The organism is Microbispora hainanensis (assembly GCF_036186745.1).
In the GTDB taxonomy this organism is placed as follows: Bacteria; Actinomycetota; Actinomycetes; order Streptosporangiales; family Streptosporangiaceae; genus Microbispora.
This window is the reverse complement of record NZ_CP108086.1, coordinates 4,488,727-4,546,397: the sequence shown is the minus strand read 5'-3', so window position 1 is coordinate 4,546,397 and position 57,671 is coordinate 4,488,727. Positions and strand designations below refer to the sequence as shown.

Annotated in this window: 50 protein-coding genes (2 of these 50 only partly in view); 21 read left to right on the top strand and 29 right to left on the bottom strand. The window is 72.1% G+C overall.

Going from position 1 to position 57,671, the window contains the following annotated elements; genetic code table 11:
• From OHB01_RS21275 to rimP, 12 genes are all read right to left on the bottom strand, one after another.
• Positions 1-619, bottom strand: partial view of a M16 family metallopeptidase gene (locus OHB01_RS21275; protein ID WP_142649927.1) — the 5' end (the start) only. 692 nt of this gene lie to the left of the window's left edge; only the first 619 of its 1,311 coding nucleotides appear in the window; the start codon lies at positions 617-619; its stop codon lies beyond the left edge, outside the window.
• On the bottom strand, positions 616-2,937 hold the full coding sequence (locus OHB01_RS21270) for a polyribonucleotide nucleotidyltransferase (protein WP_142649928.1): 2,322 nt from the start codon (positions 2,935-2,937) through the stop codon (positions 616-618). The genes OHB01_RS21275 and OHB01_RS21270 overlap by 4 nt, the downstream gene beginning before the upstream one ends.
• A 301-nt stretch (positions 2,938-3,238) precedes the next feature.
• Complete coding sequence (rpsO, locus tag OHB01_RS21265; protein ID WP_142649929.1) at positions 3,239-3,508, bottom strand: 30S ribosomal protein S15; 270 nt, start codon at positions 3,506-3,508, stop codon at positions 3,239-3,241.
• 166 nt (positions 3,509-3,674) lie between these two features.
• On the bottom strand, positions 3,675-4,619 hold the full coding sequence (locus OHB01_RS21260; RefSeq protein ID WP_142649930.1) for a bifunctional riboflavin kinase/FAD synthetase: 945 nt from the start codon (positions 4,617-4,619) through the stop codon (positions 3,675-3,677).
• 125 nt (positions 4,620-4,744) lie between these two features.
• The gene (gene truB / locus OHB01_RS21255) at positions 4,745-5,644 is read right to left on the bottom strand and encodes a tRNA pseudouridine(55) synthase TruB (protein ID WP_142649931.1); all 900 of its coding nucleotides are present in this window, start codon (positions 5,642-5,644) and stop codon (positions 4,745-4,747) included.
• Positions 5,641-6,657 (bottom strand): DHH family phosphoesterase, encoded by a 1,017-nt coding sequence (locus tag OHB01_RS21250; protein ID WP_142649932.1) that lies wholly within the window; start codon positions 6,655-6,657, stop codon positions 5,641-5,643. Before OHB01_RS21250 ends, truB begins: the two co-directional genes overlap by 4 nt.
• Positions 6,654-7,142 carry a 30S ribosome-binding factor RbfA gene (gene rbfA, locus OHB01_RS21245; RefSeq protein WP_147943406.1) on the bottom strand — a complete coding sequence of 163 codons (489 nt, stop codon included), beginning with the start codon at positions 7,140-7,142 and terminating at the stop codon, positions 6,654-6,656. The genes OHB01_RS21250 and rbfA overlap by 4 nt, the downstream gene beginning before the upstream one ends.
• 48 nt (positions 7,143-7,190) lie before the next feature.
• Positions 7,191-7,490, bottom strand: coding sequence for a DUF503 domain-containing protein (locus OHB01_RS21240; protein WP_142649934.1), 300 nt, complete (start codon positions 7,488-7,490; stop codon positions 7,191-7,193).
• A gap of 69 nt (positions 7,491-7,559) precedes the next feature.
• Positions 7,560-10,640 carry a translation initiation factor IF-2 gene (gene infB / locus OHB01_RS21235; protein WP_328853878.1) on the bottom strand — a complete coding sequence of 1,027 codons (3,081 nt, stop codon included), beginning with the start codon at positions 10,638-10,640 and terminating at the stop codon, positions 7,560-7,562.
• 187 nt (positions 10,641-10,827) lie between these two features.
• Positions 10,828-11,130 carry a YlxR family protein gene (locus tag OHB01_RS21230; protein ID WP_142649936.1) on the bottom strand — a complete coding sequence of 101 codons (303 nt, stop codon included), beginning with the start codon at positions 11,128-11,130 and terminating at the stop codon, positions 10,828-10,830.
• On the bottom strand, positions 11,114-12,103 hold the full coding sequence (gene nusA / locus OHB01_RS21225) for a transcription termination factor NusA (protein WP_205830693.1): 990 nt from the start codon (positions 12,101-12,103) through the stop codon (positions 11,114-11,116). Before nusA ends, OHB01_RS21230 begins: the two co-directional genes overlap by 17 nt.
• Positions 12,104-12,125: 22 nt before the next feature.
• Positions 12,126-12,653: a ribosome maturation factor RimP gene (rimP, locus tag OHB01_RS21220; protein ID WP_142649938.1), complete on the bottom strand. Its 528-nt coding sequence runs from the start codon at positions 12,651-12,653 to the stop codon at positions 12,126-12,128.
• Between the two features lie 205 nt (positions 12,654-12,858).
• Here rimP and OHB01_RS21215 point away from each other — a divergent pair, with 205 nt between their 5' ends.
• Positions 12,859-13,389 carry a hypothetical protein gene (locus tag OHB01_RS21215; RefSeq protein ID WP_328853877.1) on the top strand — a complete coding sequence of 177 codons (531 nt, stop codon included), beginning with the start codon at positions 12,859-12,861 and terminating at the stop codon, positions 13,387-13,389.
• Positions 13,382-13,999, top strand: coding sequence for a ferritin-like domain-containing protein (locus OHB01_RS21210; RefSeq protein WP_328853876.1), 618 nt, complete (start codon positions 13,382-13,384; stop codon positions 13,997-13,999). Before OHB01_RS21215 ends, OHB01_RS21210 begins: the two co-directional genes overlap by 8 nt.
• Before the next feature lie 329 nt (positions 14,000-14,328).
• Here OHB01_RS21210 and OHB01_RS21205 read toward each other — a convergent pair whose 3' ends face one another.
• The gene (locus OHB01_RS21205; protein WP_185949032.1) at positions 14,329-16,071 is read right to left on the bottom strand and encodes a proline--tRNA ligase; all 1,743 of its coding nucleotides are present in this window, start codon (positions 16,069-16,071) and stop codon (positions 14,329-14,331) included.
• A 187-nt stretch (positions 16,072-16,258) separates the two neighbouring features.
• Complete coding sequence (locus OHB01_RS21200; RefSeq protein ID WP_185949033.1) at positions 16,259-16,786, bottom strand: hypothetical protein; 528 nt, start codon at positions 16,784-16,786, stop codon at positions 16,259-16,261.
• A gap of 214 nt (positions 16,787-17,000) precedes the next feature.
• On the opposite strand from OHB01_RS21200, the gene OHB01_RS21195 reads away from it, so the two are divergent.
• Positions 17,001-18,335, top strand: a complete 1,335-nt coding sequence (locus tag OHB01_RS21195) for an FAD-dependent oxidoreductase (RefSeq protein ID WP_205830694.1) — start codon at positions 17,001-17,003, stop codon at positions 18,333-18,335.
• Positions 18,336-18,609: 274 nt separating this feature from the next.
• On the opposite strand, the gene OHB01_RS21190 is transcribed toward OHB01_RS21195, so the two are convergent.
• A complete protein-coding gene (locus tag OHB01_RS21190) occupies positions 18,610-19,263 on the bottom strand; it encodes an NYN domain-containing protein (RefSeq protein WP_328853875.1) in 654 nt (217 codons plus the stop codon).
• A gap of 202 nt (positions 19,264-19,465) precedes the next feature.
• Between OHB01_RS21190 and OHB01_RS21185 the strand changes: the two genes are divergently transcribed.
• Positions 19,466-20,656, top strand: a complete 1,191-nt coding sequence (locus OHB01_RS21185; RefSeq protein ID WP_142649941.1) for a DUF6986 family protein — start codon at positions 19,466-19,468, stop codon at positions 20,654-20,656.
• Positions 20,657-20,861: 205 nt separating this feature from the next.
• Positions 20,862-22,442 (top strand): bifunctional NAD(P)/FAD-dependent oxidoreductase/class I SAM-dependent methyltransferase, encoded by a 1,581-nt coding sequence (locus tag OHB01_RS21180; RefSeq protein WP_147943410.1) that lies wholly within the window; start codon positions 20,862-20,864, stop codon positions 22,440-22,442.
• Between the two features lie 169 nt (positions 22,443-22,611).
• Here OHB01_RS21180 and OHB01_RS21175 read toward each other — a convergent pair whose 3' ends face one another.
• From OHB01_RS21175 to OHB01_RS21165, 3 genes are all read right to left on the bottom strand, one after another.
• On the bottom strand, positions 22,612-23,292 hold the full coding sequence (locus tag OHB01_RS21175) for a copper homeostasis protein CutC (protein ID WP_142649943.1): 681 nt from the start codon (positions 23,290-23,292) through the stop codon (positions 22,612-22,614).
• 51 nt (positions 23,293-23,343) lie between these two features.
• Positions 23,344-23,997 (bottom strand): GNAT family N-acetyltransferase, encoded by a 654-nt coding sequence (locus tag OHB01_RS21170; protein ID WP_142649944.1) that lies wholly within the window; start codon positions 23,995-23,997, stop codon positions 23,344-23,346.
• A 216-nt stretch (positions 23,998-24,213) separates the two neighbouring features.
• Positions 24,214-24,966, bottom strand: a complete 753-nt coding sequence (locus OHB01_RS21165; protein ID WP_030510734.1) for a GntR family transcriptional regulator — start codon at positions 24,964-24,966, stop codon at positions 24,214-24,216.
• A gap of 608 nt (positions 24,967-25,574) precedes the next feature.
• Here OHB01_RS21165 and OHB01_RS21160 point away from each other — a divergent pair.
• Genes OHB01_RS21160 through OHB01_RS21150 form a run of 3 tightly spaced genes read left to right on the top strand, consistent with a single transcriptional unit; the run spans position 25,575 to position 27,391 of the window.
• Positions 25,575-26,108, top strand: a complete 534-nt coding sequence (locus tag OHB01_RS21160; RefSeq protein ID WP_142649945.1) for a flavin reductase family protein — start codon at positions 25,575-25,577, stop codon at positions 26,106-26,108.
• Between the two features lie 31 nt (positions 26,109-26,139).
• Complete coding sequence (locus OHB01_RS21155) at positions 26,140-26,895, top strand: SDR family oxidoreductase (RefSeq protein ID WP_142649946.1); 756 nt, start codon at positions 26,140-26,142, stop codon at positions 26,893-26,895.
• 10 nt (positions 26,896-26,905) lie between these two features.
• Positions 26,906-27,391, top strand: a complete 486-nt coding sequence (locus OHB01_RS21150; protein ID WP_142649947.1) for a TIGR00725 family protein — start codon at positions 26,906-26,908, stop codon at positions 27,389-27,391.
• On the opposite strand, the gene OHB01_RS21145 is transcribed toward OHB01_RS21150, so the two are convergent.
• The 3 genes from OHB01_RS21145 to OHB01_RS21135 form a co-directional block, all read right to left on the bottom strand.
• Positions 27,381-28,205, bottom strand: coding sequence for an ATP-grasp domain-containing protein (locus OHB01_RS21145; RefSeq protein ID WP_142649948.1), 825 nt, complete (start codon positions 28,203-28,205; stop codon positions 27,381-27,383). The two genes, OHB01_RS21150 and OHB01_RS21145, sit on opposite strands and share 11 nt — an antisense overlap.
• Before the next feature lie 46 nt (positions 28,206-28,251).
• Positions 28,252-29,778: a glycoside hydrolase family 3 protein gene (locus OHB01_RS21140; RefSeq protein ID WP_147943412.1), complete on the bottom strand. Its 1,527-nt coding sequence runs from the start codon at positions 29,776-29,778 to the stop codon at positions 28,252-28,254.
• 93 nt (positions 29,779-29,871) lie between these two features.
• Entirely contained in the window at positions 29,872-31,248 is a 1,377-nt protein-coding gene (locus OHB01_RS21135) for an alkaline phosphatase D family protein (protein ID WP_142649950.1), read from the bottom strand.
• Between the two features lie 95 nt (positions 31,249-31,343).
• Here OHB01_RS21135 and OHB01_RS21130 point away from each other — a divergent pair, with 95 nt between their 5' ends.
• Together OHB01_RS21130 and OHB01_RS21125 are read left to right on the top strand one after the other, a co-directional pair.
• Complete coding sequence (locus OHB01_RS21130; RefSeq protein ID WP_260617401.1) at positions 31,344-32,012, top strand: TetR/AcrR family transcriptional regulator; 669 nt, start codon at positions 31,344-31,346, stop codon at positions 32,010-32,012.
• Entirely contained in the window at positions 32,012-32,692 is a 681-nt protein-coding gene (locus OHB01_RS21125; protein ID WP_328853874.1) for a DNA alkylation repair protein, read from the top strand. The genes OHB01_RS21130 and OHB01_RS21125 overlap by 1 nt, the downstream gene beginning before the upstream one ends.
• 82 nt (positions 32,693-32,774) lie before the next feature.
• Here OHB01_RS21125 and OHB01_RS21120 read toward each other — a convergent pair whose 3' ends face one another.
• Both OHB01_RS21120 and OHB01_RS21115 read right to left on the bottom strand, forming a co-directional pair.
• Entirely contained in the window at positions 32,775-33,437 is a 663-nt protein-coding gene (locus OHB01_RS21120) for a ThuA domain-containing protein (protein WP_328853873.1), read from the bottom strand.
• Between the two features lie 10 nt (positions 33,438-33,447).
• The gene (locus OHB01_RS21115) at positions 33,448-33,894 is read right to left on the bottom strand and encodes a hypothetical protein (protein ID WP_328855891.1); all 447 of its coding nucleotides are present in this window, start codon (positions 33,892-33,894) and stop codon (positions 33,448-33,450) included.
• On the opposite strand from OHB01_RS21115, the gene OHB01_RS21110 reads away from it, so the two are divergent.
• Positions 33,895-34,098 carry an NAD(P)H-binding protein gene (locus tag OHB01_RS21110; protein WP_328855858.1) on the top strand — a complete coding sequence of 68 codons (204 nt, stop codon included), beginning with the start codon at positions 33,895-33,897 and terminating at the stop codon, positions 34,096-34,098.
• A gap of 30 nt (positions 34,099-34,128) precedes the next feature.
• On the opposite strand, the gene OHB01_RS21105 is transcribed toward OHB01_RS21110, so the two are convergent.
• A complete protein-coding gene (locus OHB01_RS21105; RefSeq protein WP_142649956.1) occupies positions 34,129-34,635 on the bottom strand; it encodes a MarR family winged helix-turn-helix transcriptional regulator in 507 nt (168 codons plus the stop codon).
• Between the two features lie 77 nt (positions 34,636-34,712).
• Between OHB01_RS21105 and OHB01_RS21100 the strand changes: the two genes are divergently transcribed.
• The 3 genes from OHB01_RS21100 (at position 34,713) to OHB01_RS21090 (ending at position 40,164) form a co-directional block, all read left to right on the top strand.
• The gene (locus tag OHB01_RS21100; protein ID WP_328853872.1) at positions 34,713-36,068 is read left to right on the top strand and encodes an amidohydrolase family protein; all 1,356 of its coding nucleotides are present in this window, start codon (positions 34,713-34,715) and stop codon (positions 36,066-36,068) included.
• Between the two features lie 126 nt (positions 36,069-36,194).
• On the top strand, positions 36,195-38,546 hold the full coding sequence (locus OHB01_RS21095; RefSeq protein ID WP_328853871.1) for a serine/threonine-protein kinase: 2,352 nt from the start codon (positions 36,195-36,197) through the stop codon (positions 38,544-38,546).
• 250 nt (positions 38,547-38,796) lie between these two features.
• Complete coding sequence (locus tag OHB01_RS21090; RefSeq protein ID WP_328853870.1) at positions 38,797-40,164, top strand: cellulose binding domain-containing protein; 1,368 nt, start codon at positions 38,797-38,799, stop codon at positions 40,162-40,164.
• A 26-nt stretch (positions 40,165-40,190) separates the two neighbouring features.
• On the opposite strand, the gene OHB01_RS21085 is transcribed toward OHB01_RS21090, so the two are convergent.
• The gene (locus OHB01_RS21085; RefSeq protein WP_142649959.1) at positions 40,191-42,440 is read right to left on the bottom strand and encodes an MMPL family transporter; all 2,250 of its coding nucleotides are present in this window, start codon (positions 42,438-42,440) and stop codon (positions 40,191-40,193) included.
• Between the two features lie 108 nt (positions 42,441-42,548).
• On the opposite strand from OHB01_RS21085, the gene OHB01_RS21080 reads away from it, so the two are divergent.
• Both OHB01_RS21080 and OHB01_RS21075 read left to right on the top strand, forming a co-directional pair.
• Positions 42,549-43,088: a TetR/AcrR family transcriptional regulator gene (locus OHB01_RS21080; RefSeq protein ID WP_328709480.1), complete on the top strand. Its 540-nt coding sequence runs from the start codon at positions 42,549-42,551 to the stop codon at positions 43,086-43,088.
• 120 nt (positions 43,089-43,208) lie between these two features.
• The gene (locus OHB01_RS21075; protein ID WP_142649961.1) at positions 43,209-45,815 is read left to right on the top strand and encodes an AAA family ATPase; all 2,607 of its coding nucleotides are present in this window, start codon (positions 43,209-43,211) and stop codon (positions 45,813-45,815) included.
• 870 nt (positions 45,816-46,685) lie between these two features.
• Here the strand turns inward: OHB01_RS21075 and OHB01_RS21070 are convergent.
• Positions 46,686-46,931, bottom strand: a complete 246-nt coding sequence (locus OHB01_RS21070) for a hypothetical protein (protein WP_328853869.1) — start codon at positions 46,929-46,931, stop codon at positions 46,686-46,688.
• 206 nt (positions 46,932-47,137) lie between these two features.
• Here OHB01_RS21070 and OHB01_RS21065 point away from each other — a divergent pair, with 206 nt between their 5' ends.
• The 4 genes from OHB01_RS21065 to OHB01_RS21050 all read left to right on the top strand — a co-directional run bounded on the left by OHB01_RS21065 (position 47,138) and on the right by OHB01_RS21050 (position 53,203).
• The gene (locus OHB01_RS21065) at positions 47,138-50,050 is read left to right on the top strand and encodes a DUF222 domain-containing protein (RefSeq protein ID WP_328853868.1); all 2,913 of its coding nucleotides are present in this window, start codon (positions 47,138-47,140) and stop codon (positions 50,048-50,050) included.
• A gap of 505 nt (positions 50,051-50,555) precedes the next feature.
• Entirely contained in the window at positions 50,556-51,878 is a 1,323-nt protein-coding gene (locus tag OHB01_RS21060) for an alkyl sulfatase dimerization domain-containing protein (protein ID WP_147944973.1), read from the top strand.
• Positions 51,879-51,959: 81 nt separating this feature from the next.
• Positions 51,960-52,784: a HipA family kinase gene (locus OHB01_RS21055; protein ID WP_142651907.1), complete on the top strand. Its 825-nt coding sequence runs from the start codon at positions 51,960-51,962 to the stop codon at positions 52,782-52,784.
• Positions 52,781-53,203, top strand: a complete 423-nt coding sequence (locus tag OHB01_RS21050) for a DUF3037 domain-containing protein (protein ID WP_147944972.1) — start codon at positions 52,781-52,783, stop codon at positions 53,201-53,203. Before OHB01_RS21055 ends, OHB01_RS21050 begins: the two co-directional genes overlap by 4 nt.
• A gap of 111 nt (positions 53,204-53,314) precedes the next feature.
• On the opposite strand, the gene OHB01_RS21045 is transcribed toward OHB01_RS21050, so the two are convergent.
• The 3 genes from OHB01_RS21045 to ispG all read right to left on the bottom strand — a co-directional run bounded on the left by OHB01_RS21045 (position 53,315) and on the right by ispG (position 57,279).
• Complete coding sequence (locus OHB01_RS21045) at positions 53,315-54,157, bottom strand: GNAT family N-acetyltransferase (RefSeq protein WP_142651937.1); 843 nt, start codon at positions 54,155-54,157, stop codon at positions 53,315-53,317.
• A 55-nt stretch (positions 54,158-54,212) separates the two neighbouring features.
• Entirely contained in the window at positions 54,213-55,652 is a 1,440-nt protein-coding gene (locus tag OHB01_RS21040) for an alpha/beta hydrolase (protein ID WP_328853867.1), read from the bottom strand.
• 463 nt (positions 55,653-56,115) lie between these two features.
• Positions 56,116-57,279 carry a flavodoxin-dependent (E)-4-hydroxy-3-methylbut-2-enyl-diphosphate synthase gene (ispG, locus tag OHB01_RS21035; protein ID WP_142651910.1) on the bottom strand — a complete coding sequence of 388 codons (1,164 nt, stop codon included), beginning with the start codon at positions 57,277-57,279 and terminating at the stop codon, positions 56,116-56,118.
• A 334-nt stretch (positions 57,280-57,613) separates the two neighbouring features.
• Between ispG and OHB01_RS21030 the strand changes: the two genes are divergently transcribed.
• Positions 57,614-57,671: the 5' end (the start) of a lytic polysaccharide monooxygenase gene (locus OHB01_RS21030; protein ID WP_221890022.1), read on the top strand. 1,088 nt of this gene lie beyond the right edge of the window; 58 of the gene's 1,146 nt are visible here — the first part of the coding sequence; the start codon lies at positions 57,614-57,616; its stop codon lies beyond the right edge, outside the window.

The following is a 57,671-nucleotide window of genomic DNA, read 5'->3' as shown; positions in this document are numbered from 1 at the left end:
CCACGTTGCCCGCCACCGACACGACCGTGCGGGGCGGGACGTAGAACCGCTGGTAGTACTCGCGGATGCGGTCACGGGTGAGCGCGTTGATCGACTCCTCGTTGCCGAGGATCGGGCGGCCGATCGGCGTGTCGCCGTACAGCTCGGCGGAGAACTGCTCGTGCACCACGTCGGAGGGATCGTCGTCGTGCATGGCGATCTCCTCCAGGATCACGCCGCGCTCCGACTCCACGTCCTCCTCGGTGATCAGCGAGGAGGTCACCACGTCGGCGAGCACGTCGATCGCCAGCGGCAGGTCCTCGTCGAGCACCCGGGCGTAGTAGCAGGTGTACTCCTTGGCGGTGAACGCGTTGATCTCACCGCCGATGCCCTCGATGGACGCCGAGATCTCCATGGCGTCGCGCGTGGGCGTGCCCTTGAAGAGCAGGTGCTCCAGGAAGTGGGTGGCTCCCATGTGCTCGGGGGCCTCGTCGCGTGAACCGATGCCCACCCACAGGCCGACCGCCACGCTGCGCACGGTCGGCATCGTCTCGGTCACGACCCGAAGGCCGCCGGGGAGGACGGTGCGGCGGATGACCCCCGCGCCGTCCTTGCCCGGAAACAGTGTCTCGGTCGTCACGAGTTGCGCTCGTCCCGGCCGCCACGAGTACGGCTGCGGCTGCGGCGCGGAGTCCGCGGCTGCTCCTCCTCCGCCGGCGCGGCGCCGGCCTCGGCCTGAGCGGGCGCGGCCTCGCCGTTGTCGGCACCGGCGGCCTTCTCGGCGGCCTCCTTCTCGACCACCTCGACCGGGACCAGCGAGAGCTTGCCGCGCGAGTCGATCTCGGCGATCTCCACCTGGATCTTCTCGCCGACGTTCATGACGTCCTCGACGTTCTCGATCCGGCGTCCGCCGTGCAGCTTGCGGATCTGCGAGACGTGCAGCAGACCGTCCTTGCCCGGCAGCAGCGAGACGAACGCGCCGAAGGCGGCGATCTTGACGACCGTGCCCAGGTAACGCTCGCCGACCTCCGGCATGTGCGGGTTCGCGATGCCGTTGATCAGCGTACGGGCCGCCTCGGCGGACGGGCCGTCGGTGGCGCCGATGTAGATCGTGCCGTCGTCCTCGATGGTGATCTCGGCGCCCGTGTCGTCCTGGATCTGGTTGATCATCTTGCCCTTGGGGCCGATGACCTCGCCGATCTTGTCGACCGGCACCTTGATCGTGATGATGCGCGGCGCGGTCGGGTTCATCTCCGCCGGGGAGTCGATGGCCTCCTGCATCACGTCGAGGATCGCCAGGCGGGCGCCCCTCGCCTGCTTCAGCGCGGCGGCGAGCACGTGGGCCGGAATGCCGTCCAGCTTGGTGTCGAGCTGGAGCGCGGTGATCAGATCCTTGGTGCCGGCGACCTTGAAGTCCATGTCGCCCATGGCGTCCTCGGCGCCGAGGATGTCGGTCAGCGTGACGTAGGTGTCACCCTCGCCGATGAGGCCCATCGCGATGCCGGCGACCATCTCCTTGAGCGGCACGCCCGCGTCGAGCAGGGCCATCGTGGAGGCGCAGACCGACCCCATCGAGGTCGAGCCGTTCGACCCGATGGCCTCCGACACCTGCCGGATGGCGTACGGGAACTCCTCGCGCGACGGCAGCACGGGGATCAGCGCCCGCTCGGCCAGCGCGCCGTGGCCGATCTCGCGGCGCTTCGGCGAGCCGACGCGGCCCGTCTCACCCGTGGAGTACGGCGGGAAGTTGTAGTTGTGCATGTAGCGCTTGGTCCGCTCGGGATTGAGCGTGTCGATCATCTGCTCCATGCGCAGCATGTTGAGCGTGGTGACGCCGAGGATCTGCGTCTCGCCCCGCTCGAACAGGGCCGAGCCGTGCACCCGCGGCACCACGTGGACCTCGGCGTTGAGCTGCCGGATGTCCTTCGGGCCGCGGCCGTCGATGCGGACGCCCTCGTTGATGACGCGCTCGCGCATCAGCTTCTTGGTGAGCGACCGGAACGCGGCGCCGATCTCCTTCTCGCGGCCCTCGAAGTCGGGCAGCAGCTTCTCGGCCGCGAGCATCTTGACGCGCTCGATCTCCAGCTCGCGCTCCTGCTTGCCCGCGATCGTCAGCGCCGCGGCGAGCTCGCTCTTGACGGCGGCGGTCACGGCCTCCAGGGCGTCGTCCTGGTAGTCGAGGAAGATCGGATACTCGGCGGTCGGCTTGGCGGCGACCTCGGCCAGCTTCGACTGGGCCTCGCAGAGCACCTTGATGAACGGCTTGGCGGCCTCCAGGCCCTGGGCCACGGCCTCCTCGGTCGGGGCGACCGCGCCCTCGGCGACCAGCTTGAGCGTGTCGCGGGTCGACTCGGCCTCGACCATCATGATCGCGACGTCGCCGTCGGCCAGGACGCGCCCGGCGACGACCATGTCGAACGTGGCGCGCTCGAGCTCGGTGTGGGTCGGGAACGCCACCCACTGGCCGTCGATCAGCGCGACGCGCACGCCGCCGATCGGGCCGGAGAACGGCAGCCCGGCGAGCTGCGTGGACATGCTCGCGGCGTTGATCGCGATCACGTCGTACAGGTGCTCGGGGTGCAGGGCCATGACCGTCGCGACGATCTGGATCTCGTTGCGCAGGCCCTTGACGAACGACGGGCGCAGCGGCCGGTCGATCAAACGGCAGGTCAGGATCGCGTCCTCGGACGGCCTGCCCTCACGGCGGAAGAACGAGCCGGGAATGCGGCCGGCCGCGTACATCCGCTCCTCGACGTCCACCGTCAGCGGGAAGAAGTCCAGGCTCTCCTTGGGATGCTTGGACGCGGTGGTCGCGGACAGGATCATCGTCTCGTCGTCCAGGTACGCGACGGCGCTACCCGCCGCCTGCCGGGCCAGCCGCCCGGTCTCGAACCTGATCGTGCGCGTGCCGAAGGGACCGTTGTCGATAACGGCCTCTGTGCTGTGGACACCCTCCACGGGGGACCTCCTCTTCGGGTCGGTCTCCCCGCGTCCTCTTTTTCGCCGGGCTCCCCGTTCAGGTGCAGTGCCGGTCTTCGATCGAAGCGCCCGGTCCGTCCGCGCGGCTGTCGCCGCGCCGACCGGGGGCCACTACCGAGGACCGGCCCTCTCACGCCGCGGGATCGCGCTGCGGCTTGCTTGCGGACGCGGGGCACTGTGTCTCGGCTATTCAGTTGTCTCGGCTATGGAGTTGTCGTGCTCAGCCATTGTGGCTGGTTATGGAAAAGGAGCGGCGAAGAATCGCCGCTCCTTCCTCACCTTATCGGCGAAGGCCCAGCCGCTCAATGAGCGAGCGGTAGCGGGTGATGTCCTTGGCCTGCAGGTACTTCAGCAGCCGGCGCCGGCGGCCCACCAGCAGGAGCAGACCACGGCGGCTGTGGTGGTCGTGCTTGTGGGTCTTGAGGTGCTCCGTGAGGTCGCTGATCCGCTTGCTCAGAAGCGCGATCTGGACCTCCGGCGACCCGGTGTCACCCTCGCTGGTGCCGTACTCGCTGATGATGGACTTGGTGGTAGCGGCGTCAAGCGACACTGCTTCTCCATTCTGGTGAAATGGCACGCGCAACGGTTCCCATCCCGCGAACGACCGTGCGTGCCTACAGTCGCCGTGACAGGACAGCCGGGTGGCTTACACCACCTGAGCATGGCTGACATACAACCTTACCAGCCCGTAGGACACGCCGCGTCACGCCTGCCCTTCAGGACGTGAACGCCCGCGCCCTGGCTACGTCGTCGTGCATCTGCTCGATCAGCGCCTCGATCGAGTCGAAGCGGAGCGTGTCGCGCAGCCGGGCGCCGAAGTCCACGGCCACATGCGCGCCGTACAGGTCCAGGTCGTCGCGGTCCAGCGCGTACGCCTCGACCGTGCGCTCCACCCCGTCGAACGTGGGGTTGGTCCCGATCGAGATCGCGGCAGGCCAGCGCTCCCCCTCGTACGGCGAGGGGCTCTGGGTGCACTGCAGCCACCCCGCGTAGACGCCCTCGGCGGGGATGGCCGTGTTGGGCGGCGACTCGACGTTCGCGGTGGGGAAGCCGAGCGCCCGGCCCCGCTGGTGGCCGCGGACCACCACGCCCTCCACCCGGTGGGGACGGCCCAGCAGGGCGGCCGCGCCCTCGACGTCACCCTCGGCCAGCCGCTCCCGGATCACCGTGGAGGAGATGGCGTCGCCGTCGCTGACCAGGGGCACGCCCTCGGCCGTGAAGTCGTACTTCTCGCCCAGCGTCCGCAGGGTCTCCAGGTCGCCCGACGCCTTGTGGCCGAAGCGGAAGTTCTCCCCCACCACGACCCCGGCGGCGTGCAGCCGGTCGACCAGGGCCGTCTGGACGAACTCGTCCGGCGACATCCGGGAGAACTCCAGCGTGAACGGCAGCACGCACACGGCGTCGACGCCCAGCGCGTGGAGCAGCTCGACCCTGCGCTCGGTGGTGGTGAGCCGCGGCGGGTGGCTGCCGGGACGCACCACCTCGTCGGGGTGCGGGTCGAAGGTGATCGCCACGGCGGGCAGCCCCAGCTCGCGGGCCATCTCGACCGCTCGGGCCACCATCCGCTGGTGACCGAGATGCACGCCGTCGAACACGCCGATCGTGACGACGGACCTGCCCCAGTCCTGCGGGACCTCGTCCAGCCCGTGCCAGCTCTGCACCTCGACCTCGCTTCTGTGTCCGATTGCCGTGCCGTCGGCGAGGCGGCCGTATCGCCTCGTCTGGGAACCGCGCAGTAGACAAGACTGCCATGCCCCGGGGGGTGCCGAGGCACCAGCCCCCGGCCTCAGGAGACGAAGACCACCAGAGGCCGGGCCGTCCCGCCCCGCTCCTCGGCGAGCGCGAGCAGCGTGCCGTCCGGCCCGAAGACGCCGATCGGGCCAGGCCCCAGGCCCGCCGCGCGCAGCCGCCCGCCGTGGGCGACCAGCCGCGCCTCGTCCTCGCCCACGTCCCTGCGGGGGAAGGCCGCCGCCACCGCGTCGGCCATGGGCATGATCACGCACTCCCGGGAGAGATCCTCGATCGTGCGCGCCGCCTCGATTCCGTACGGCCCGACCCGGGTGCGGCGCAGCCGGGTGAGATGGCCGCCGACGCCGAGCGACGCGCCGAGGTCGCGGGCCAGCGCCCGGATGTAGGTGCCGCTGGAGCAGGTGATCACGGCGTCCAGGTCCACCGTCTGCGGGGTCCGCCGGATCTCCCCCACCTCGAACGCGTGGATCGTGACCGGCCGGGCGGCCAGCTCCACCTCCTCGCCGGCGCGGGCCCGCTTGTAGGCCCGCTGCCCGTCGACCTTGATGGCGCTGACCTGCGGCGGCACCTGCATGATCTCGCCGGTGAGCGCGGCGACGCCCTTGTGCACCTGGTCGTCGGTCACGTGCCCGGCGGCGGTGGTGGCGACCACCTCGCCCTCGGCGTCGTCGGTGTTCGTCGTCACGCCGAGGCGGATCGTGGCCTCGTAGACCTTCTCGGTCAGCGCGAGGTGCCCGAGCAGGCGGGTCGCCTTCTCCACCCCGATCACCAGCACGCCGGTGGCCATCGGGTCGAGCGTGCCCGCGTGACCGACCTTGCGGGTGCCCGCGATGCCGCGCATCTTGCCGACCACGTCGTGCGACGTCCAGTCGGCCGGCTTGTCCACGATGATCAGGCCGCTCGGCGGCGGCGTCCTTCTCGCCTTGGGCGTGCTCATGACCGGCTCCCTTCCGGAGCGAGGAGGGGACGCAGTGCGGCCATCGTGTCCGCCACGGACAGCGCCGAGGAGAACCCTGCGGCACGCGCGTGGCCGCCGCCACCGAGCGCGGCGCAGGCCCGGGCCACGTCCACCGCGCCCTTCGACCGGGTCGAGACGTTCCAGCCGCCCTCGTCGTCCTCCTTGAGCACGACCGCGACCTCCGCCTCGTCGACCCGGCGCACGACGTCGATCACGCCTTCCACCTCGTCGTACGGCAAGCCCTCGGCGGCGCGGTCGGCACGGCTCACGTAGGTCCACACCAGGCCCAGGCCGCCCGCGGCGTCCGGCTCCAGGGCGGCCCGCCCGAGCGCCGTGCCGAGCACCCGCAGGTACGCGAAGGGCGAGCGGTCCCACAGTTCCCTGGCGATCTCCTCCGGGCGCAGCCCCGTGGCCAGCAGCCGGCCGGCCATGGCGTGCGCGGCCGGGGTGGTGATGGAGTGCCGGAAGGAGCCGGTGTCGGTCACCAGCCCCGCGTACAGGCAGGTGGCGACCTCACGGTCGACCGGGAGACCGAGCCGGTTGAGGAGCTCCTCGACGACCATCGTGGTCGAGGCCGCCCCGGGGTCCACGAGGTGGACCGTCCCGAAGCGGGTGTTCGACACGTGGTGGTCGATCACGAGGAGTTCGCGGGCCTTGCCCGCATGGGGCGCGAGCAGGCCCAGCCGCTCCATCGTGGAGGCGTCGAAGGTGATCATCAGGTCGGGCTCGGCGGGGTAGGCCGAGGGCTCGACCAGCAGGTGCTGGCCGGGCAGGAACCGCAGCAGCCGGGGCACGGCGAACACCCGGTCGCCGAAGGACGCGACGACCTTCCTGCCGGTGGCCGCGAGCGCCAGCCCGAGGCCCAGCATCGAGCCGAGGGCGTCCCCGTCCGGGGACACGTGACAGGCGAGCGCCACCGTGCCGGCGGCGCTGATCAGTTCGGTCGCACGCCGCCAGTCCGCCTCGCCGGCGGCGCTTTCGTTCGTGGTCACCGGGCGGGGTGCCCCGCGCGGCCGGTGGGCTCGTCCTCGCCCTCCTCCTCGGCCGCCTCGGCGTCGAGGTCGTCCTCGAAGCGGTAGGGCTCGGCGTCCCCGGCGAACTTCGCGCCCTCCGCCTGGCGTGCGATCTCCGCGTCCTTCTTCTTGGCCAGCTCGAACAGGTCGTTCATGTGGCGGGCGCTGTCCGGAAGCGGGTCGTGCACGAACGTCAGGCCGGGGGTGTGCCGCAGGCCGGTCTGCCGGCCGACCTCGGAGCGGATGATGCCCTTCGCGCTCTCCAGGGCGGCGGCCGTGTCGGCACGCTCCGCCTCGGAGCCGAAAACCGTGTAGTAGACGGTCGCGTCGCTCAGATCCGCGGTGACCCTGGCGTCGGTCACCGTCACGAACCCCAGCCGCGGATCCTTGATCCGCCGCTCCAGCATCTCCGCGACCACCTGCTGGATGCGATCGGCCAGCTTCCTGGCACGCGCTGCGTCCATGCTCACGCTCCCTCGTATCTGTACGGCTGACGCGCGGGCCCCGGCCGTCTATTCCTCGTGGTCGTTGAAGAGCCGCCGCCGCGCGGACAGCAACTCGATCTCGGGGTGGTAGGCGACCAGGCGTTCGCAGGCGTCGAGCACCTCGTCGCAGTTGGCCGCGGACGCCGACACCACGGCGACGCCGATCTCGGCGCGCCGGTGCAGGTCGAGGTGGCCCGCCTCGGCGACGGCGGCGGCGGGATACTTGCGCTGGATCTCGGCGATGAGCGGCCGGACCACCGAGCGCTTCTGCTTCAGCGAACGGACGTCGCCGAGCAGGATGTCAAGAGTAAGAGCACCGATGAACATGGGTCGTCACCACGTCGGCGAACGTCCGGCCGCCGCCCCCGCGCGTGGCGGGGGCGGCGGAACGGCGCGTCAGACGCGCGGCTTCTCCTGCATCTCGAACGTCTCGATGACGTCCTCGACCCGGATGTCGCTGTAGCCGATACCGATACCGCACTCGAAGCCCTCGCGGACCTCGGTCGCGTCGTCCTTGAAGCGACGCAGCGACGAGACGGTGAGGTTGTCGGCCACCACGACGCCGTCGCGGATGAGCCGGGCCTTGCTGTTGCGGGTGATGACGCCCGAGCGGACGATCGAACCGGCGACGTTGCCGATCCGCGGGACCTTGAAGACCTCGCGGATCTCGGCGGTGCCGGTCCTGACCTCCTCGAACTCCGGCTTCAGCATGCCCTTGAGGGCCGCCTCGATCTCCTCGATCGCCTGGTAGATGACCGAGTAGTAGCGGATGTCCACGCCCTCGCGCTCGGCCAGGTCGCGCGCCCGCACCTCGGGACGCACGTTGAAGCCGATGATGACGGCGTTGTCGTCGCCCATCGCCAGGTTGACGTCGTGCTCGGTGATGGCGCCGACCGCGCGGTGGAGCACCCGCAGGCGCACCTCCTCGCCGACGTCGATCTTGAGCAGCGCGTCTTCCAGTGCCTCGACGGAACCGGAGACGTCACCCTTGATGATGAGCTTGAGCTCGTCGACCTGGCCCTTCTCGAGGTCCTTGAACAGCTCCTCGAGGGTGCGGCGACGGCCGGACCTGGCCATGTCGGCGATGCGCTGCCTGGCCGCCCGCTGCTGGGCGATCTGGCGGGCCATGCGGTCGTCGGTGACGACGATGAAGTTGTCACCGGCGCGCGGGACGGCCGTCAGACCGAGGACCAGGACCGGACGCGACGGGTCGGCCTCTTCGACCGTCTCGCCGTTGTCGTCCAGCATCGCGCGGACGCGGCCGAAGGCCTCGCCACAGACGATCGAGTCGCCCACCCGCAGCGTGCCGCGCTGCACGAGCACGGTCGCCACCGGGCCGCGGCCCTTGTCGAGGTGCGCCTCGATCGCGAGTCCCTGAGCGTCCATCTCCGGGTTGGCCCGCAGGTCGAGCTCGGCGTCCGCGGTCAGCAGGATGGCCTCGAGCAGGTTCTCGATGCCGATGCCCTGCTTGGCCGAGATGTCGACGAAGAGGGTGGAGCCACCGAACTCCTCGGCCACCAGGCCGTACTCGGTGAGCTGGGCCCGCACCTTGGTCGGGTCCGCGCCCTCCTTGTCGATCTTGTTGACCGCCACCACGACCGGGACGTTCGCCGCCTGGGCGTGGTTCAGCGCCTCGATGGTCTGCGGCTTCACACCGTCGTCGGCCGCGACCACCAGCACCGCGATGTCGGTGGCCTGCGCACCACGGGCACGCATGGCGGTGAACGCCTCGTGACCCGGGGTGTCGATGAAGGTGATCTTCCGCGGCTCGCCCTCGTGCGTCGTCGCCACCTGGTAGGCGCCGATGTGCTGGGTGATGCCGCCGGCCTCGCGGGCCACCACGTTGGTGTGGCGGATCGCGTCGAGCAGCTTCGTCTTACCGTGGTCGACGTGACCCATGACGGTCACGACCGGCGGGCGCGGCGCGAGGTCGGCCTCGTCGCCCTCGTCCTCACCGAACTCGATCTTGAAGGACTCGAGGAGCTCGCGGTCCTCCTCCTCCGGGCTGACGACCTGGACGTCGTAGTCCAGCTCGGCGCCGAGAAGCTGAAGCGTCTCCTCGTTGACCGACTGGGTCGCCGTCACCATCTCGCCGAGGTGCAGCATGATCTGCACGAGCGAGGCGGGGTTGGCGCCGATGCGATCGGCGAAGTCCGACAGGGACGCGCCGCGCGGGAGGCGGATCGTCTGGCCGCCGCCACGCGGAACCTGCACGCCGCCGATCGCCGGGGCCTGCATGTTGTCGAACTCCTGGCGCCTCTGGCGCTTGGACTTGCGGCCACGGGTCGGACGGCCACCCGGACGCCCGAACGCGCCCGCCGTGCCGCCACCGCGACCACGGCCGCCGCCACCGCCGGGACGGCCGGCGAAACCGCCGCCGCCACCACCGGGACCGCCGCCCGGACCACCGGGACGACCGGCACCCGCGGCGCCGGGACGCGGACCGCCGAAGCCGCCACCGGGACGACCACCGCCGCCACCCGGACGGCCACCGCCGCCCGGACCACCGGGACGACCGCCGCCACCGGGACCACCGGGACGACCGCCCGGCGCGGCCGGACGGCCCTGCGGCATCATCATCGGGTTCGGACGCGGACCACCGGGACGCGGGCCACCGGCTCCGGGGCCGGGGCGCGGACCGCCCATGCCCGGTCCCGGACGCGGACCCGCAGGCCCGGGACGCGGACCACCGGCGCCCGGAGCGCCGGAACGCGCGCCCGGCGGACGCGGCATGGCTCCGTCGCGCGCGCCGTCACGACGCGGCTCGCGAGGGGCTCCGTCACCACGGTCGGGACGGTCCCCACGGTCGGGACGACCGCCGTCACGGCCGCCGGGCCGCGCGGGGCGCTGGCCCATGCCGCTGGCGGTCGAGGAGAACGGGTTGTTGCCCGGACGCGGGCCACGCGGGCCCGGCTTGGGCGCACCGGGACGCGGAGCGCCACCGGTGGGCGCGCCGGGACCGGCGGGTGCGCCGCCCGGACGCGGAGCCGGCGCCGGCCGGGGACCCGGCTTTGGCGCGCCGGCGCCTGGGGCGCCCGGCCTCGGGCCTGCGGCCGCCGGACGCGGCCCCTCGGGACGGGGCGCCTGCGGGCGGGCGGCCTCGGGGCCGGGTGCGCCCGGCTGGGACACCGGCGGGTGAGGCATCGGAACCGGACGCGGAGCGGGCCGCGGGCCGGGCTTCGGACCCGGCTTGGCCACCGCGCCGGTGGACTGTGAAACGGGCGCCTGCGCGGCGCCCCCGTTGGCCTGGCTCTCTGCCGGCCTCGGCGCAGGCTTCGGCTGCGCCGGACGGGCGGGCTTCCCCCCGCCCTTGGAGGCGTCACCCTTGAACGCCTCGGTCAGTTTGCGGACGACCGGCGCCTCTATCGTCGAGGACGCCGACCTCACGAACTCGCCCATTTCGGTGAGCTTGGCCATCACGACCTTGCTCTCGACCCCGAACTCCTTGGCGAGCTCGTATACCCGGACCTTCGCCACTGCACTCCCTAACTCGGCCCGGGAGGCTCGCAGTGCCGCCGGACCGTCGCTACCTGAACGTACTCATCGCCGCGTGCTCATCAGGCGCTCATAGCAATCTGACTCCGCCCATCAACTCGGCGTCCTACATGACAATTTCGTCGTGCCCTGGCTCCCGGAGCCGATACCGAGGGCCAGCGGTAACCATTCACCCGGACCGTCCCGGCGTCAACCCCTCCAAATGAGCCCGCAGCAGCGACGTATCGAGCGGTCCCTCCACGCGAAACGCGCGTGGGAACGCCCGGCGACGCTCGGCGAACTCCAGACAGCGCGGGGACGGATGCAACGAGGCACCACGTCCCGGGAGCCGTCCTCGCGTGTCGGGGACGATCACGCCCTCGACCACGACCAGGCGGAGCAACTCGGACTTTACCGTGCGAACCCGGCAGCCCACACACGTTCTCAGCGGGGCTGCCTGGTAACCATATTCCAGCTTACCTTGCCGACGCATCAGCGGGATCAGCAGGTGCCTGCTCGGTGTCCGGACGGATGTCGATCCGCCAGCCCGTAAGACGGTTGGCGAGGCGGGCGTTCTGGCCCTCCTTGCCGATCGCCAGGGACAACTGGTAGTCGGGCACGATCACACGCGCGGTGCGGCTCTCGGCGTCGACCACCTCGACACGGGAAACACGCGCGGGCGACAGGGCATTCCCGACGAACTCGGCCGGGTCCTCCGACCAGTCGATGATGTCGATCTTCTCGCCGTGCAGCTCCGTCATGACGTTGCGCACGCGCGAGCCCATCGGGCCGATGCAGGCGCCCTTGGCGTTGACGCCGGGCTTGCGCGACCGCACCGCGATCTTCGTGCGGTGGCCGGCCTCGCGGGCGATGGCCGCGATCTCCACGGTCCCGTCGGCGATCTCCGGCACCTCCAGCGCGAAGAGCTTCTTCACGAGGTTGGGGTGCGTGCGCGACAGGGTGACCGACGGCCCCTTGGGCCCCTTCTTCACCTGCACCACGTAGCAGCGGATGCGCTCGCCGTGCGCGTACTCCTCGCCCGGCACCTGCTCGTTGTGCGGCAGGATCGCCTCGATCTTGCCGAGGTCGACCAGCACCACCCGCGGGTCCTTGCCCTGCTGGATGACGCCCGCGACCAGCTCGCCCTCGCGGCTGGCGAACTCGCCGAAGTTCACCTCGTCCTCGGCGTCGCGCAGCTGCTGGAGGATCACCTGCTTGGCCGTGGTGGCCGCGATCCTGCTGAAGTTGGACGGGGTGTCGTCGTACTCCCGCACGACCTCGCCGTTCTCGTCCATCTCGGCGGCCCAGATGATCACATGGCCCGTGTCGCGGTCCAGCTCGGCCCGCGCCTTCTGCGCCGCGCCCTCCGTGCGGAAGTACGCGATCAGCAACGCGTCCTCGATCGCCTTGACGACCAGGTCGAAGGAAATGTCCTTCTCCCGCTCCAGGCTGCGCAGGACGCTCATGTCAATGTCCACAAGGCTCCCCCTAGCCCTCGTCGTCGGCGTCGTCGATGTCTTCGTCGACATCGAGGTCTTCGTCAAGTTCGTCGTCGAGCCCGGCGTCGCGCCGGTTGAACTCGACCTGCACGCGGCCGCGCACCAGCTCGCCGTACGCGATGCGGCGCGCGCCGTCCAGCTCCACATCGGTCTCGCCGGCCTCGGTCACCCGGCCCTCCACGGAGGTGCCGTCACGCAGCTCGGCCTTCACCAGCCGCCCGCGCGCCCGTCGCCAGTGGCGCGGCTCGGTGAGCGGCCTGTCGACTCCGGGAGAGGTGACCTCGAGGACGTACGGGCTGCCGCCGAGGACGTCCACCTCGTCGAGCCGCTTGGAAACGGACTGGCTCACGTCGGCCACGTCGTCGAGGCTCACACCGCCGTCCCGGTCCACCACGACGCGCACCAGCCGCCGGCGGCCCGCCGGTGTGACCGTGACGTCCTCCAGGTCGAACCCCTCGGCGGCGACGACCGGGCCGAGCAGCTCAACCAGGCGGCCGCGTCGAGCGTCGCTGCCCATGCCGACCTCCCAAATGACCGTGTGGCTGTGATCGTTGCCTGTGACCGTAGTGCCCAAGCCCCTGGTGCCCAAGCCCGATGTGCCAACAGCCTATCGACACCGGGAGGTGGAAACAGCGCCACACCCGGGCGGCGATCCGACACGGGCACGATCGACACGGTCACGGGCGATGACCAGTGCGCGCCGCGCCGTACGATGCTGTGTCGTGAGACACAGCGGCGGGCCACGGGTGACGAGACGCGTGTTGCTGGGCTCCGCCGCCGCTGCCGGTCTGGCCGCGGCGGGTTGTTCCCCGGCCCCGCGGAAGCCTGCCGCTCCGGCCGCTCCGGATCCGCAGACCGTGCTGCTCACCTCGCTGATCACGGGCAAGGAACACCTGGTCTCGCTCTACGGGCAGGCGGTCGCCGCCCGGCCCGCCCAGGCCGCCGCGCTGGAGCCGTTCCGTCAGCGTCACGCGGCGCATCTCCAGGCGCTGCGCGCGCTCCTGCCCGCCGGGGGCGGAACGTTCCCCGCGAGCCCCGCGCCGCCGGCCTCGTCCTCCGCGGCCCCGTCGCCGTCCGCCGTGTCCGCCGTGTCCGTCGTGTCCGTCGAGACGCTCAGGGACGCCGAACGGCGCGCGGCGTCGGCGCGACCCGCGCAGATGGCCACGGCCTCCCCCGCGCTCTCCCAGCTCCTGGCGAGCATCGGCGCGTGCGAGGCCGTCCACGTCGTCGCCCTGGGGAGGGTGCGTGACTGAGAGCGCGGCCGAGCCCTCCAAGGCGCCCACCGGCGACGCGCTCGACCGGGCCCTGTCCGCCGAGCACGCCGCCGTGTACGCCTACGGAGTGATCGGCGGGAAGACCAGCGGCGCGCTGCTCAAACGCGCCACCGCAGGGTTCGACGCCCACCGGGCACGGCGCGACCAGCTGCGAACGCTCATCACCCGGCGAGGCGGCACGCCCGCCGAGCCCGGCCCCACCTACCTGCTGCCTTTCGAGGTGCGCGAACCGGCCGACGCGGTGCGTCTGGCCGTGCTGGTGGAGCAGCGGGTGACCACCGCCTACCTGGAGCTCGCCGCCGACCGCGACCCGGCGCTGCGGCGGCTCGCCGCTCTGGCCGCGCAGGAGTGCGCGACCCGCGCGTACGGCTGGCAGCCGAAGATCGGCGACCCGTTCCCGGGCATGGGCCGCGGCGGCGCCGACGTCGACGCCGCCCCTGCGGAGGAAGCCGGGTCAGAGGAGGCAGGGTCAGAGGGGGCAGGGTCAGAGGGGGCAGGGTCGGATGCCGCTTCCTCCGAATCGGCCGGGGCGGACGCCGCCCCCGGCCAGGAGGCCCGGCCGGAGCAGTCCGCCCAAGGCGGCCAATAGGGCCCTCGCCCTGGAGTTCAGCAGGATCCGCCCCGGCGAGTAAGCAGCGCGACCCACGGACGGCGCACAACGACACGGTCCCGCCGCCCCGGCACCGGGAAGCCCTGCCGGAACAGTCCGGCCCAGCGAGCCGGCAAGGTCGCGCGGCCCACGGAGCAGCGCCCCACAGGCACAGCAACGCGGCGCCGCCGCCCTCGTCAGGAGGCCCATCCCGGCTCGATGGGCCGGCACCGCGGACGGCGGCCCACGACAGCGCTCAGCGACACGGCGCCGCCGCCCCCTTCGTACGGGGACGGCGGCGCCGTGTGGTGATCAGATGTGCCCGGCGATCAGGCCCGGCAGGCGGCCAGCACCCGCTCGACGGCCTCGTCCAGCGGGATCTCCTCCTTGGTCCCGGTGGCCCGGTCGCGCAGCTCGACCACGCCGTTGGCCAAGCCCCGGCCGACGATCAGCACGGTGGGCAGGCCGAGCAGCTCGGAGTCCTTGAACTTGACGCCGGGCGACACGCCGGGGCGGTCGTCCACGAGCACGCGCAGCCCCCGCGCCTCAAGGGTCTCGGCGAGGTTGCTCGCGACCTCGATCTGGTTCTCCTTGCCGGTGCCCACGATGTGCACGTCGGCGGGCGCCACCTCCCTGGGCCACACCAGGCCCAGCTCGTCGTGGCGCTGCTCGGCGAGCACGGCCACCGCCCGGGACACGCCGACGCCGTACGAGCCCATGGTGATGCGGATGGGCTTGCCGTCGGGCCCGAGCGCGTCGAGCTGGGCGGCGTCGGCGTACTTGCGGCCGAGCTGGAAGATGTGGCCGATCTCGATGCCCCGGTCGATCGACAGCGGGTGCGCGCAGCGGGGGCAGGCGTCGCCCGCCCGCACCTCGGCGGCCTCGATGGTGCCGTCGGGCTGGAAGTCGCGGCCCACGACCACGTGCGCGGCGTGCTTGCCCGGCTCGTTGGCGCCCGTCACCCAGGCCGAGCCCTCGACCACGCGGGGGTCGACCAGGTAGGTGATCCCCAGCTCCTTGAGCACCTGGGGGCCGATGTAGCCGCGCACCAGGCCGGGGTGGCGGGCGAAGTCCTCGGCCTCGAAGATCTCCGGCACGCCGGGCGCGAGCGCCGCCTCAAGGCGCTTGAAGTCGACCTCGCGGTCGCCGGGCACGCCGACGATCACCGTCTTGACCTCGTCGGAGCCCGGCGTACGGACCTTGACGACGAGGTTCTTCAGCGTGTCGGCTGCGGTGATGTCCAGGCCGTACGTCTCGTTGACGTACGAGACGAGCGACTCGATCGTCGGGGTGTCGGGCGTGTCGAGCACCTTCATGGGGGGCTGCTCGGCGGTGACGGCGGGCGGCGCGGGCGTGACGACCGCCTCGGCGTTGGCCGCGTATCCGCAGTTGTGGCAGGCCACGAAGGTGTCCTCACCGGTCGGGCAGGGGGCGAGGAACTCCTCGGAGGCCGACCCGCCCATCGCGCCCGACATCGCGAAGCAGATCTTGTAGTCGATGCCGAGGCGATCGAAGATGCGGATGTACGCCTCGCGGTGCATCTCGTAGGACCGCTTGAGGCCGTCGTCGTCGAGGTCGAAGGAGTAGGAGTCCTTCATGACGAACTCGCGGCCGCGCAGGATGCCCGCCCGGGGCCGGGCCTCGTCGCGGTACTTCGTCTGGATCTGGTAGAGGGTGACGGGGTAGTCCTTGTAGGAGGAGTACTCCCCCTTCACCATGTCGGTGAACATCTCCTCGTGGGTGGGCCCGAGGAGGTAGTCGGCGCCCTTGCGGTCCTTCAACCGGAACAGCGTGTCGCCGTACTCGGTCCAGCGGCCCGTGGGCTCGTAGAAGTCCCGGGGCAGCAGCGCGGGGAACAGCACCTCCTGCGCGCCCATCCGGTCCATCTCCTCACGCACGACCCGCGCGACGTTCTCCAGCACGATCTTGCCGAGCGGCAGCCAGGAGTAGATGCCGGGCGCGACGCGGCGGATGTAGCCGGCGCGGACGAGCAGCTTGTGGCTCGGCACTTCCGCGTCCGCCGGATCCTCACGCAGGGTGCGCAGGAACAGGGTCGACATACGCAGCAGCACGGCTACTCCTTGCTCGTAAGAGGTCTCGTCCGCGGCGCCCCCTCGGGGTGCGATGCGGATCTCCTCACGGACCCTCGGAGACGACCGGAGGGACGAGACGAAGACGATGTGCCCCCAAGGCTATCGACTCCGGGGGCCACACCGCCTCACGTAAAACGAACGGCGAGCCGATACAGGGCCGCCGGCGTCAGCCGCCGAGCAGTTCCTCCCAGTGCTGACGGCCCCGTCCACCCGTGCCGACCGAGCCTGCCGGGCCGTCCAGCGCCGCCGACAGCCGCCACAGGCCGGGCCTGGTCCGCAACCGCTCCATGCCGAACGGGTCGATGGCGCGCAGCACGAAGGTCACGCCCATCACGTTCAGCATCGCCGTGGACGTGGTCGCCGGGCCCGCGGGGGCCGCCCGTACGGCGTCCTGGCCGGGCTCGCCGATCCGGTCAAGGAGCTGCGCCGCCACCTCGGCGGCGTACGGGCCGTCGCGCCACTCGATGTGCCAGGAGCGGTCGGTGCCCCGCCACCATGTCAGGTCGCGGCACGCCTCCAGCGTCTCCGCCTCACCGGATAAGGCGGCCATGACCCGCCCCAGTGCCTCATACCTCAGCCCGTCCGGCACGGAGCCGGACGGCGGCGCGTCGCCGTCCTCTTGACCGTTCTGCGGGCCGGGCACCGTGGCCGGTGAGGCCCCGGGCTCGTCCCGCCCCCCGCGGAGTCCCCTCATGTCAGGGAGGGTGCCACCGCCCGGCCTTCTCGTCCGCGGGTTTCCCCGTCTTTTAGCCCCACTGCCCACGGGCATCACTTTGATCGTGGCCGCATGGTCGCCGCAACCCCGCGAACCATCACAACACGGATGACAATCCGGTGTGCGCGGCACGGCGTTCCACTGGCAGTGCAACCGGCGGTGATAAAGAATCACAGACAGGGAGCATCCGCAGATGCTGGAGGCCATGGTGACACTGCGCGTCGCGATCGTCGGGTCGGGCCCGGCCGGCATCTACACGGCCGAGGCGCTGGTCAAACAGTCGCAGGACCCCGTCGAGGTGGACGTTCTCGAACGCCTGCCGACACCGTACGGGCTGGTCCGCTATGGCGTGGCGCCCGACCACACGTCGATCAAGTCGATCGCCGGCTACCTGCGCAGGGTTCTGGAGACCCCGGGGGTGCGCTTCCTCGGCGGCGTCGAACTGGGCGCCGACCTGTCGGCGGACGACCTGCTGTCCTGCTATGACGCCGTCGTCTACTGCACGGGCGCGATGGTCGACAGGCACCTCGGAGTCCCGGGCGAGGACCTGCCGGGCAGCGTCGCGGCGACCGACTTCGTCAACTGGTACTGCGGCCACCCCGACGTCCCGCCGGACACGTTCTCCCTCGACGCGGAGGAGGTCGTCGTCATCGGCGTCGGCAACGTCGCCGTGGACGTGGTGCGGATCATGGCGAAGACGGCCGACGAGCTGCGCGGCACGGACGTGCCCGAAGAGGTGCTCGACCGGCTGGCCGCCTCCAAGGTGAAGCGGATCCACATGGTCGGCCGGCGCGGGCCCGAGCACGCGAAGTTCACCCTGAAGGAGCTGCGGGAGCTCGGCGAGCTGCTGAACGCCGACGTCCTCACCTATCCCGACGAGGTCGCGGTCGCGGACCTGACCACGCTGTCGCGCCAGGTCAGGGGCAACGTGGACGTGCTGCGGTCGTGGTCGGAGCGCAAGCCTTCCGACCGGCCCCGCCGCCTGGAGGTGCGTTTCTGGCTGCGCCCGGTGGAGATCCTCGGCGTGTCCCGGGTCGAGGGCGTACGGCTGGAGCGGACCCGGCTGGAGAACGGGCGGGTCGTCGGGACCGGCGACTTCGAGACGATCCCGGCGGACATGGTGATGCGCTCGGTGGGCTACCAGAGCGTGGCGCTGCCCGGGGTGCCGTTCGACCCGGCGACGATGACGGTGCCGAACGTCGCCGGCAAGGTGACCGACCGGCAGTACGTCGCGGGCTGGCTCAAGCGCGGGCCGACGGGCGTGATCGGGACCAACAAGTCCGACGCCGCCGAGACCGTGCGCACGCTGCTCGCCGAGGTGGTGCCGGGAACGGCGACCGCCCGGCTGGACGACCTGCTCGCCGCGCGCGGGCTGAGCCCGGTGACGTACGAGGACTGGCTGGCGATCGAGGCCGCGGAGGCGGCGCTGGCCGGCAGCCTCGGGAGGGGCGAACGGGTGAAGCTGGTGGGCAGGGACGCGATGCTGAACGCGTGCGGCCGGCTCTCCCGCCCAGGCGGCGCGTCCTGACAAGGACCGGGGCCTGACAAGGCCGCGTCCTGGCGGGTGCCGGGTCCTGATGAGGGCGCGCCCTGACGAGTGCCGCGTTTCTGGCGGGTGCCAGGCTCTGGCGGGTGTCGATTTCTCGCGGGTGCCGGGTGCTGACGGGGGCGCGCCCTGACGAGTGCCGCGTTTCCGGCGGGGCCGAGCGCTCACGGGCGCCTCCTGACACGGCTCGTTGGGGTCACGTCCTGAACGGGCGTCTCGTCCTGACGGGGCGTCTCGTCCTGACGGGGTGGCGTGGTCAGGACCAGTGGGCCGGCCGGTGGTAGCGCCCTCCGTCGCGGCCGGGCACGAGATCGGGCAGTTGCGACTGCCTGACGAGCGCCTCGCCGAGAGGAAACCAGGCGTCGCTCGCGAGGCGAAGGCCGTCCGAACGTCTGCCGGGCGGGAAGACGGTGACGACCCGGGTCTTGCCGCCGCGCCGGGCGTCCACCTGACGCACCGCCTCGATGGCCGCGCACAGGTCGGAGTCGGCCGAAAGCAGCAGCACCATGTCGACCCGGTCGAGGGCGACGTCGCCGACCATCGCGGTGGCCAGCGCGACGTCGGACTGCTTCTCCTCGTAGGTCCGCCGGGAGACGCCGCAGGCCCGGCAGGAGGCCCGCTGCTCCTGGAACCGCCCCAGCACCACCTCGACCCCCAGGCTCTCCAGGACCGCGAGGTAGGTCTTCTGCCGCAGCAGCGCGGCCGGCTCGCCGCGCACGTGGGCGCTGAAGTAGCGGACGGTCGCAAGCGTCTGCCCGGACCTCAGCAGCCGGCCCGCCAACGCATGGAGATCGAGCCAGAGATAGCGGCGTCCCCGCAGGGAGCGCAGTCCGTAGTAGAGGTTGAACCCGTCCACGTAGACCCCGACACGCAGGACCTGGGGAACGGGGTTGTCGCGCAACGCCATCATCTCCTAACATGGAGTCACCGCGCCCGGGGTTACGTCCCCGGGCTCTACGGCCCCCGGCAGGGGGCCGTTTCTTTTTCCCCCACCGATTCGATCACCTGTTCGATCGGCCGGTCGGGGAAAAGAATAGCCAACCGAACGTGGTCGCGCAGCGACGTTGTGTGATGAGGTCTTCGTGGCGAGGGCTTCTGCGAGGATCGTCCCTATGGAGACGACGCTGACCGGCCCAGGCGGCCTGCTCGACGGCCTGCTCGACGGCTTCGCCGGGACCCATGACGAGCAGCTCGCCCGCTTCCCCGTAAGGGAGCCCGCGTGGCAGCCGGTGCACACGGTGTATGTGCCCGCGGACCGGGTGACGGCGGAGATCGTCCAGCAGTGGCGGCACGCCGCGACCGATCTCCTCCACCGGCTCCTGTTCACCCCAACCGAGCTGGCCGAGCTGTTCGATCTCGACCTCGAGCTGGCCCAGCCCGTGCACGACCGGGTGCGCAGGAAGCTGCACGCCGAGCCGATCGAGGACCTGCGGATCGACTTCGAGGACGGCTACGGCACGCGCTCCCCCGAGGAGGAGGACGGGCACGCCGAGTCGGCGGCGGCGGCGGTGGCCGCGATGCACGAGGCGGGCACGCTGCCCCGCAGGTGGGGGCTGCGGGTGAAGTCGTTCGCCGACGGCGACCCCGTGCGCTCGGTGCGCACGCTCGACGGGTTCCTGACCGGGGTCGTACGGCGGGCCGGCAGGCTCCCCGACGGGTTCACGGTCACGTTCCCCAAGGTCCTCATGGAGGACTACCTGCACCAGTTCGCACGCTGCCTGGAGGCGCTGGAGCACGGGTTGCGCCTGCCCCCGGGCACCCTGCGCTTCGAGATGCAGGTGGAGGCCCCGCAGACCGTGCTCATGCTCCAACGCTCGGCCGACCTGGTGCCCTCGCTGTGCGGCCGGCTGGCGGCCGCCCACTTCGGCGTGTTCGACTACACGGCCGCGCTCGGGCTGCCCCCGGACGAGCAGCGGCTCGACCACCCGGCCTGCGACCACGCGCGGCACGTCATGCAGACGGCGCTGTCGGGGACGGGCGTGGAGCTGTCGGACGGCTCGCTGGCCGCGGCCCCGGCCTCGGACGCGGCGGCCGACGTGCACGCCCTCCTGCGCAGGCACTCGGCGCTGGTGTCGCACTCGCTGGCGCACGGCTTCTACCAGGGCTGGGACATGCACCCCTCGCACCTGGTCAGCCGCTTCGCGACCGTCTACGCCTTCCACCTGGCCTGCTACGAGAAGTACGCCGACCGGGTGCGCGCGTGGCAGGAACGGCGCGCGGCCTCGGGGGGCGTGCTGGACGAGCCGGCGACGATCAGGACCCTGGTCGCCGCCCTGGCCCGGGCCGACCGCGCTCTCTGCTGAGACCGGTCCCTCTGCCGACACCGGGCCCACCACGGCCTCTGCCGAGACCGGCCGGCCATGGCCCCCTGCTGCCCCCGGCCGGCCGCGCCCACCCTGGACAGTACGCACGGGATTTGCCATATCGGCAAGGTTCCTTGCCGCCTTCGCCACCTGTGCCGCACTGTGGGCCCGACGTCGACAGCAGACGCCGACACGGGAGGCAGAGGTGGACGAGAAGAAGTACGACGTGGTCGTGGTGGGCGGCGGCCCGGCGGGGCTCAGCGGAGCCCTGGCGCTGGCGCGGGCCCGGCGGTCGGTGCTGGTGGTGGACGCGGGAGAGCCGCGCAACGCCCCGGCCGCGCACATGCACAACTACCTCGGCCTGGACGGCACGCCACCCGCCGAGCTGCGGGCGGCCGGGCGCGAGGAGGTGATCGGGTACGGCGGTGAGGTCGTCACCGGGCGGGCCGAGACGGCCACGCGGGAGGGCGACGGCTTCCTCGTGACGCTGGACGACGGCCGCGCCGTCCGGGCCCGCCGGCTGCTGGTGGCGACCGGGGCCGTGGACGAGCTGCCCGACGTGCCGGGCCTGGCCGGGCGGTGGGGCCGCGACGTGCTCCACTGCCCCTACTGCCACGGGTGGGAGGTGCGCGACCGGCGCATCGGCGTGCTGGCCATGGGGCCGCTCTCCGTCGAGCAGGCCCTTTTGTGGCGGCAGTGGAGCGACGACGTGGTGTTCCTGGCCCACCACTGCCCCGCGCCGTCCGAGGAGGATGCCGAGCGGCTCGCCGCGCGGCGGATCCCGGTCGCCGAAGGCCCCGTCACGGGGATCGAGGTGACCGGTGACGCGCTCACCGGGGTGCGGCTGGCCTCCGGCGAGGTCGTCGCGCTGGACGCGCTGGTCGTCGGCGCACCGCTCACCACCCGGTCCCAGGTGCTGGAGTCACTCGGGCTCAAGCCGGTCGAGGTGGAGCTCGGCGGCCACCTGGCGGGCACCCGGATCGCCGCTGAGCCGACCGGCGCGACCGCCGTGCCGGGGGTCTACGTGGCGGGGAACGTGACGGACGTACGCGCCGTGGTGATCGCGTCCGCCGCCGCGGGCCTGGCCGCAGGGGCGGCGATCAACGCGGACCTCGTCGCCGAGGAGACCCGTGAGGCCGTCGCGGCCTACCGCGACGACATGCGCACGATGTTCGAGGAGGCGGCCTGGGAGGAGCGCTACCGCTCCCGGCCGGCGATCTGGAGCGGCGACCCCAACCCGCAGCTCGTCGCCGAGGCCGCGCAGCTTCCTCCGGGCCGGGCCCTCGACGTCGGCAGCGGTGAGGGCGCCGACGCCGTCTGGCTCGCCACGAGGGGCTGGCGGGTGACGGGAGCCGACATCTCCGCCACGGCGCTGGAGCGGGCCGCCGCCCACGCCGTCGACGCGGGCGTCGCCGACCGCACCGAGTGGGTGCGCGCGGACCTGCGCGACCATGTCTTCCCCGAGGACGCGTACGACCTGGTGTCCGCGCAGTACATGCACCTGCCGGGTGAGGCCAGGCGGACGCTGTTCGCCCGGCTGGCGGCCGCGGTGGCCCCGGGCGGCACCCTGCTGATCGTCGGGCACCACCCGTCCGATCTGGTGACCAGGGTCCGGAAGATGCACTTCCCGCAGATGATGTTCACCGCCGAGGAGGTCGCGGCGTCGCTCGATCCGGCCGAGTGGGAGATCGCGGCGGCCGAGGCCCGGCCGCGCACGGCGGTCGACCCGGAGGGCCACGAGGTCACCAGCCGCGACGCCGTCCTGGTCGCCCGACGCCGCGCCTGAGTCTCGGCGCCGGACGGTCAGGGCCGGACGGTCAGGGCCCGACGGTCAGGGCCGGACGGTCAGGGCCCGACGGTCAGGGCCGGACGGTCAGGGCCCGACGGTCAGGGCAGAGTGGCCAGAGCCAGGTGACCAGAACCGGGTGGCCAACCGGGTGGCCAGAGCCAGGTGCTCAGAGCCGGTCCACGATGCCGCGCCAGCGCCTGACGAGGCCCGGGTCGACCGGCTCCTGCCAGGAGCCCCGTACGGCGGTGCCAACATGGAAAGCGCGGATGCCGTAGTCGAGCAGGACCGGCACGTGCTCCTCGCGCAGGCCGCCGCCCGCGAGCACCAGCGAGGCGTCCCCCGCCTCGGCCCGCGCGCGTAACACGCCGAGGCCGCTGCCGACCCCCTCGGGCAGGCCCGACGTGAGGACGGTCGCCAGGTTCGGCAGCAGCCGTACGGCACGCCAGGCGGCCCGGACGTCGGCGGCGTTGTCCACGGCGCGGTGGAAGGTCCAGGGCAGCGGCGAGACCGCGTGGATCAGCGCGTCCGTCGCCTCCCTGTCGACCGACCCGTCCTCGGAAAGGAAGCCGAAGACGAAGCCCGCCGCGCCGGCCTCGGCGAGTTCCTTGACGTGGCCGCGCAGCCGGTCGAGCTCCTCCGGGGACACGGTGAACCCGGCGTTGCAGCGGAGCATGACCATCTGCGGCAGCCCACACTCGCGTGCGATCGCCGCGACGAGGTCCGCCGAGGGGGTGAGCCCGCCCACGTCCATGCCGGACACGATTTCCAGGCGGTCCGCTCCGCCCTCCTCGGCGGCCACGGCGTCACGCACGTCGAGCGCGATCACTTCAAGGAGGGATCCCGTCATGAAGTGAACAGTATCCGGTCCCTTTGCGGGGCCTCACGGCATCCGCCCTGTTCAGCACTCGATCAACTCGTTGTGAGCGGTGATGTCAAGAACTCTCCAGGCTTGCACCGCATGTCCCGAGCGCTGGGCCGGCACCATCGGCGTGCGCCGACGGGACGGCGCGGCCGGGATCGCGGCGCCGGCGTCCCGCTCGAACAGCGCGCCGGAGGCGCGATGCGGCAGGTCGACGGTGCGGACGTGCCGGAAGCCCGCCTTCTTGTAGTACGCCTGCAGGCGGGCGTTGTCCTTGGCGCAGTCGAGCCGCAGGTAGGGCCGGTCGTGCGCGGCGGCACGCAGGGCTGCCCAGTCGAGCAGCACCTCCCCCAGTCCCTGGCCCGAGCATGTCCTGCTCACGGCGAGTTTGTGGACGTAGAGCGCGTCGCCGGGGCGGTCGGCGGGGGTCCAGAACTCGGGGTCGGCGTGGCCGTCCACGGCGATCGTGGCGGCCGGCTCCGGGGAGCCGTCGTCCAGGAGATACATGACGCCCGCGCCGATGAGCGGCTCGATGCGCTCGGCGGGGAAGCCCCCGGCGGGCCACTGCCGGACGCCGAGGCCGTTCAGCCATCCGGCGGTGCGCGTCAGCAGGGCGAGGACCCCCTCAAGGTCGGCCGGGGTGGCGCGACGCAGCGTGAGTTCCATAACAAGATCCAGGGTGTTCGCGGGCATGCCTGATTCCTTTCGTGCCGACGGCGGCGATTTGATCACTGAGAGTGACGGCTGGATGCCGTACAGCGTCCGTCCGGGAGACGGCGGGCCCGCTAGGGCGCGCGGGTTCGGCGCGGTCCCCTGCCGGGGTCAGGACGGGAATCGCGGAAGCGGCCCTCCGGAGGAGGGCCCGTCGGCCGGGGACGCCCGCTCAGGCCAGAGGGCGTCCGGGCCTCGTCAATGACGTTCCAGCTCGTATCGGATCAGATGCTTGTCTGCGGGCAGCACGGACACGGCGACGCGGACGGGCGTGTCGTCGGCGTCGTAGCCGACCCGGGTGTGGACGACGACCGGAGTGCCGGGCTCAAGCTGGAGCCGCGACGACTCGTCGGATGTCGGCATGCGGGCCGAGAGGTCGTCGATCACACGTACCTGGAGATGACCCAACTCCTCCAGCACCCGGTTGGCCCCGCGCGTGATGTCGCCGGGCCGGGCGATCTCGGAGTCCCCCACGATCTCCAGGGGGAAGTAGGAGTCCAAGGTGTTGTACGGCTGGCCGTCGACGAAGCGCAGCCGGCGGCGCACGACGGCCAGCGCGCCGTCGGCGAGGGCGAGGCGGGTGGCCACGTCCTCGGGCGGCTCGACGATCGAGACCTCGATCCGCTGGTCCGCCGTACGTCCTTCGGAGCGGACCGCGTGCACGAACGTGTCGAAGCGCCGCCCCTCCTGGTCGTACGGGAGAAACTCGTCCTGGGGGCGCATGAGGAGCGGGCGGCGCTCGCGTACGAACGTTCCACGCCGGCGCATCCGCAGGATGAGACCCTCGTTCTCCAGCTCGCCCAGGGCCAGCCGCACGGTGTTGCGGCTGACGCCGTGTGCCTCCATGAGGTCGGCCTCGGTCGGAATCTGGTCGCCCGGCGCGAGTTCGCCCGCATAGATGGCCCTGCGTACTTCGGCGGCCACCTGCTGGTAGAGCGACGATCGTGCCATCTTTCCTCAATCCACCCTTTTGTTCCAACAAATCTAGAGGATCTCGGTCTACCGGGAAACAACCCCTTGACCAGAGCCCACCCAGCCGCGCATTATCCAAACGTTGGTACAAATCCATCCAATGGAGGGACACGTGAGGGCGGTCGGTGCGAGAACGCCGAACTCGCCCTGGCGCGAGCCCCCAACCCGGACCCACAGAGGCCGGGCCTGCAGAGCCCAGACCTACCAGAGCGACGGGAGCGGCATGTCAGAGCTGTCGGTATCCACCGACATGACCGCCTTGTGCGGGAACGGCGTGACATGCCCGAACATGCGGTACGACAGCGCGCCGGAGCGTCCGGTCGAGAACGGCCGCTCCCCACAGACTCCGCGCGAATGAACGAGGTCTCGACCCCAACCCTCGCCGGGGTCGAGGTCTCGCGCCGGGGCGGAGCGCGTCCTGGCGGGTCCCCCACGCCCGCCAGGACGCGCCACCGTTAGAAAGCCCCGCTGAGCAGCCACCGCCGAGCAGCCACCGTCAATCGGCCACCGCTGATCACGCGCAGGGAATGCATCGACTCCGGCCCTCCTTGACTTCATGGGGAGGCGACCGAGGAGGCACGTGCGCGATGAGCATCCCTGTGGCCCGGAAGGTCGGCCGTGACGGCGCCAGGAGAATTCCGGCCGTCAATCCCCAGCATTTCAGGAACGTCCTCGGCAGGTACGCCGCCGGCGTCGTGGCCGTCACCGCGATCGACCCGGAAACCGGGGAGCCGTGCGGCCTGGCCGTCAACTCTTTCACGTCCGTGAGCCTCGACCCGCCGCTGGTGTCGTTCTGCGTCTCGCGGGCCAGCACGAGCTGGCCGCGCCTGAAGGCCGCGCCCGCCCTGTGCGTCAACGTGCTCGCCGACCACCAGCGGCAGGTGTGCGACCGGCTCGCCGTCCCCGGCGGGGACAAGTTCGCGGGCCTGTCGTGGGCACTGTCCCCCGCGGGCGCGCCCGTGCTGGACGGCGCGCTCGCCTGGATCGACTGCGCGGTGGACGCGGAACACCCGGCCGGCGACCACGTGATCGTCGTCGCCCGGGTCACCGGGCTCGACCGGCACGACGACGGCGGCCCGCTGGTGTTCTTCCGCGGAACGTACGGCGGTTTCCGGGCCTGACGCGGAACCGACCGGTCGGTATGCTGCCCGCATGACTCTGTTCTCGGTGGAAGGCAAGACGGTCGTCGTCACGGGCGGGTCCCGGGGCATCGGGAAGATGATCACGCGGGGGTTCCTCGACGCGGGCGCCACCGTCTACATCTCCTCACGGAAGAAGGACGAGCTGGAGGCCACGGCCGCCGAGCTGGGCTGCCACGCCGTACAGGCGGACCTGTCCACCTCCGACGGCGTCGAGACGCTGGTGCAGGCGGTGTCGGAGCGGGAGAGCCGGCTCGACGTGCTCGTCAACAACGCGGGGGCGAGCTGGGGCGCGCCGCTGGAGGAGTATCCGGAGCACGCCTTCGACAAGCTCTGGAACATCAACGTCAAGGGCGTCTTCTTCCTCACCCGCCGCTTCCTGCCCCTGCTGCGCGCCGCCGCGTCGCCCGGCGACCCGGCCCGCGTGATCAACATCGGGTCGATCGACGGGCTCCGGGTGCCGTTCATGGAGAACTACGCCTACTCGGCGGCCAAGGCGGGCGTCCACATGCTGACCCGGCATCTGGCCCGCCAGCTCGCCCGGGAGTCGATCACGGTCAACGCGATCGCGCCCGGGCCGTTCGAGTCGAAGATGATGGCCTTCGCGCTCGACGACCCCCAGATGCGCGGCGCGATCGAGAGCAACGTCCCGCTGGGCCGCATCGGCAGGCCCGACGACATGGCGGGCGCGGCGATCTTCCTGGCCTCCCGGGCCGGCTCCTACCTGACCGGCACCGTGATCCCCGTCGACGGGGGCATCTCCGCCTAACGTGGTCACCATGTGGCAGGTGGCGGTGTGCGGGCCGGGCGAGTGCACCCCGCAGGAGGCCGAGGCGGCCCACGCCGTGGGCCGCCTGCTGGCCGGGCGCGGCGTGGTCGTGCTGTGCGGCGGCTATGGCGGGGTGATGGCCGCCGCGGCGGCGGGCGCGCGGGAGGCCGGGGGCGTCGTGGTCGGCGTCCTGTCCGGCCGCGACCGCGCCGGGGCGAGCCCGGACCTCACCGTGGCCCTGCCGACCGGCCTGGGCGAGGCCCGCAACGCGCTGATCGTGCGGGCCGCCGACGCGGTCGTGGTCGTCGGCGGCTCCTGGGGCACGCTGTCCGAGCTGGCGCTCGCCCAGCGGGGCGGCACGCCCGTGATCACCCTCGGTGGGTGGCGGGTCCTCGACGCCGAGGGCCTTCCCGTGCCCGGTCCGGTGTCCGCCGCCGACCCGGCCGACGCCGTACGGCTGGCGCTCGCCGCCGCGGAGCGGGCGCTCAGCCCTTGAGCATCTCGGCGAGGGCCTCGGCGAACAGGTCGGGCGCGGCCAGCTCGTGCCGCAGGAAGAGGTAGGGCTCGGTGAGCTCCAGCTCGATCAGCACCGGCTCGCCGTCCGGCATCCGCACCAGGTCCACCCGGGCGTACAGCAGGGTCTCCGGCACGGCGGCCAGCACCCGCTCCGCGAGGGCGAACTGGTCGTCGTCCGGGTCGCGCAGCGTGGCGCGGTTCTCCGCGGTCTCGGCCACCCCGGTGAGCATCGGGTGCCGGCGTACGGCATGGCTGAACTGTCCGCCGAAGTACAGCAGCGACAGCTCGCCCTCCTGCTCGACGGACGGGACGTACGGCTGCACCATGACCGTGCGGCCGGCGGCGAGCAGCGTCGCCGCGTGGCTCTCGGCGGCGTTCCGGTCCGTGGTGCGGATGGTGTCGCGCGCCCCCGCCGAGACGGCGGGCTTCACCACGTATTCGTCCCATTCGGGCAGCTCCGTACCCGGCTCCGCCCAGTGCGTCGGCACGGTGGGCACGCCGAGCGTGCGCAGGTAGGTCTTGTCGGTGTTCCACTCGATCACCGGCGCGGGGTTGAGCAACCGCGTCACCGACCCCACCCGGTGGGCCCAGGCGACGAACTCGTCCCGATAAAGGATGTAGTCCCAGGGCGAGCGAACCACCGCCGCGTCGAAGTCCGACCAGTCGACGCGGGGATCCCTCCAGTTCACCGGCGAGCCCTCGATGCCGGCCCCGAGCCAGGCGGTGAGGGCGGTCTCCCGCTCGTCGTCCTGCTCGGCGGCCGGATGGTCCGTGGTGACGTAGGCGACCTTCATTACGCTCCCATTCGCATGTCAGCAGTGACCAATGCTATGGGCAATGTCAGGCGAGGCCGGCGAGCACCTCGGCCGCCGCCTGGCCGCAGACCCGGGCGGCACCGTGCGTGGCGATGTGCACCGCGCCCAGGTCCGTACGGCCCGGCAGCCCCATCTCGACCACGACGCCGTCCGGCCGGGCGGCCAGCAGGCTCTCCAGCAGGTCCGTCTGCCAGGGGTGCCGGTGGGCGTCCCGCACCACGACCACGAGGGGCCGGTCGGCGGCCTGGCGCAGCACCGTGCCGGCGACGCCGTTGTGCACGTCCGGCTGCCGCAGCCGGGTGACCGTGGTGCCGGGCAGCAGCTTGCCCAGCGGCTCCCCCGCGCCCCACGGCATGTCCTTGTCGATCGCGAGGTTGGTCTCCGGCGCCAGCTCCACCACGTGCGGGGCGGCCGTCAGCGGCAGCGGGCCGTCCGCGCGGTGCCGGGTCACCCGTACGGCCCGGCGGGCGGCGACCAGCCCGGCCTCGTCCCTGCCGTCGTCCCCTCCCTCGTCCCCTCCCTCGTCTCGGCCGTCGTCCACGGGTTGGGCGGCCTGCGCCTGCCAGGCGGTCAGGGCGCGCACCCGCGCGGCGGCGTCGGCGAGCCGCTCCTCCGGCAGCCTGCCCTCGGTCACCGCGTCCGCGACGGCGGCGCGGATGTGCTCGTAGGTCGCCTCGTCGGCGTTCTCCCCGCCCACGCAGACGGCGTCGGCCCCGGCCGCGACCGCCATCGCGCTCGCGCCGCCCAGGCCGTACCGGCCCGACACGGCGGCCATCTCGATTCCGTCGGTGACGATGAGGCCCTCGAAACCCAGCTCCTCGCGCAGCAGGCCGGTGAGGACGCGGGGGCTGAGCGTGGCCGGCAGCTCCTCGTCGTACGCCGTGACCAGCAGGTGGCCGGTCATGATCGAGCGCACGCCCTCGTCGATGGCCACCCGGAACGGCCACAGCTCGACCTCGGCCAGCTCCTCGCGGGAGACCGTGACGCGCGGCACGCCGTGGTGGGAGTCGACCGACGTGTCGCCGTGCCCGGGGAAGTGCTTGGCGCAGGCCGCCACGCCGGTGGACTGCAGGCCGCGGATCCAGGCGGCCGTGTGCCGCGCGACGAGCAGCGGATCGGCGCCGAACGACCGCAGGCCGATGACCGGATTGTCGGGATTGGAGTTGACGTCGGCGGCCGGGGCGAAGTCGATGTTCACTCCCACCGCGCGCAGGTCCCGCCCGATGCCGCGGGCCACCCGCTCGGTCAGGTCCACGTCGTCCACGACGCCGAGGGCGTAGTTGCCCGGCCGCGAGCTGCCCGTGCGGGCCTCCAGCCTCGTCACCTCCCCCGCCTCCTCGTCTATGCCGATCAGGATCTCGGGGTTCTCCGCGCGCAGGGCCGAGGTCAGCGCGGCGAGCTGGGCCGGGGTGTCGACGTTCCGGGAGAACAGCACCACACCGGCGAGCCCGCCGGCGAGCCGCCGCCGCACCCAGTCGGGTGCGGTGGTCCCGGTGAAGCCGGGCAACAGGACCGTGTCGGCCAGACGGAGCAGGTCAGGGCTTCGCTTCATGCTGCGCCCACATGGCATCGCTCAGGCATGCCCCGCAATCTAATAGGAAAGTTTCCTATTTGCTAGGGGGCGGGCCTGGGTTGTCGCCCTGGATCACACGTCGGTGCGGTGGAGCCGGTTCTCCTTCACCTCGAAGCCCGCGATGGTCGTCAGTGGCGCGCCGGGACGGTCCACGAAGGCCACGGCCCGGTAGTCCGCGCGGAAGTTCTCCATGTCGGCCGCACAGGACACGTAGCCGTGGCGGCTGTCGAAGAACGCGATGTGCGGATTCAGCGAGAGGATCTCGCTTGCGTCGGTGATGCCCGGCGCGCTCGTCACCGACGGCCCGACGAACTCGACCCCGAGGGCGCGCGAGGCCGGATCGGCCCAGTCGGCGCGCACGTCGCTCGCGTACGCGCTGTGCACGTCGCCGCTCAGCACGACCATCCCGTCGGGGGCGGCGGCGAGCACGCGGGCGCGCGAGTCCGGGTAGCCGTCCCAGGCGTCGGCGCTGACGGCTTCGAGCGGGAACCTGCGCTGGGAGAAGAAGACCGCCTGCGCGAGCACCTTCCACCGGGCCGTCGATCCGCGCAGCCGGCCGGTCAGCCACTTCTCCTGCTCGGCGCCGAGCATGTCGCGCCCCTCGCGATACTGCCGCGTGTCGGCGAGCAGGAAGTCGGCCACCCGGCCGTACGGCCGCCAGCGGTAGTTCTGCAGCGCGGAGCCGGACGGGTGGACGCGCAGCGGCTGGTGCTCGTAGTAGGCCTTGAACGCCGCGGCCCTGCGCTTGAGGAAGGCGGCGGGGCTGCCGCCGTCGCCGGGCAGCGCGCCGGCCCAGTTGTCGCGGACCTCGTGGTCGTCGGGGATCGCGACCCACGGCGCGGCGGCATGGGCGGCCTGCAGGTCCGGGTCCATCTTGTAGCGGGCGTAGCGGTTGCGGTACGCGCCGAGCGTCGTGCACTCGGCCGTCGACTCCAGCGGGCGCACCCAGCGGCCCGGCTTGGGGTTCTTCGGCTTGCCGTACTCGTAGATGTAGTCGCCGAGGTGGAGCACCAGGTCGGGGCGCTCGGCGGCGAGGTGGCGCAGCGCGGTGAAGTAGCCGTGCTCGTAACGCTGGCAGGAGACGAAGCAGAACCGGACGGGGGCGGTCGAATCGGAAGCGGGCGCGGTCCTGGTGCGACCCACCGGACTGACGTGTCCCTCGATGGAGAAGCGGTAGAAGTAGTCGGCCGCGGGCCGCAGCCCGGCGACGCGTACGTGCACGCTGTGCGCCCAGTCCGGCTGCGCGGGCGCGGTGCCCGACTGGACGATCCTCTTGAACTTGTCGTCCTCGGCGAGCTCCCACCGTACGCTCATCGCCCGGTTGGGCATGCCGCCGGGCTGTGTCGGATGCAGTGGCTCGGGGGCCAGGCGGGTCCACAGGATCACGCCGTCGGATAACGGCTCTCCTGATGCCACCCCCAAGGTGAACGGATACCCCATTTTCGCCATGGGTTCGATCCTGCCCTACCGATCCCGCCCGTGCGGGGAGGTCGTACGAGGCGAGAATGTGAACAAGCTCTTGCTCGACAGTCATAATGGGAGCCGTGAACCAGCGTAAGGACTCCGGCGGCACGGCCGCGCCGGTCAGGGCGAAGCGGGGGACGGCGGGTTCGGCGTCCGAACGGCGTGACCACCTTGTCAAGCTCGCCGCCGAGTTGTTCGCACGCAAGGGCTTCCAGGCCACCACGGTGCGGGAGATCGCGCTGGAGGCGGGCATCCTGTCCGGCAGCCTCTACCACCACTTCGACTCCAAGGAGACGATCGTCGACGAGGTGCTCCGCACCTTCCTCGAGGATCTGATCGCCCGCTATCGCGCGGCGCTGGGCACGCACACCGACCCGCGCTCGATCCTCGCGGAGATGGTCCGCATCGGCTTCGGCACCCTGGAGGACCACCGGGCGGCCATCACGGTCATGCAGAACGACTGGAACTACCTGCGTTCGCTGCCCGGAGACCGGTTCGACTACCTGGTGCGGGCCGAGGACGAGGTCGAGCGCCTGTGGGTGGAGCAGATCACGAGCGGCCAGGCCATCGGCCAGTTCCGTCCCGACGTCGATCCCAAGCTCACCTATCGGATGATCCGCGACACGATCTGGGTGACCGTGCGCTGGTTCCGTCCCGGCGGCAGGCTCGACACCGACGCCCTTGCCGACCACTTCGTCAAGCTGCTGTTCGACGGCCTGGCGACCGGAGAGCGGGCGAGCCAGCCGTGATGACACTCCTCAAGGCCGTACGGCTCGCGCTGACCGAGCTCGCCGACCCCGCCCGGGCCGCGGGCATGCGGTCGTACATGAAGTCGGACATGCCGTTCCTCGGGGTCCCGGCGGTGCCGCGGCGGGCCGCGCTGCGCAAGGTCTTCAACGAGCACCGGCTCGACAGCGCCCCCGAGTGGCGCAGGGCGGTGCTGGCGCTGTGGCGAGAGGCGGAATACCGCGAGGAGCGCTACGCCGCCATCGAGCTGTCCGCGCACCGCTTCTACCGGTCCTGGCAGACGCTCTACACGATCCCCATGTACGAGGAGATGATCGTCACAGGGGCGTGGTGGGACCTGGTGGACGACATCGCCGTGCACCGGATCGGCACGCTGCTGCGGCTGTATCCCGACAGCATGCGCCGCATGGTGCTGGAGTGGGCGCACGACCCCGACCTGTGGAAGCGGCGCACCGCCATCCTGTGCCAGAACTCCTTCAAGGACCGCACCGACGTCCACCTGCTCTACGCCTGCATCGAGCCCAGCCTGTCGGACACCGACTTCTTCGCCCGCAAGGCGATCGGCTGGGCGCTGCGCGAGTACGCGAAGACCAACCCGCAGGAGGTGCTCCGCTACGTGAAGCACCAGGGCCTCAGCGGGCTGAGCCGCCGTGAGGCGCTGCGCAACATGCCCGAAGCGTAAGGGCCTGCGGGGAGGGCCGGCGTTCAGGGCCGGTGTGTAAGTCGGGCGGGTCAGGGCCGGCGGGTCAGCCAGGGCCGGCGGGTCAGAGTCGGTCTCCGAGGAGCCACCGCGCCGCCCGCCGGAGCAGCGTGCGGCGCACCGGGTGGGCGTACGACCGGGTGTCGTGGCCGAGCGCGTCGTACACGACCCTGCCGCCCGCCATGCTCCTCGCCCACAACAGGGGCTGGTCCTCCGAGTACGCCAGCGGCTCCACATCGGGGAGGACGTCGAGGTCGGTGTAGACCTCGTCGGTCACCTCGAAGCCGCTCAGGCCGTCGACGATCGGGTGGCCGGAGCCGAGGCGGATCTTCGCCGGGCCGATCGGCGGATGGTACGACCGGCCCCACCTCCAGGCGCCGCCGATGATCTCGGCCCACTCGGGCCAGTCGTCGAAGCAGAGCGAGGCGGTGTGCACGGCGAGCAGCCCGCCGCCCCTCGCGAGGTGGTCGAGCACCGTCCGCCTCACGGATTCGGGTGTCTCGAAGCGCCAGCGGTCTCGCTCGTCCGCGAAGTCGTCGCCGTCCATCGTCCAGCGGAACGCGTTGACCGTGATGAGGCCGGTCGGCGGGGGCGCGGCCAGGGCGCCGGCGACGTCTTCGGTGATCTCCGACTCGACGCCGATCCCGGCGAGCACGTCCACGAGGGCGGCGGAGGTGGCCGGGAAGTCGTGGGCCACTCCCCCGGACACGATGAGGTTGCGCGGCATGACAAGCACCTTAGAGCCGGCTTCGGGGCGCCGGATCGCGAGGGCCCGCGCTTCCCAGGACCGCCGCCACCAGATCGGCGGCGGCGTCCTCGTCCGAGCCGAGGTCGGTGAGGCCGCCGACGAGGCTCACGACGACCGCCCGCTGGAAGCACGCTCCCAGCAGGAGCGCCGCCGCGGCGTCGGGCTTCGTCCCCGCCGGGAACCTGCCCAGCCGCTGTTCCTCGGCGAGGTGACGGCCGAGGACCGCGACGGGTATGTGCGGACCGCCGCCGGTGCCCGCGAGCATCTCCCGGAAGCCCTCCCGCAGCGAGGCCTCCGCGAGCAGGCCGGCGATGAGCGGCAGCGACCTGCCGAAGCAGCGGATCGCCGCCACGGCGAACTCCCGCAGGCTCGCGGCCGGGTCCCCCTCCCCCAGGGTCGCGCGCAACCGGGCCACCGCGGGGGCCAGGGCGGGCATCTGTTCGAGCAGCGCCGTGACCTCGACTGGACCGTCGTGCAGCCGCCCCGCCTCACGAACGGACCGGCCACGGGCGCCTACCGCGTCGCCGTCGGCGACAGCGTGCGCGGCGGCACGCGCATCTCCAGGGAGGACCTGGCCCGATGCCTGCTCAAGGCGCTGGACGACCCGGACACCGTCCGGCGCATGATCGCCCTCGCCTAGTGACGGCTCGGCCGCCGCACCGGCGGACGCTCAGGGCCGGGCGCGGTCGCCCAGCGCGAGCAGGACGTCCCTGAGCTGGTCGGCCAGGGCTCGCATGGCCGGTTCCGGCACGTCGGCCAGCAGCTCCCGGTGTGCCACGGTCGTGGCCAGCGCCAGCTCCTCGGCTTTCTCGACGCCGAGCGGCGTGAGCCGCACCCACGAGCTGCGCCCGTCCGCCGGATCGGGCTCCCGCTCCACCAGCCCCCCGGCGACCAGCCGCTGCAGGATGTTGCTCGTCCCCCCGGTCGTGAGCATCAGGTGAGAGGCGAGCCTGCTCGGCTTGAGCCGGTATGGCCGGCCGGCCCTGCGGAGGGTGGCGAGCACGTCGAACTCCGCGTACGTCAGGCCATGGCGGCCGAGCACCGCCTGCGTGACCTCCTCGATGCGGGACTTGAGCAGGCTGACGCGCTTGACGATCTCCAACTGGACGGTGGCCGCCTCCGGCAGTTCGGCCCGCCACCCTTCGATCATCTCGTCGACCCGGTCCCGCTCTCGCATGCCCTTGAGCTTAGTCCTTCATCCTGATAGCTTTCTAAAAAGCTTTACCAAAAGCATTTGGGAAAGAGGTCTGCGGTATGAAAACGATCATCGTCAACGGCACCGTCGTCGACACCGAACCACGTCCACACGTCGTGCCGGACGCGACCGTCGTCATCGAGGACGGCGTCATCGTGTCGGTCGAGCCGAGACCCGATGACCGGGCAGAGGACCGGCCGGACGACCGGCCGGACGACCGGGCGGGCGACTCCGCGGGCGGCTGGGCAGGCGCTTGGGAGGAGGGCACCGAGATCATCGACGCCGCGGGCGGCATCGTGCTCCCCGGCTTCGTGGACACCCACCGCCATGTCTGGCAGAGCGTGCTGCGCGGCATCGCGGCCGACGCGACGCTCGGCGCGTACCTCGACCTGGTCCTCGGCACCCTCACCCCGGCGTTCCGCGCGGAGGACGTGTACGCAGCCAACCTGTGGGGCGCGATCGAGGCGCTCGACGCCGGGGTCACCACCGTGTACGACTGGTCGCACATCCAGCTCACCCCCGGCCACACCGACGCCGCCGTGGAGGCGCTGCGCGAGTCCGGCGTACGGGCGGTCTTCGGGTACGCCCATCGGGGAACGGGCGACGCCGACCGCGCGGAGGACGAGGTGCGTCGGGTGCGCTCGGCGCTCCTGCCGTCCGACGACGGCCTGGTCACCCCCGCCCTGGCCGCCTGGGGCCCGGTCTACGGCTCGGTGGAGGCGGCGCGGGCCGACTGGGCGCTCGCCCGCGACCTCGGCCTGCGCGTCAGCCTGCACGCCACCGGCGCGGGCCCGGTCGAACGGCTGCACGACGCCGGCCTGCTCGGCCCGGACGTGCTGTTCGTGCACTGCAACGGCATCCCGGACGAGTCGCTGAAGCTGGTCGCCGGCAGCGGCGGCACGGCCTCGGTGGCCCCGGTGGTGGAGTCGCAGATGGGGCACGGCCACCCTGAGACCGGCAGGCTGCGGTCGTCCGGCATCGCGACGGGGCTCGGCGTGGACACCGTCACCGACGCCCCCGGCGACATGTTCTCGGTGATGCGCGCGGCGTTCGCCGCCGGACGCGCCGGACAGGCGGCGCCGGAGCTCACCGTGTCGGACGTGCTCGCCATGGCGACGATCGAAGGCGCGGCGGCGATCGGGATGGACCACAGGATCGGCTCGCTGCGCCCCGGCAAGCAGGCCGACATCGTGATCCTCGACGCCGCGGCCCCTGGCCTCGCGCCCGTGCACGACCCGGTCGCCGCGATCGTCACGGCGGCCGGCACCGCCGCCGTCGACACGGTGCTGGTCGGCGGGCGGGTCGTCAAGCGCGGGGGCCGACTGGTGGGCGTGGACATGGACCGCGCCCGCGACCTCGCCGTACGCACGGCCCGTCACGTGACCACGCAGGCCAGGACTACATCCGCAAGGTGACTTTTTTGCTCCGGTGACAACCGCCCTTTCGGGTGAGACCTTGAGTCAGGGCCGGGGAGTGTCTGGCAGATGCGGCCCGTCGCGAGCGATGGGTGGGGCGACGACCTGATCCGAGGGGGCGGCGTTATGAACGCCTGGTCGGTACCGGGCTACCGCGAGGTGCGCGAACTCGGCGCGGGCGGCGCCGGGCGGGTCGTGCTGGCGACCTACGTGACCACGGGCGCCTACGTCGCGATCAAGTATCTGCGGGAGGAGCTGCGGCAGGATCGGCGTTTCCTCGCCGGGTTCCGGCACGAGGCCCAGATCATGGTGGAGCTGAACGACCCCAACATCGTGCGCCTCTACGAGTACGTCGAGGCGCGCGATGGCGCGGCGATCGTCATGGAGCTCGTCGACGGGGTCTCGCTGCGCAGGATCCTCTCCGCGCACGGCTCGACCAGCCCGGAGGCGGCGCTGGTCGTGCTGAAGGGCTCCCTCGCGGGTCTGTCGGCCGCGCACGCCGCGGGCATCGTCCACCGGGACTACAAACCGGAGAACGTGCTGATCCAGGCCGACGGCAACAGCAAGCTGTCGGACTTCGGCATCGCGACGCCGAGCGGCTCGCCGGAGACCCCCGCGGGCACGCCGCCCTACATGGCCCCCGAGCAGTGGTCCGGCGAGCCCGCCGGACCGGCCGCCGACGTCTACGCCGCCACCTGCGTCTTCTACGAGTGCCTCACCGGGCGCCGGCCATATCGGGCCGGCGACCTGACGGCGCTGCGTATGCTGCACCGCGGCGCTCCCATCCCGGTGGCGGACGTGCCGAGCTCGGTGCGGGGTCTCGTCACGCGCGGCATGGCCAAGAACCCGGCGGACCGGCCGCCCACGGCACGGGCGTTCATCGCCGATCTGGAGACCGCCGCGACCGCCGCGTACGGATCCGACTGGGAGCAGCGGGGCCGCCGCCACCTGGCCGAGCTCGCGACCCTGCTGGCGCTGACGTTTCCGCTGGCCGCCCCGGCCGAGCCGGTCGAGGCGTCCACGTCCCTCGCCAGGACCGTGCTGTCCGAGCGGCTGGCGCGCTCGGCGCCCCGGTTCGCCATCGGCGCGGCCGTGCTGTCGGCCGCCGCGATCGTGGCGGTGGTCGCGGCCAACCGGCAGACCCCGATGGCCCAGGACACCGTGCTCACCCCGCCGCCGTACAGCGCGCCCGCGGCACTTCCCCCGGCCCCGGACTCGATCGACACGGCCCCGTCCGCCGCGCCCGGCGAATCAGAACCCGGCGAATCCGGCGAGACGATGCCGGACGAGTCGTCGGAGGCCGCGCCCGAGCCGGACGACGCAGCACCGGGCGACGCGGGTTCGTCCGGCTTGGGACCGGGTGATGCGGGTTCGTCCGGTGCAGCTCCGGGCGGCGCGGATCCGGGTGACGATGCTCCGGGCGACACGGCTCCGGGCGACACGGCTCCGGGCGACACGGCTCCGGGCGGCGCGGATCCGGGCGGAAACTCCGGGACGACGCCGCCCGATCTGTCCGGCACTCCGGTGTCGTCGGTGTCCACCGGACCGGCCGTACCGCCGACGCCCTCCGTGCCCGGGAGCGCCACCCCCTCCCACATGGGCGCGACCGCGTCGCCCGCGCCGGCGCGGGTGACCGGTCTCGGCATCGCGGCCTTCGACGGCCAGGCCGTCACGGTCGACGTACGGACGAGCACCACGGCCCGGGTCCGGCTCACCGCGCGTTTCGCCTCCGGGCCGTCACGGGACGCGCTCACCGCCGCGCCCGCGCAGACGGTCGCGCTGCGGGGCGCGACGTCCTATCACATCGGCCTGCAGCAGCCCTTCCCCTCTCCGGCCTGCGGCACCACCGTCTATCGGCGGGTCGAGGTGTCCACGGTCCCCGTCGCACAGGCTGGAACCCGTACGCGGACGCGGAAGCTCACCGGGCCGCCCTGCCCGGCCCCCACGGTCGAGCGCGTGGCGATCGACGGCTGGGACGGCAGGACGGCGGCCGTGACGGTGCGGACCTCCGGCAGGGGCCCGGTCAGCGTCTCCAGCGTCTTCACGCGCGACGGACGCGAGGCCACGGCCGACACCCGTACGCTCTCGGGCCGCACGTCCTACTCGTTCACCGTGCCCGCCGGTCTCGGCCCCGTCGAGTGCGGGAGGAGGGCCGTGTTCGGGGTGCGCGTCACGACCGATCCGGCCTATCCCGGTGGGCCGCGCGAGGCCGCAGTGCGGGTCGCCGGCCCCCGGTGCCCGAAGCCGCAGGAATCGCCCTCAGCGCCTCCGAAGGAGAGCCCGGGCCCAGCGGATGACCCGGGCCCGGCGAAGGAGAGCCCGGCTCCAGAAAAGGAGAGTCCCGCTCCGGAGAAGGACCCGGGACCGGCGAAGAGCCCCGAGCCGCCCACGTCCCGCAGCCCCGAGCCGAGGGGCCATGAACCACGCAGCTCCGAGCCGAAGCTCTCCGGTTCGCAGGACGGCCCGCGCCTCCGGTGAACTCCTGACGACGGCGAGCAGCAGGATGGTGAAATATTCACCGCCGTCCTTACGGCCGGTCTTTCACCTGCGCCCCGAAGCGCCTGCTCAATCCGGGAATGCGTGACACGAAGACGAACGAGAGCCGAATCAAGTGTCTTGACATAGCCTGCCGTGCCGAGATTGACTCCCGGCTCCAGGAACGCACCACCCGTCGCTATCGGCGTCCTGAGGATGTTAACGCTAACACCCGTCTTGAGAGGGAGAGCCCGTGCGACTTGTCAGCTCTTTCCGCCGCCGATCGAACGTGGCGGCTGCCGCCGCCGTGCTGCTGGCGGCCGGCGTCACGGTGACCGCGGCCCACGTCGCGTCGGCGGCCACGACCGGATGCGAGGTCGGCTACACGGTGACCAGCGAGTGGCCCGGCGGCTTCGGCGCGAGCGTCCGCGTCCGCAACCTCGGCGACGCGATCAACGGCTGGAGTCTGACCTGGTCGTTCCCGGCCGGGCAGACCATCACCCAGCTGTGGAACGGCTCCGTCACCCAGTCCGGCTCGCAGGTCACGGTCACCAACGTCTCCTACAACGGCGCCATCCCCAGCGGCGGCAGCGTCGATTTCGGGTTCAACGGGAGCTGGAACGGCTCCAACCCGGTGCCGTCCGGCTTCGCCCTCAACGGCGTGACCTGCACCGGCGACGTCACCTCCCCGTCTCCTTCGCCGTCTCCTTCGCCGTCTCCATCCCTGACTCCATCCCCGACTCCCACTCCCTCACCGTCCGCCTCCCCCACTCCCACGCCTTCGCCCTCGCCCTCGCCCTCGCCCTCGCCCTCGCCATCGCCCTCGCCCTCGCCCTCGCCGAGCCGGCCCGCCATCGAGAACAACTTCCCGGTCACGCGAGAGGGCGCGTACGGCACCAACCGCTACACCGTGTTCCGGCCGTCGAACCCCGCGGCCGTGGGGCGTCCCATGCCGGTGCTGGTCTTCGGCAACGGGGCCTGCGCGCACACCGACGGGAGCGAGGTGATCCAGGCGCTGACGTTCATCGCGGCCCGCGGGTTCGTCGTGGTGGACACCGCGTCGGTCAACGGCTCGCCGAACGGCGTGCAGAGCGGGTCTCCGATCCCGTCACTGCTGACCGACGGCATCAGCTGGGCCGAGCAGGAGAACGCCCGCGCCGGCTCGCCGCTCTACCAGCGCCTCGACCTGTCCAGGGTGGCCACGGCCGGGCACTCCTGCGGCGGGCTGGAGGCGCTGATCGCCGGCCAGGACCAGAGGGTCAAGAGCGTCGTCTCGCTGGACAGCGGGCTGTTCGCCGACGGCTCGTTCGGATACTCACGCGCGGAGCTGTACAAGCTGCACACCCCGGTGATGTTCCTGGACGGCGGGCCCTCCGACATCGCCTACGACAACAGCCGGGCCAACTATGACCTGACCCGGGTGCCGGCCGTGCTTGCCGAGCAGTCGCAGGCCGGTCACGTCGGGTTCATCACCGGCGCCCAGATGAGCGAGGGCATGACCGCGGTGGTCCAGTTCCTGGACATGACCCTCAACGACAACGCCACCGCGCGGTCGTACATCCTGGGGCCCTCCGGCCTGGCGTCCCGGGCCTACTGGACGGTCCGCAGCAAGAACTTCTGATCCCGGACGACGATCGGGTGACCGTGTCAGGCGCGGGCGTGCGGGCCCGCGCCGACCGGTTCGGGCTCCGTCCCGGCCGGCCCGCCGTCCTCCTCGTGACCCTCGATCGACAGGTTCGGCAGGATCCGGTCGAGCCAGCGCGGGATCCACCAGTTGAGCCGGTCGAGCAGCACCATCGCGGCGGGCACGAGGAAGCCCCTGATGAGGGTCGCGTCGACGGCGATGGCCACGGCGAGCCCGACACCGAACACCTTGACCAAGGGGTCGGGGTAGGCGATGAACGCGGTGAACACCGCCACCATGATCAGGGCGGCCGAGGTGATGACGCGGCCGGTCGACCCCAGTCCCTCGGCCACCGCGCTCCGGTTGTCCCCGCTGCGCGAGTAGGCCTGCCGTACGGAGGTCAGCAGGAAGACCTCATAGTCCATCGACAGCCCGAACAGCACGGCGAACAGCATGAGCGGCACGTACGTGTCGATGGGCACGGAGAAGAACAACGTGGCGAGATAGGACCCCTCGGCCGAGGGCGGGGGGTCCATGCCGACCAGGCGGCTGCCCAGGCCCTGGGAGAACACCACGGCGAGCGCGCCGAAGGCGGCGCCCAGCGAGACGAGGTTCATCACCGCCGCCTTGATCGCGACCAGAGGCGCGCGGAAGGCCAGCAGCAGGAGCAGGGCGCTGAGCAGCACGACGATGCCGACGACCAGCGGCGTCCTGCCCATGATGCGGTCGCCCGCGTCCGCCAGCCCGGCCACCTGGCCGCCCACGTGGACGTGCGCCCCCGGCACCTCGATGGCCCGCACCCGCTTCACCACGTCGAGTGCCCGCGGGTCGCTCGGGGCATAGTCGGGGACGGCCTGGATGAGCACCGAGCGGCCGTTCTCGTTGACCTTCGGCGGGGCGACGAAGGCGACGCCGTCGGTGTGCTCCACCCGCTGCCGCAGCACCTGCACGACCGGGTCGGGCGGGGTCGAGTCGGCGATCTCCTTGTCCAGTTCGGCCACGACGACGAGCCCGCCGTTGGCCCCCGGGCCGAAGCCCGCCTCGATCAGCTCGTACGCCCGCCGGGCCGGGGTGCCCTTGTCGCCATACCCGTTGTCGAGGGGGCCGAGCTTGATCGTGACGGCCGGGGCGGTGAGCGCCGCCAGCACGACCACGGTGACGGCCAGCACCCGCCAGGGGCGGCGCGCCACCCAGGCGCCCAGCCTGGCCCAGCCCGTGGCCGGGCCGTCGCGGCGGGCGGCGCGCCCGACCAGCGGCAGCCGCAGCGCGTCGATCCGGTGCCCGAGGAGGCCGAGCAGCGCCGGCACCAGGGTGATCGAGGTGAGCACGGCGCACACGACCGAGACGCCGGTGATCCAGCCGAGTGTGCGCAGCAGCGGGAACCCGGCGAACATCAGCGCGCTGAGGGCGATCACGACCGTGCCGCCGGCGAACAACACGGCCCCGCCCGACGAGGCCGCCGTACGCCGGACCGCCTCCTGCACCGGCACGCCCTCGGCCAGCAGCGTCCGGTGTCGCGACAGCAGGAACAACGCGTAGTCGATGCCGACGCCGAGGCCGATCATCGTCGCCAGGATCGACGCGGTCGACGGCACGTCCACGACGTGACCGAGCAGCGCGATGAGGCCGAGCCCGACGCCGATGCTGATCAGCGCGGTGAAGATCGGCACGAGCGCCGCGACCAGTGTCCCGAAGGCGAACAGCAGCACCAGCGACGCGAAGACGACGCCGGCGATCTCGCTCGCGCCGGTCTTGATCTGCTTGTCGGCGGGGGTGGAGCTGTCGGAGGGCACGACCTCGATGCCCGCGCGTACGGCCGGCGCGGCGGCGGCGACGAGTCGCTCGGATGTCTGGGCGAGCTTGGTGGTGTCCTGCCCCGTCAGCCGTACGGTGATCATCCCGATCCGCAGGCTCGACGACATGCCGCCGATCCGGTACGGCGTCTCCACCTGTGCGACGTGCGGCGTGCGCCGCAGGGCGTCCATGGCCCGCTCGACGGCCTGTCTGCGCGGCTTGTCGATCAGCGTGCCGTCCGCGGTGTAGAGGACGAGCTGCACCGTCCCGCCCGGATCGAATCCCGGTCCGAAGCCCTCGCGCATGAGCTCGTGCGCCCGCTGCGCGTCGGTGCCGGGGATCGACACGTTGTTGTTCACCGGCCGGCCCCACACCAGGGTGCCCGCCGTCAGCAGGCCCGCCGCCAGCACCCACAGCGTCAGCACGATCCAGCCGTGGCGGGCGCACCATCCGCCGAGCCGCCCCAGAAGTCCGCTCATCGCCGTCCGTCCCGGGTAGCATGTCCTCCCGGCCGTCCTGTACGGCCGTACAAAACGAGAGTAAAAGGAACTGATCGGCGGGCGAGCGGCGCGCCGGAAAATGAGACGATGACCACACTCGATCAGGGCAACGCGACCCGCTCCCGCATCCTGGCCGCGGCCCGCGACCTGTTCGCCGAACGGGGATACGCCGCCGTGTCGCTCGCCGACATCGCGGCGGCGGTCGGCCTGACCAAGACGGCGGTCGCCTACCACTTCCACCCCAAGGACCGGCTCGCGGCCGAGATCATCGCCCCGGCCGCCGACGACCTGCTCGCGCTGCTCGGCGGCGAGTTCGCCGGCCATCGGGAGTTCCTGCGTGCGTTCACCGCGTTCGCCGTACGCCACCGGGCGGTGATCCGGCTGCTCACCGACGACATCGGCGGCGCCGACAGCGCCCCTCCCGGATCGCCTGGCGAGGCGATCCGGGAGTTCAGCCGGGAGCTGTTCCTGCGCCTGGCCGGGCCCGATCCCTCCCCCGGCACCCGTGTGCGCGCCTGGGCCGCCCTCGGCGCGGTGCAGTCCGGTGTGGTGAAGACCATGGACCTGCCCGCCGACGTGGTCGAGGAGACGCTGACCGCCGCCGCCGTGGCAGTGTTCGAATCTTGATATACGAATTCCCTTGCGATCACGCGTGGAGAGCGTCACATTTCGTCTGAACGTTCAACCTTTCCGCCGCGTCCTTAGGTGGCACCAGCGGGACGGATGCGAGGGGAGTGACGGCCAGCCTTGGACGTACCGGCCGACGGGGAGGGCCGCGCGGGCGCGCTCGGCCAGGTGGTCTCGGCCCTGTCGAACACGCCCCGGACCGTCCTCGTCCTCGGCGAGCCCGGCATCGGCAAGACCCACCTGCTGGGTGAGGCCGCGGCGCGGCTGAAGGGCTTCCGCGTGCTGCGCGGTCAGGCCCGCGAACTGGACGGCGGGCGCGCCTACGCCCCGCTCGTCGAGGCCTTCGCGGCGGTGGAGGGCGAGGCGGGCGAGGCCCTGTCCGGCCTGCTCGACGCGGTCGACCAGGCCGCGCTCGGCCATCCCGCCGCCGCGCCCGGCGCGATGGCCGCCCGGCTGCTTGAGTCGCTGCCCGGCCCCACCCTCATCGCGATCGACGACCTCCACCTGGCCGACGCCGACACCTTGAGCGTGCTGCGGGCCCTGCCACTCCGCCACGACGCCATCGCGATCCTCGGCACCGCCCGCCACCCTCCCGCGCTCGACGTGGACCTGTCGATCCGGCTCCAGCCGCTGACGATGAGCGAGGTCGCCGACCTCGTCACCACGCTGCTCGGCCGTACGCCCAGCGAGACCGTCCTGCGGCGGATCCACGTCGCGAGCCGGGGAAACCCGTGGTTCGCGCAGGAGGCCGTGCTCGCCCTGGTTCAGGGCGGGGCCGTACGCTCGGAGGATCCCGGGGCACGGCGCGGCGCGATCCTCAGCCGGCTGTTCCAGCGCGACAGGGGCGGACGCGACCTCGCCCGCGTGCTGGCCGCCCTGTCGCGGACAAGGGAGGCCGCCGATCTCCCGGCGCTCGCCCAGCTCGCCGGGCTCACCCCGGATCAGGCCGAGCGCGCCTTCGACGCGCTGGTCAGGGACGGCGTCGTCAGCAGGAACGGCGACGGCTACGCGCTGGCGCACCCGCTGGTGGCCGAGGCGCTCTACGACGATCTCGGCGTCTCCGGCCGCAGGGAGGTGCACCGCCGCATCGCCGACATGCTCGAACGGGAAGGGCTGACCGGCACCAGGCGGGTCCTGGAGTGGGCCACCCACATGGCCGAGGCCGGGCCGCCCGGCGAGGCCCTGCCCGCGGTGCTGCGCGCCGCCGAGCTGACCCGCTGGACCGCGCCGCTGTCGGCCGCGCACTGGTACGGCAAGGCCGCCGAGCTGTCCCCGGAGCCCGGCGAGCTGCTGGCCAGGCAGGCACTCGCCTACTGGAAGGGCTCGCGGCCCGCGCTGGCGCTGAACTCGGCCCAGCGCGCGATCGCCGCCCTGCCCGCCGGGCGCCGCCGCACCCGTGCCGCCTACACCGCGGTCGGCGCGGCCCACGTGATGGGGTGGTATGAGGTGGCCCTCGACGTGGCCCGCCGTCAGATCCCCAAGGCCGACGACGCCTCCGCGCTGCTCGCCCAGCAGGCGCTGGTCAGCGCGGAGATGGGCCGCCCCAGCCGGGAGGCCGCCAGGCGCGCCTGGGAGGGCCTGTCGGACTGCCCTCCGCAGGACCGCGCGATCACGGTCGGCTACCTGGCCATCCACGCGCTCCTACAGGGCGACTGGGCCGAGACGCAACGGGCCGTCGACGACCTGCTCACCTTCGCCGCCGCCCTGCCGCCGGGCGCCCGGCTCGCGTCGCTGGAGTCGGCGGCGCACGTGCTGGCGATCGCCGGGATGCGCTCCCGCGCCGTCGAGGTGCTCAACCAGGCCGAGCAGATCCACCGCGGCCTCGGCTGGCACGACATCGCCGGACAGCACGTGCGGACCATGGCCGTCATCCGGCGGATGGGCGGCGAATGGGCCCAGGCGCTGGAGGAGATCGCGGTCGCCAGCCGGGCACTGGCCGAGGCGGGCCTGCTGGAGAACCTCGCCCTGCTGCGCAACATAGAGCTCGACATCCTGCTCGACCAGGGCAGGTTCGAGGATGCCGCCCGGGTGCTCGCCGAGCCGCCGCCCGGCGCGGCGCTGCACCAGGGCATGCGCTGCGTGTTCCGCGCGCGCCTGGCGCTCGGGCGGGGTGACATCGCCGCCTCGCGGCGCGAGCTCGACCACGCCATCGCGTACGAGGTGCCCGAGGTGGTGCACCGGGCCCTGGCGTTCAAGGTGCTGGTGGCGGGAGCGGCGGGCGACGACGCGGCCCGCCGGGCAGCGGCCTCCTGCCTGGACGAGCGGTCGGCGAACGGCACCCCCCGGGCCCGGCTCGCCGCCGACCTGGCGGTGGGCTGGACGTTCCAGGATCGCGCGCGGGCCGGCGCGGCACTGGAACAGGCACGCGCCGACGGCCTGCCGTTCGAGGAGGCACGGGCCCGGCTGGTCCTCGGCGTGCTCGGCGACACGGCACAACTCTCCCGCGCGCACGCGATCTTCACCCGTCTCGGCGCGGCGCCCTGGGAGGCGCTGTCCGAACGCCGCCTGCGGGAGGTCGGGATGGTCCCCGAACCGGCGGGCCGCCTCACGCCCGGCGAGCGCCGCGTCATCGAACTGGTCGCCGACGGGCTGAGCAACCCCCAGATCGCGGAGGAGCTGCACTACAGCCGCAAGACCGTGGAGGTCTATCTCACCCGCGTCTACGCCAAGACCGGCCTGCGGTCACGCGTCGAACTCGCCCTGGCCGTCGAACGCGGCGAGCTGTGACCTAACCCCGCATAGCTACTGACGCGCCCGCGTATCCAGCCCCGCACTGACCGCGGATATCGCGACGTCGACACCGCGCCGGAAAGGGTGCTCGCGGGCCTTGAGCCGGTCACTCACCGCCCCGAAAGACACCTGCGGGGCGTTCGCGGGCCTTGGGTCATCCGGTCACCACGCCGGAAGACACCCGCGGGGTGCTCGCGGGTCCTGGGCGGGTCACCGCGCCGGAAGACACCTGCGGGTGTTCGCGGGCCTTGGGCCGTCCGGTCACCACGCCGGAATAACCTCCAGTCTTCACCGAGCCCGCGCCGGAATGAACCTCCGATCATCGCGAAGCCCACGCCGCTCCAGCCACGCGAGTTCCTCGCAGCTCGGAATCTCCGCGGGGCTCAGCCTGGGCACAGCGCTTCCGGCCGTCGCGGTTCCCCCTGGACCGGGAGCAACCCCTCCAGCCCTCACGGAGCTCGTGCCGACGCAACGCGTCCGGCCGTCGCAGTGCCTTCGTGCCGGGACCAACCTCTCCCGCCCCCCACAGAGCTCGCATTGCCGGCGGCCCTTCCGGCCTACCCCTCACCCAAACCGCGCACCTGGACCGTACGCCCCTGGCGACAGCCCGGAAGCCTCTGCGAGCCGTCTCTGGACGGGACGTTGCATCGAGGACTGCCTCGCATCGCCGGGCTGGGGCTCCATATTTGCCCAGGTCAGAGGTTGATTCGATGGTGTGTTCGAGGTAGGCTTGGGGCAGCCGTTACAGGTGAGCCTAGCTGGCGGGCCGTTGGCCATACGCCGTGTGTTGAGCCGAGTCTGTTGAAGGAAGTCCCGGTCCGGGCGGTCGGGAAACCGTTGTTTGCCTTCGTCTGTGCTCCTGGGGGTTCACCGCCGTGTCCGCGCCGCACCCGCCGTCCGCTGCCGCCGGGCAGCGCCCGGCACCGCCGGTGCCCTCGACACGTGCAGCACGCCCGGCAGACCCGACAAGTCCAGCACGCGCGCCGCGCCCGCCTCGCCTGGCACGCTCTGCGGACCGGACACGTCCGATGGATCCGGCACCTTCAGCCTGCCCGTCGCGCCCGGCACGGGCAGCGCGCCCTGGCCCTTCAACGCACCCGACGCCTTCAGCACGCCCGGCGGACCCGGCGGACCCGGCGCGCCCGGCGGACCCGGCGCGCCCGGTGGAGCCGACGCCTTCAGCACGCCCGGCACGCCCGGTGGGCCCGGTGGGCCCGGTGGGCCCGGCCTACCCTTCGCGTGTGGTGGGCGGGGTGTCCTCCGCTGGCCAGGGTGGGGGCGAGGCCGGGGGCGAAGGTACCGGCGGTGGTGGGGTGCCGGTGGCGATTCCTGATGGGCTGGCGGTGATCCCGCCGGGGGCCGAGCTCGCGGGGGTGCTGGCGGGTATCGCTGTGGAGCGGGTGTCGGGGTTCGACACTGTGGAGGTGCTCAAGGCGGCCTACCGGCAGTCCTGTCATGACCGGGCGTGGTTTTTGCGGGTGCTGCTGGAGGTCGGGCTGCGTGAGGCGTGGTCCGGCGACAGCGTGGTCCGCCTGCAAACACCGGAGGAGTTCGCCCCGGATGAGGCGCGGGCGGCGCTGGTGTGGTCGCGCCGCCGCGCGGATTCGGCGTTCGAGCTGGCGTGGAATCTGCATCGCCGCCTGCCGGTGCTCGGTGAGGCGATGCTGGAGGGGGTGTTGGATGAGCCGCGGGCGGTGGCTTTCATCCGCTGGACGAGCGGGTTGACCGACGCCCAGGCCGGCTGGGTTTGCGAGCGCCTGGTGCCTCGGGCGGCGGGGTGGACGGTGGGCGAGCTGGTCGAGCACGTTCAGCGCATGGTGCTCGCGATCGATCCGGATTGGGCGGAAAAGCGTTATACCGAGGCGGTCCGCAGGCGGCGGGTGGCCGGCACGCGCAATGATGACGGTACCGCGACCGTGTCCGGGCTGGACCTGCCGGTGGAGCGGGCGGTGGCCGGGTGTGAGCGGATCGATGAGCTGGCCCGCGCCTGCAAACGCGCCGGGGACCGCCGCCCGATCGATCACATCCGCGCGGACTTGTTCTTGGGGAGCCTGGATGGCACCTTCGAAGGCCTGACCGATGAGCAGATCGTCACCCATGTCCTGGCCCACCCTCTCGTGGAACCCGGCGATCCCACCCCCGGCGACACCTCTGACGACACCCCCAGCTCCACCGGCTCGGCCGACGACCCCGCCGGCTCATCTGACGCCGCCACCGGCAAACCTGACGCCCCCGCAGGCACTACCGCCAGCCCCGCCAGCTCTGCCGGTACCCCCACAGGCGAGCCGAAGCACGAGCGCGAGCGGATCACCGCACCCGAGCCGAAGCAGAAGCGCGAGCGCGAATACGAGCGGAGCTCGGGCAACCGACCCGAGCCGGAAGATGGGCACGGGCGGAGGGTCGTGCCGGAGCCGGAGCGTAGACACGACCAGAGCACCGCACCAGAACCGGAGACCGGGCAGAGGCCGAGCACCGAACCCACGCCTGCGTACGAGCACGACCGGAGCACCGCCTCCGAACCAGAGCACGGACGCGGGCACGACAACAGCGCCGCACCCGAACCAGAGCCAGAGCACCAGCGGAGGCTGAACACCGGGCCCGAGTCGGAGCACGAGCGCGAGCGTGACCGGGTCACCACGCTGGAGCCGGAGCATGGGCACGGCCAGAGCGCCGCACCGGAGCCGGAGCCGGAGGGTGGGCGCGGGTGCCGGGAGCCTCAGCGGTCGCAGGGCCGCCTTGGTGGAGGGCCCGGCGCGACATCGTGGTCGGTGCCGGAGATACGGGTAGAGCTGACCACGTTGCTCGGGCACGATGAGCACCCCGCCCACCTGCCCGGCTGGGGCATGGTCCACGCCGCCCAGGCACGCCGCATCGTCACCGGCATGCTGCATGGGCAATGGCGCTATGCCATCTGCACCGACGACGGGCACCTGCTCCTGGCCGGCATCACCCGGCACCGCCCCTGCCCGCCCGCCCAACGGCCACCCCGCGACATGCGACGCGGCGGCATCGTCGAGCTGCAGATCACCCTCACCCAGCTCCACCGGCTGGCCGCCGCACCGGCCACCACCGGCGCCTGGGCACCCCTCATCGCCGACCTCACCCGTCAAGCCCACGCCCAGCTCGGCACCACCCCCGCAACCGGATCACCTCACCCAGCCGGATCACCCCACCCGGCAGCAGCACCTCACCCGGGCCGATCCTGTGACCAGGCTGCAGCGCACGCCCCAAAGGGATCGGGTGACCCGGCCATGCTGGGCGAACAGACCGACCCGGCAGACTCGGCCGACATGGCCAACACGGCCAACACGGCCGACACGGCAGGCGCGGTCAGCACCACGGGCGCGGCTGGCACGGCCAACCCCACGGACGCCGCAGACGCGGCCAAAACGACGGGAGCGGCCAACACGGCTGACGCGGTCAACGCGGTCAACGCGGCTGGTGCGGCCAACACGGCCGACAGGGCCAACGCCACGGGCACGGCTGACACTGCGGACGCCGCAGGCGCGGCTGAGACGGTTAACGCGGACTCGGCGAACACGACGGACTCGGCGGGCGCGGCGAACACGACGGGAGTGGCCAACACGGCTGACGTGGTCAACGTGGCGAACGCGGCTGGTGCGGCCGGTACCGCTGGGGTGGCAAATACGACGAACGGGGCTGATCGGCGTCATGCGGATGCGGCCTTACGCCGATACGTCCAGATTCGGGGCCGGGTCTGCTCCTGGCCGGGCTGCCGCATGCCCGCCACCCGCACCGACCAAGACCACATCCAGGCCTGGGCCGACAACGGCGCCACCACCGCCGCCAACCTGCACCTGGCCTGCCGCCACGACCACCGCGCCAAGCACCTCGGCGGCTGGCGCGTCACCACCGCAGGCCCTCACCTCATCATCTGGACCAGCCCACTCGGACACCCCTACCGCAGCCCACTCCCGAAGATCATCCAGCCCGTCCCCGACCCCCAGCCCCGCACCTGGCCCGACGCCCCACCCGGACGCCTGCCCGCCGACCTCCCCGGAGCACCAGACACGATCATGGCCCCACCATGCCCTCCCACCACCCCACCAGCACAAACCCCCGCAGAAACCCCGGCACAACCAACCCGTAGGCACACGACCCAGACACCCGACGCGGACAGCCCCGACACGGAGGAACACGACAACGCCACACCACAGGACGAATCAAGAGGAACACTCATCCAACGCGACCTCGAGGCACCGCCCTTTTGACGCCCCCTCCTCGCCCCCGACACTGTTGGAGGGAGAAGCAGTGTCAAGACGCGGCCCGCATCCCGTTCGGCTGCTGAGCCACGCCGGGTGCCACACGCAGCACTGACCCGAATGACGCTGACTTCACGGTGATGAACTGCGCTGTGCCGAACTGTGCGCTGCGACGGAACTGCGCGGCGGTGAACTGCGCGGCGCTGACCCGCATAGGGCCAGCCTGCGCGGTGGTGGATCGCGCTGCGGTGACCCCCGTGACGCTGGCCCGCGCGACGGCGGCCGGCGCGGTGGCAGATCACGCGGCACTGACCCCCGTGACGCTGGCCCGCGCGGTGGTGAGCTGGGGGTGAACTGCGGGCGGTGAACTGCGGGCGGTGAACTGCGCGCGCCGGCCCCTACGGCGCGGGCCTACGCCGCCCACGCGGGGCGTACGGGGCGCGGTGCGAGACCGGCACGGACATTAGGGATCTCCCTACTGTGCACCGTCCGCCTAGAGGATCAGGCTCTTGACATGGAATCACCGATCCTTTCGTACGCCGACGAGGTCTGGCGTGGTTCGGTGCGCCCCGAGGACGTGCCCTACGCGGAGCTGCGCCGCGACGGAGTGCAGGAGATCGCCTACGGCGTGGCGATGTGGCCGGCGTGCGGCAACGTGTACGTGGTCCGTGGCGAGGACGGGCTGGGCCTCTTCGACACGGGCGACGCCCGCGAGGCCGAGCAGTCGTACCGTGCGATCAGGAAGTGGTCGTCCGAACCGCTCAAATATGCGATCTTTTCCCGCAGCCGGGCCGACCGGCTGGCGGGGATGGAGGAGTTCGACGCCGAGCCGGGCCCCCGCCCACTGGTGGTGGCGCAGGAAAGGCTGGCCCTCAGACTCGCCCAGCAGGGCAGGACCGCCGGATACAACGCGGTCGTCGACCTGCGCGAGCGCGGCTTCCCCCGGCTGGTCTGGCCGCCGCCGCAGCGGTTTCCCGACCTGACCTACCGCGACCGGCTGTCCCTGTCGCTGGGAGACGTCACGTTCCAGCTCACCCATGCCTGCGGCGACACCGACGACGCCACCTGGGCGTTCCTGCCCGAGCGGGGCGTGCTGATGACCGGCGACCTGTTCGCGTGGTCGGTCCCGGGGGCGGGCCACCCGCAGCGGATCCAGCGCTATCCGGACGACTGGGCGGTGGCGCTGCGGGCCATGGCCGCGCTCGACGCCGACCTGCTGCTCCCCGGGCGGGGGCTGCCGATCCGCGGCCCGGCCCGGGTGCGCCGGGCGCTCACCGACACGGCCGACTATCTCGACAGCCTGGTCGAGCAGACGCTCGATCTGATGAACGCCGGAGCACGCCTGGACGAGATCCTGCACTCGGTCAAGCCACCGCCCGCGCTGGCCGGGCGGCCCTACCTGCGTGAGCGCCACGACGAGCCCGAGTTCATCGTGCGCAACATCTGGCGGCTGCACGGCGGCTGGCATGACGGCAACCCCGCCAATCTCAAGCCCGCACCGGACGCAGTGTTCGCCCGGGCGGTCGCCGAGCTGTCGGCGGGGGCGGCGTCGGTCGCGGGCCGGGCCGTCGCCGCGGCGGCCGACGGTGATCTGCGCCTGGCCTGCCAGCTCGCCGAGCTCGCGGCGCAGGCCGAGCCGGAGAACCACAAGGTGCACGAGATCAGGGCCCTCGTCTATGCGATGCGGGTCCAGCAGGAGAGCGGCTCGATCGCGCGAGGCGTGTACGCCTGGGCCGCCGCCGAGTCGCGCAGCAAGATCACCGGCATGGACCTGCTCGACGTCTACCACGACGTCGCCGAGGGACGGATGTGGTGGCTGCCGAGCAAGGCCAACTGAGCCGGCCGAGCGGAGCCGCCCAGGTGGCCGGCGGGCGCGAGGAGGGGAGCGCCCGCCGGCCCTGCCGGTAACCTTCCTTCCGTGCTCGAACAGATCACGGCGACCCGGTATGTCGCGCCCCTGCGCGAGGGCGGGTCGCTGCCCGGAGTCGTCGAAGCCGACGACCTCGGCACGTACGTCGTGAAGTTCCGCGGTGCGGGACAGGGCAGGCGGGTGCTCGTGGCCGAGATCGTCTGCGCCGAACTCGCCAGGCGGCTCGGCTTCGCCACGCCGGAGCTCAAGGTCATCGACCTCGATCCGCAACTCGGCGTCCGCGAACCCGACGAGGAGATCCAGGACCTGCTCACGGCGAGCGCCGGGCACAACCTCGCGATCGACTTCCTGCCCGGTGCGCTTGGTTTCGACCCGCTCGCCTGGGAGCCCGACGCCGAGTTCGCCTCCCGGGTGCTGTGGTTCGACGCGTTCGTCCACAATGTTGACCGGAGCTGGCGCAACCCGAACCTGCTCGTCTGGCACGGCGGGGTGTGGCTGATCGACCACGGCGCCGCCCTGTGGTTCCACCACAACTGGCCGACGGCCGACCCGCGCCGCCGGTTCGACGGCCGCGACCACGTGCTCGCGCCGTTCGCGACGAAACTGGAGCAGGCCGACGCCGACTTGGCCGGGCTCGTCACCCGGCCGCTGCTCGACGAGGTGACCGCGCTGGTCCCGGACGAGTGGCTGGAGGACGAGCCGGGCTTCCCGGACGCCGACGCCGTACGGCAGGCCTATGTCGAGCATCTGCTCGCCCGGGCCGCCGGCCCCCGCGACTGGCTCCCCGACCCCGCCGCTCCCGCTCCGCGCCGGGGCGGGCCGAGCGCGACGATCGGCGGCTTCTGGCGTGCGGCGCGAGAGGGCGGCCGATGAGCGACGTCTACGAGTACGCGGTGATCCGCGTGGTGCCCAGCGTGGAGCGGGGCGAACTGGTCAACGCCGGGGTCATCCTCTACTGCCAGCCGCGCGGCTACCTGTGCGCACGGGTGGAGCTGGACGAGACCCGGTTGCTGGCGCTGGGCGTGCCGGTGGACCTGCCCGGCGTACGGCTGGCCCTGGCCGCCTACGAGCGGGCGTGCGGCGAGGAGGCGGGCCCCCTGTGCGGGGAGCCGCTGGGCGCCCGGTTCCGCTGGCTCACCGCACCGCGCAGCACGGTCGTGCAGACCGGGCCGGTGCATGCCGGGCTGACCGGCGACCCGGCGGCCGAGCTGGACCACCTGCTGACCCGGCTGGTGCGACCCGTGCAGGCCGGCCTCGGCACCGGTTGTCAGGCCGGCCTCGGCACTGGTTAGTGCGCCGCCCGCCGACGTTCACCGGGTTCGGGAAGCGGAGCGAAAGGGAGCGAGGACCACAGCGAAAGCCCGGCGGAGCGGGCTTCGCGACGACCGGGGTCCCAGGACCGGCTAGAACAGCACGGACATGAACGTGTCGACCTCCTGGAAGCCCACCTTGCGGTAGACGGCCCTGGCCGGGAGGTTGAAGTCGTTCACATAGAGGGTGACGACCGGGGCGAAATATTTCAGCGCCTGCTCGACCACGGCGGCCATGCCCGCCGCGGCGTGACCGCGTCCGCGTAGATCGGGGTGGACCCACACGCCCTGGATCTGGCACGCCTGCGGTGTGACCGCGCCGATCTCGGCCTTGAAGACCACCTGGCCGTCGTCGATCCGCGCGTACGACCGGCCGATACGGATGAGCTCGGCGACCCGCGACCGGTAGAGCGCTCCACCGTCGCCGTTGTCCGGGGAGACGCCCACCTCTTCGGTGAACATCGCCACGCAGGCGGGCAGCAGGATGCCGAACTCCTCGGGACGGACCCTCCGTACGAGCGGGTCCGGGTCGACTGCGGGCGCGGAGGTCGTGGCCATGACCGGCTGGGCCCACCGGATCGCCCGGGCACCGCCCCAGTGCGGCTCCAGCCGCTCCCAGAGCTGTTCCACGGCGCCGGCCGGGCCGACGATGGACGAGCAGCGGCGGCCCTGCTTGCGCGCCCGGTCGGCGAACGCGTGGATGGCCTCGCGGGTGGCGTTCACGGGCACCAGGTTGGCGCCCGCGTAACACAGGGACACCAGCCCTCCGCGGGGGCCGTAGCCCCACATCTGACCGCCGAGCCGTGAAGGGCTGAGGCCGACGGCCCTGACCCGGGCCGCTACGAACACATTGGCGACCGGATCGGTGTCGAGGAGTGCCAGCACCTCGTCACGATCGTTGTCGTCGAGCACGCGCGACGCCGATGTTCGCAGCATCACGGGCCCAGCCTACGCGAACGGTTAGCGTTTGGGAGGTATCGGCCGGGCCGGGCTACCGCCGTTTGGCGGAGGTGTGGGACGCCGTTCCCTGCCCACCCTCCGTGACCTTCATCAGCGTGGCCCGCGGCTCCGGTTCGCCCGGGCAGGTCGCGTCGGCACCCCGCGTGCCCCTGCGCTGCGGCGACAGCACCGCGTCGCGCAGATAGGCCGACAGTTGCCGGTCGACGCACGCGTTCCCGGCGAGCGACACACCATGGTTGCCGCCGTGCGAGACGAGCAGGCGCGAGGTCGGGAACAGGCTGCGCATGCGCAGCGCCCCCGCGTACGGCGTGGCGGCGTCGCGCTCGGCCTGGATCAGCAGGACGGGCGGTAGGTGCGACGTGCCCACCTTGACGGGGGTGCCGCCCTTCTCCGGCCAGAAGGCGCACGGTGCGTTGTAGACGGCGTTGGGCCAGGCCATGAACGGCGCCTCGGCGTGCTCCTTGCGGGTGTCGGCCCGCCAGCGGTCCCACGACCGGGGCCAGGCCGCGTCGCGGCACTCCACGCCCAGGTAGACCGCGTAGGAGTTCTCCTCCTCCTCATCGATCTCGGCCACCGTACGGAACAGTTTCACCAGGACCGAGGAGTCGCCGTTGCGGACGTACGCCGAGAAGGCGGAGCCCAGGTAGGGCCAGAGGCGGTCGCTGTAGGCGCCGTTGGAGAAGACGTCGTCCAGTTCGCTCGGGCCCACGACCCCGCCCGCGGGCCTGTCGCGCAGGCGGGAGCGCATGGAGTACCACGCGAAGGACACCGTCGCCTGGGTCGTGCCCAGCTTGTAGACGTCGTTGTGCTCGGCCACCCAGGCGAGGAAGTCGCGGTGCCGCCGGTCGAAGCTGCGGTCCTGGGCGATGTTGGCCTGATACCAGACGCCGGCGGGGTCCACCACACTGTCGAGCACGAGGCGGCGCACCCGCTGCGGGAACAGCGTGGCGTAGACCGCCCCCAGGTAGGTGCCGTACGAGTAGCCGAGGTAGCTGATCTTCTCCTCGCCGAGCGCCGCGCGCACCGCGTCCATGTCGCGGGCGGAGTTCTCGGTGGTCAGGTAGGGCAGGAACCAGGCCCAGCGGTTGCCGCACCCCTCGGCGTACTGCTTGGCCCGGCCGACCAGCACCCGTTCCTCGGCGTCGTTCTTCGGGACGTTGTCGGGGCGGGGCGGCGCGTAGAAGCGGGCCGGGTCCACGCACGACATGGCGGGCTGGCTGGGCGCCACCCCGCGCGGGGCGAACCCGACGATGTCGAACCGGGCCGCGACCTCCTTGGGCAGCTTGGCCGCGACATACCTGGCCAGGCTGAGCCCCTCGCCGCCCGGTCCGCCGGGGTTGACCAGCAGCGTGCCGAGGTGGTTGCCGTCACGTGAGACGGTGCCCCTGATGCGGTTGAGCGACAGGGTGATCTGCTGGCCGTACGGCTCGCGGTAGTCGAGCGGGACACGCAGCTCCGCGCACTCCTGCACCGGCTCCCGCCGACCGGCCCGGCGAGCCGGCGCGGCCGACGCGAAAGGCTCGGCCGGCCCGCTCGACGCAAAAGGCCCGCTCGACGCAAAAGGCCCGCTCGATGCGAAACGCCCGGTCGATGCGAAAGGCTCGATGGACCCGATCGGCCGGGCCGAGCCGAGGCCGAGCAGGCCGCCGGAGGACGATTTCTTCTCCGGCGGGCACTGCTTCCACTCGAGCGGACGCTTCGGCGGCCCCCAGTGCCCCGGCCGGTCCGTCCCGGCTGCCACACCTTCCGGCCCGACCAGCCCGGCGACCAGCACCGCCACGCCCGCGACCACACCAACGACCCGCTTCACCGGCATTGCTCCTCTGCTTCCGAACAGCAGAGGACAGCTTCGCGATGTGATCGACCGAGTACGGTCCGTACTACCCGTTCATTGCCATTGTGTAGTCAGAGCATTGCGAACTGTAATGCCAGGGTCAGCTGACGACGACCTCCGGACCGGCGTCCTCGTCGTCGAGGTCCACGTCGACGCCCATCTCCTCGGCCAGGCGCAGGGCCTCCTCGATGAGGGTCTCGACGATCTGCGACTCGGGGACGGTCTTGATGACCTCGCCCTTCACGAAGATCTGGCCCTTGCCGTTGCCGGAGGCGACGCCGAGGTCGGCCTCCCTGGCCTCGCCGGGCCCGTTGACCACGCAGCCCATCACGGCCACGCGCAGCGGCACCTTGAGCCCGGTCAGCCCGGCCTGCACCTGCTCGGCGAGGGTGTAGACGTCCACCTGGGCACGGCCGCAGGACGGGCACGAGACGATCTCCAGGCCGCGCTCGCGCAGGCCCAGCGACTCGAGGATCTGCGTGCCGACCTTGACCTCCTCGACCGGAGGCGCCGACAGCGACACCCGGATGGTGTCGCCGATCCCCTCGGCCAGCAGCGCGCCGAACGCCACGGCCGACTTGATCGTGCCCTGGAAGGCCGGCCCCGCCTCGGTCACGCCGAGGTGCAGCGGGTAGTCGCAGCGCTGGGCGAGCAGCCGGTAGGCCTGGACCATGACGACCGGGTCGTTGTGCTTGACCGAGATCTTGATGTCGCGGAAGCCGTGCTCCTCGAACAGGGAGCACTCCCACAGCGCCGACTCGACCAGGGCCTCGGGCGTGGCCTTGCCGTACTTCTGCAGCAGGCGCGGGTCGAGCGAGCCGGCGTTGACGCCGATCCTGATCGGCACACCGGCGTCGGAGGCCGCGCGGGCGATCTCTCCGACCTTGTCATCGAACTTCTTGATGTTCCCGGGGTTCACCCGGACGGCGGCGCATCCGGCGTCGATCGCCGCGAAGACGTATTTGGGCTGAAAATGGATGTCGGCGATGACGGGGATCTTGGACTTCTTCGCGATGGCCGGCAGCGCGTCGGCGTCGTCCTGCGAGGGGACCGCGACGCGGACGATCTGGCAGCCGGCGGCGGTGAGCTCGGCGATCTGCTGCAGGGTGGAGTTGACGTCGGCGGTCAGGGTGGTGGTCATGGACTGCACCGAGACCGGCGCGTCCCCGCCGACGGGGACCGAGCCGACCATGATCTGACGTGACACCCGCCGCTTGGCGATCGGCTGGGTCCGTACGGCGGGAATCCCGAGATCAACAGACATTTCTGCACCTTGTTGTGATAGGCGACGCCCGGTGGGGGCCCTCCCAGTCTAAGGAGTGCCGCGACGCCGGGCGGGCCGAAAGCTTTTCACGATGAATGAAGGTTTCATGACCCGCGGCTGAAGGAAGAGCCGCCACCTGCGAGGACGGGCGCGGCGGCCATCGCGCGGGTGGGCAGGGGGCGGAGGCCGACCTAGAGTCCGAATCGCGTGAGCGCTCTCGCACCACCTGGTTGGTAAGTCAACGGCTGTCCCCCCGGGCCGACGTGCTCGCGCCGTCGGCGGTGCCGTGCTGCACCACGAGTGCGGCAGCCATGACCACGCGAAAGGGTAGCCCGTGGGTAGACCACGAAGAAAACTGTCGACAGCGACGATCGCACTGATCGTCGCCGCGC

Coding starts and splice junctions, on each gene's coding strand:
- OHB01_RS21155 (WP_142649946.1), top strand. CDS start 26,140: ATGACTCTGTTCTCGGTGGAAGGCAAGACGGTCGTCGTCACGGGCGGG.
- OHB01_RS21150 (WP_142649947.1), top strand. CDS start 26,906: ATGTGGCAGGTGGCGGTGTGCGGGCCGGGCGAGTGCACCCCGCAGGAG.
- OHB01_RS21105 (WP_142649956.1), bottom strand. CDS start 34,635: ATGCGAGAGCGGGACCGGGTCGACGAGATGATCGAAGGGTGGCGGGCC.
- OHB01_RS21135 (WP_142649950.1), bottom strand. CDS start 31,248: ATGGCGAAAATGGGGTATCCGTTCACCTTGGGGGTGGCATCAGGAGAG.
- OHB01_RS21240 (WP_142649934.1), bottom strand. CDS start 7,490: ATGTTCATCGGTGCTCTTACTCTTGACATCCTGCTCGGCGACGTCCGT.
- OHB01_RS21195 (WP_205830694.1), top strand. CDS start 17,001: ATGCTGGAGGCCATGGTGACACTGCGCGTCGCGATCGTCGGGTCGGGC.
- OHB01_RS21045 (WP_142651937.1), bottom strand. CDS start 54,157: ATGCTGCGAACATCGGCGTCGCGCGTGCTCGACGACAACGATCGTGAC.
- OHB01_RS21060 (WP_147944973.1), top strand. CDS start 50,556: ATGGAATCACCGATCCTTTCGTACGCCGACGAGGTCTGGCGTGGTTCG.
- rimP (WP_142649938.1), bottom strand. CDS start 12,653: ATGGGCAGCGACGCTCGACGCGGCCGCCTGGTTGAGCTGCTCGGCCCG.
- OHB01_RS21145 (WP_142649948.1), bottom strand. CDS start 28,205: ATGAAGGTCGCCTACGTCACCACGGACCATCCGGCCGCCGAGCAGGAC.
- truB (WP_142649931.1), bottom strand. CDS start 5,644: ATGAGCACGCCCAAGGCGAGAAGGACGCCGCCGCCGAGCGGCCTGATC.
- OHB01_RS21185 (WP_142649941.1), top strand. CDS start 19,466: ATGGAGACGACGCTGACCGGCCCAGGCGGCCTGCTCGACGGCCTGCTC.
- OHB01_RS21165 (WP_030510734.1), bottom strand. CDS start 24,966: ATGGCACGATCGTCGCTCTACCAGCAGGTGGCCGCCGAAGTACGCAGG.
- OHB01_RS21085 (WP_142649959.1), bottom strand. CDS start 42,440: ATGAGCGGACTTCTGGGGCGGCTCGGCGGATGGTGCGCCCGCCACGGC.
- OHB01_RS21100 (WP_328853872.1), top strand. CDS start 34,713: ATGAAAACGATCATCGTCAACGGCACCGTCGTCGACACCGAACCACGT.
- OHB01_RS21050 (WP_147944972.1), top strand. CDS start 52,781: ATGAGCGACGTCTACGAGTACGCGGTGATCCGCGTGGTGCCCAGCGTG.
- OHB01_RS21200 (WP_185949033.1), bottom strand. CDS start 16,786: ATGAGGGGACTCCGCGGGGGGCGGGACGAGCCCGGGGCCTCACCGGCC.
- OHB01_RS21230 (WP_142649936.1), bottom strand. CDS start 11,130: ATGCGTCGGCAAGGTAAGCTGGAATATGGTTACCAGGCAGCCCCGCTG.
- OHB01_RS21160 (WP_142649945.1), top strand. CDS start 25,575: ATGAGCATCCCTGTGGCCCGGAAGGTCGGCCGTGACGGCGCCAGGAGA.
- OHB01_RS21120 (WP_328853873.1), bottom strand. CDS start 33,437: ATGCCGCGCAACCTCATCGTGTCCGGGGGAGTGGCCCACGACTTCCCG.
- rbfA (WP_147943406.1), bottom strand. CDS start 7,142: ATGGACGCAGCGCGTGCCAGGAAGCTGGCCGATCGCATCCAGCAGGTG.
- OHB01_RS21115 (WP_328855891.1), bottom strand. CDS start 33,894: ATGCCCGCCCTGGCCCCCGCGGTGGCCCGGTTGCGCGCGACCCTGGGG.
- OHB01_RS21170 (WP_142649944.1), bottom strand. CDS start 23,997: ATGCCCGCGAACACCCTGGATCTTGTTATGGAACTCACGCTGCGTCGC.
- nusA (WP_205830693.1), bottom strand. CDS start 12,103: ATGAGCGTCCTGCGCAGCCTGGAGCGGGAGAAGGACATTTCCTTCGAC.
- OHB01_RS21095 (WP_328853871.1), top strand. CDS start 36,195: ATGAACGCCTGGTCGGTACCGGGCTACCGCGAGGTGCGCGAACTCGGC.
- OHB01_RS21125 (WP_328853874.1), top strand. CDS start 32,012: ATGACACTCCTCAAGGCCGTACGGCTCGCGCTGACCGAGCTCGCCGAC.
- OHB01_RS21080 (WP_328709480.1), top strand. CDS start 42,549: ATGACCACACTCGATCAGGGCAACGCGACCCGCTCCCGCATCCTGGCC.
- OHB01_RS21175 (WP_142649943.1), bottom strand. CDS start 23,292: ATGACGGGATCCCTCCTTGAAGTGATCGCGCTCGACGTGCGTGACGCC.
- ispG (WP_142651910.1), bottom strand. CDS start 57,279: ATGTCTGTTGATCTCGGGATTCCCGCCGTACGGACCCAGCCGATCGCC.
- OHB01_RS21190 (WP_328853875.1), bottom strand. CDS start 19,263: ATGATGGCGTTGCGCGACAACCCCGTTCCCCAGGTCCTGCGTGTCGGG.
- OHB01_RS21140 (WP_147943412.1), bottom strand. CDS start 29,778: ATGAAGCGAAGCCCTGACCTGCTCCGTCTGGCCGACACGGTCCTGTTG.